The sequence below is a fragment of the Streptomyces sp. NPDC018947 genome (genome assembly GCF_044390505.1).
Classification (GTDB): domain Bacteria; phylum Actinomycetota; class Actinomycetes; order Streptomycetales; family Streptomycetaceae; genus Streptomyces.
The window spans coordinates 189,491-244,968 of the sequence record NZ_JBIRZD010000007.1; the positions used below are offsets into that span (position 1 = coordinate 189,491).

At 72.3% G+C, this 55,478-nt stretch carries 55 protein-coding genes (1 of these 55 cut by a window edge); 21 read left to right on the top strand and 34 right to left on the bottom strand.

Going from position 1 to position 55,478, the window contains the following annotated elements; all coding sequences use genetic code 11:
* Positions 1-187: the 3' portion of a DUF192 domain-containing protein gene (locus ACH499_RS15830; RefSeq protein ID WP_399016243.1), read on the top strand. Its footprint begins 176 nt before the window's first position; 187 of the gene's 363 nt are visible here — the last part of the coding sequence; its start codon lies beyond the left edge, outside the window; the stop codon is at positions 185-187.
* Between the two features lie 52 nt (positions 188-239).
* On the opposite strand, the gene ACH499_RS15835 is transcribed toward ACH499_RS15830, so the two are convergent.
* From ACH499_RS15835 to ACH499_RS15890, 12 genes are all read right to left on the bottom strand, one after another.
* Entirely contained in the window at positions 240-857 is a 618-nt protein-coding gene (locus ACH499_RS15835; RefSeq protein WP_356199796.1) for an OmpA family protein, read from the bottom strand.
* Between the two features lie 7 nt (positions 858-864).
* A complete protein-coding gene (locus ACH499_RS15840) occupies positions 865-1,443 on the bottom strand; it encodes a hypothetical protein (RefSeq protein ID WP_399016245.1) in 579 nt (192 codons plus the stop codon).
* Between the two features lie 33 nt (positions 1,444-1,476).
* Positions 1,477-2,067 (bottom strand): pilus assembly protein TadG-related protein, encoded by a 591-nt coding sequence (locus ACH499_RS15845; protein ID WP_399016428.1) that lies wholly within the window; start codon positions 2,065-2,067, stop codon positions 1,477-1,479.
* The gene (locus tag ACH499_RS15850) at positions 2,064-2,252 is read right to left on the bottom strand and encodes a Flp family type IVb pilin (protein ID WP_399016248.1); all 189 of its coding nucleotides are present in this window, start codon (positions 2,250-2,252) and stop codon (positions 2,064-2,066) included. Before ACH499_RS15850 ends, ACH499_RS15845 begins: the two co-directional genes overlap by 4 nt.
* A gap of 306 nt (positions 2,253-2,558) precedes the next feature.
* Positions 2,559-3,446, bottom strand: a complete 888-nt coding sequence (locus tag ACH499_RS15855; RefSeq protein WP_399016251.1) for a DUF5936 domain-containing protein — start codon at positions 3,444-3,446, stop codon at positions 2,559-2,561.
* A gap of 31 nt (positions 3,447-3,477) precedes the next feature.
* Positions 3,478-4,422, bottom strand: a complete 945-nt coding sequence (locus tag ACH499_RS15860) for a type II secretion system F family protein (protein WP_399016253.1) — start codon at positions 4,420-4,422, stop codon at positions 3,478-3,480.
* A gap of 9 nt (positions 4,423-4,431) precedes the next feature.
* The gene (locus tag ACH499_RS15865) at positions 4,432-5,769 is read right to left on the bottom strand and encodes a CpaF family protein (protein ID WP_356199807.1); all 1,338 of its coding nucleotides are present in this window, start codon (positions 5,767-5,769) and stop codon (positions 4,432-4,434) included.
* Positions 5,770-5,802: 33 nt separating this feature from the next.
* Positions 5,803-6,180: a TadE/TadG family type IV pilus assembly protein gene (locus ACH499_RS15870; RefSeq protein ID WP_399016255.1), complete on the bottom strand. Its 378-nt coding sequence runs from the start codon at positions 6,178-6,180 to the stop codon at positions 5,803-5,805.
* Position 6,181: 1 nt separating this feature from the next.
* Complete coding sequence (locus ACH499_RS15875; protein ID WP_356199809.1) at positions 6,182-6,592, bottom strand: pilus assembly protein; 411 nt, start codon at positions 6,590-6,592, stop codon at positions 6,182-6,184.
* Positions 6,589-7,842, bottom strand: a complete 1,254-nt coding sequence (locus tag ACH499_RS15880) for a CpaE family protein (protein ID WP_399016258.1) — start codon at positions 7,840-7,842, stop codon at positions 6,589-6,591. The genes ACH499_RS15875 and ACH499_RS15880 overlap by 4 nt, the downstream gene beginning before the upstream one ends.
* Before the next feature lie 9 nt (positions 7,843-7,851).
* The gene (gene cpaB, locus ACH499_RS15885; RefSeq protein WP_399016261.1) at positions 7,852-8,559 is read right to left on the bottom strand and encodes a Flp pilus assembly protein CpaB; all 708 of its coding nucleotides are present in this window, start codon (positions 8,557-8,559) and stop codon (positions 7,852-7,854) included.
* A 71-nt stretch (positions 8,560-8,630) separates the two neighbouring features.
* On the bottom strand, positions 8,631-9,509 hold the full coding sequence (locus ACH499_RS15890) for a hypothetical protein (RefSeq protein ID WP_399016430.1): 879 nt from the start codon (positions 9,507-9,509) through the stop codon (positions 8,631-8,633).
* A 454-nt stretch (positions 9,510-9,963) separates the two neighbouring features.
* Here ACH499_RS15890 and ACH499_RS15895 point away from each other — a divergent pair, with 454 nt between their 5' ends.
* From ACH499_RS15895 to ACH499_RS15905, 3 genes are all read left to right on the top strand, one after another.
* Complete coding sequence (locus tag ACH499_RS15895) at positions 9,964-11,640, top strand: chitinase (RefSeq protein WP_399016263.1); 1,677 nt, start codon at positions 9,964-9,966, stop codon at positions 11,638-11,640.
* Between the two features lie 158 nt (positions 11,641-11,798).
* The gene (locus ACH499_RS15900) at positions 11,799-12,308 is read left to right on the top strand and encodes a SigE family RNA polymerase sigma factor (RefSeq protein WP_356199815.1); all 510 of its coding nucleotides are present in this window, start codon (positions 11,799-11,801) and stop codon (positions 12,306-12,308) included.
* A 55-nt stretch (positions 12,309-12,363) separates the two neighbouring features.
* Entirely contained in the window at positions 12,364-13,629 is a 1,266-nt protein-coding gene (locus ACH499_RS15905; protein ID WP_399016266.1) for a hypothetical protein, read from the top strand.
* A gap of 18 nt (positions 13,630-13,647) precedes the next feature.
* Here ACH499_RS15905 and ACH499_RS15910 read toward each other — a convergent pair whose 3' ends face one another.
* From ACH499_RS15910 to ACH499_RS15935, 6 genes are all read right to left on the bottom strand, one after another.
* Entirely contained in the window at positions 13,648-14,988 is a 1,341-nt protein-coding gene (locus tag ACH499_RS15910; RefSeq protein ID WP_399016269.1) for an Nramp family divalent metal transporter, read from the bottom strand.
* Between the two features lie 67 nt (positions 14,989-15,055).
* On the bottom strand, positions 15,056-15,775 hold the full coding sequence (locus tag ACH499_RS15915; RefSeq protein ID WP_399016270.1) for a hypothetical protein: 720 nt from the start codon (positions 15,773-15,775) through the stop codon (positions 15,056-15,058).
* Positions 15,776-15,974: 199 nt separating this feature from the next.
* Positions 15,975-17,453, bottom strand: a complete 1,479-nt coding sequence (locus ACH499_RS15920) for a GntP family permease (protein ID WP_399016272.1) — start codon at positions 17,451-17,453, stop codon at positions 15,975-15,977.
* Positions 17,454-17,563: 110 nt separating this feature from the next.
* A complete protein-coding gene (locus tag ACH499_RS15925; protein WP_399016274.1) occupies positions 17,564-17,974 on the bottom strand; it encodes a RidA family protein in 411 nt (136 codons plus the stop codon).
* Positions 17,971-18,756, bottom strand: a complete 786-nt coding sequence (locus ACH499_RS15930) for an IclR family transcriptional regulator (protein ID WP_399016276.1) — start codon at positions 18,754-18,756, stop codon at positions 17,971-17,973. The genes ACH499_RS15925 and ACH499_RS15930 overlap by 4 nt, the downstream gene beginning before the upstream one ends.
* Entirely contained in the window at positions 18,753-19,790 is a 1,038-nt protein-coding gene (locus ACH499_RS15935) for a sugar kinase (protein WP_399016278.1), read from the bottom strand. The genes ACH499_RS15930 and ACH499_RS15935 overlap by 4 nt, the downstream gene beginning before the upstream one ends.
* A 134-nt stretch (positions 19,791-19,924) precedes the next feature.
* Here ACH499_RS15935 and ACH499_RS15940 point away from each other — a divergent pair, with 134 nt between their 5' ends.
* On the top strand, positions 19,925-21,214 hold the full coding sequence (locus ACH499_RS15940) for an amino acid deaminase (RefSeq protein WP_399016281.1): 1,290 nt from the start codon (positions 19,925-19,927) through the stop codon (positions 21,212-21,214).
* A 73-nt stretch (positions 21,215-21,287) separates the two neighbouring features.
* On the top strand, positions 21,288-22,898 hold the full coding sequence (locus tag ACH499_RS15945; protein WP_356199830.1) for a D-aminoacylase: 1,611 nt from the start codon (positions 21,288-21,290) through the stop codon (positions 22,896-22,898).
* A gap of 53 nt (positions 22,899-22,951) precedes the next feature.
* On the opposite strand, the gene ACH499_RS15950 is transcribed toward ACH499_RS15945, so the two are convergent.
* Entirely contained in the window at positions 22,952-23,584 is a 633-nt protein-coding gene (locus ACH499_RS15950) for a hypothetical protein (RefSeq protein WP_399016284.1), read from the bottom strand.
* A 126-nt stretch (positions 23,585-23,710) separates the two neighbouring features.
* Here ACH499_RS15950 and ACH499_RS15955 point away from each other — a divergent pair, with 126 nt between their 5' ends.
* Both ACH499_RS15955 and ACH499_RS15960 read left to right on the top strand, forming a co-directional pair.
* Positions 23,711-24,922 (top strand): pyridoxal phosphate-dependent aminotransferase, encoded by a 1,212-nt coding sequence (locus ACH499_RS15955; protein WP_399016286.1) that lies wholly within the window; start codon positions 23,711-23,713, stop codon positions 24,920-24,922.
* A 97-nt stretch (positions 24,923-25,019) separates the two neighbouring features.
* Positions 25,020-25,442 (top strand): hypothetical protein, encoded by a 423-nt coding sequence (locus ACH499_RS15960; protein WP_399016289.1) that lies wholly within the window; start codon positions 25,020-25,022, stop codon positions 25,440-25,442.
* Positions 25,443-25,721: 279 nt separating this feature from the next.
* On the opposite strand, the gene ACH499_RS15965 is transcribed toward ACH499_RS15960, so the two are convergent.
* On the bottom strand, positions 25,722-27,545 hold the full coding sequence (locus ACH499_RS15965) for a phosphoenolpyruvate carboxykinase (GTP) (protein WP_356199837.1): 1,824 nt from the start codon (positions 27,543-27,545) through the stop codon (positions 25,722-25,724).
* A 380-nt stretch (positions 27,546-27,925) separates the two neighbouring features.
* On the opposite strand from ACH499_RS15965, the gene ACH499_RS15970 reads away from it, so the two are divergent.
* The 4 genes from ACH499_RS15970 (at position 27,926) to ACH499_RS15985 (ending at position 30,597) form a co-directional block, all read left to right on the top strand.
* On the top strand, positions 27,926-28,639 hold the full coding sequence (locus ACH499_RS15970) for a hemolysin III family protein (protein ID WP_356199839.1): 714 nt from the start codon (positions 27,926-27,928) through the stop codon (positions 28,637-28,639).
* A gap of 164 nt (positions 28,640-28,803) precedes the next feature.
* Positions 28,804-29,445 (top strand): TetR/AcrR family transcriptional regulator, encoded by a 642-nt coding sequence (locus tag ACH499_RS15975; RefSeq protein WP_399016293.1) that lies wholly within the window; start codon positions 28,804-28,806, stop codon positions 29,443-29,445.
* A 33-nt stretch (positions 29,446-29,478) separates the two neighbouring features.
* Positions 29,479-30,210 carry a Mut7-C RNAse domain-containing protein gene (locus ACH499_RS15980; protein ID WP_399016296.1) on the top strand — a complete coding sequence of 244 codons (732 nt, stop codon included), beginning with the start codon at positions 29,479-29,481 and terminating at the stop codon, positions 30,208-30,210.
* A 48-nt stretch (positions 30,211-30,258) separates the two neighbouring features.
* Positions 30,259-30,597: a hypothetical protein gene (locus tag ACH499_RS15985; RefSeq protein WP_356199844.1), complete on the top strand. Its 339-nt coding sequence runs from the start codon at positions 30,259-30,261 to the stop codon at positions 30,595-30,597.
* An 18-nt stretch (positions 30,598-30,615) separates the two neighbouring features.
* Here ACH499_RS15985 and ACH499_RS15990 read toward each other — a convergent pair whose 3' ends face one another.
* Positions 30,616-32,646, bottom strand: a complete 2,031-nt coding sequence (locus tag ACH499_RS15990) for a thioredoxin domain-containing protein (RefSeq protein ID WP_399016298.1) — start codon at positions 32,644-32,646, stop codon at positions 30,616-30,618.
* A 206-nt stretch (positions 32,647-32,852) separates the two neighbouring features.
* Here ACH499_RS15990 and ACH499_RS15995 point away from each other — a divergent pair, with 206 nt between their 5' ends.
* Positions 32,853-36,062: a tetratricopeptide repeat protein gene (locus ACH499_RS15995; RefSeq protein WP_399016300.1), complete on the top strand. Its 3,210-nt coding sequence runs from the start codon at positions 32,853-32,855 to the stop codon at positions 36,060-36,062.
* A 49-nt stretch (positions 36,063-36,111) separates the two neighbouring features.
* Here ACH499_RS15995 and ACH499_RS16000 read toward each other — a convergent pair whose 3' ends face one another.
* On the bottom strand, positions 36,112-36,372 hold the full coding sequence (locus ACH499_RS16000; protein WP_356199848.1) for a hypothetical protein: 261 nt from the start codon (positions 36,370-36,372) through the stop codon (positions 36,112-36,114).
* Positions 36,365-37,246, bottom strand: a complete 882-nt coding sequence (gene mca, locus ACH499_RS16005) for a mycothiol conjugate amidase Mca (RefSeq protein WP_356199849.1) — start codon at positions 37,244-37,246, stop codon at positions 36,365-36,367. The genes ACH499_RS16000 and mca overlap by 8 nt, the downstream gene beginning before the upstream one ends.
* A gap of 218 nt (positions 37,247-37,464) precedes the next feature.
* Here mca and ACH499_RS16010 point away from each other — a divergent pair, with 218 nt between their 5' ends.
* Positions 37,465-37,863 (top strand): DUF4307 domain-containing protein, encoded by a 399-nt coding sequence (locus ACH499_RS16010; RefSeq protein WP_399016303.1) that lies wholly within the window; start codon positions 37,465-37,467, stop codon positions 37,861-37,863.
* 168 nt (positions 37,864-38,031) lie between these two features.
* Positions 38,032-38,529 (top strand): transcription elongation factor GreA, encoded by a 498-nt coding sequence (gene greA, locus ACH499_RS16015; RefSeq protein ID WP_356199852.1) that lies wholly within the window; start codon positions 38,032-38,034, stop codon positions 38,527-38,529.
* Between the two features lie 82 nt (positions 38,530-38,611).
* Here greA and ACH499_RS16020 read toward each other — a convergent pair whose 3' ends face one another.
* The 3 genes from ACH499_RS16020 to ilvA form a co-directional block, all read right to left on the bottom strand.
* A complete protein-coding gene (locus ACH499_RS16020) occupies positions 38,612-39,469 on the bottom strand; it encodes an ABC transporter permease (protein WP_356199853.1) in 858 nt (285 codons plus the stop codon).
* Positions 39,466-40,473: an ATP-binding cassette domain-containing protein gene (locus ACH499_RS16025; protein ID WP_399016306.1), complete on the bottom strand. Its 1,008-nt coding sequence runs from the start codon at positions 40,471-40,473 to the stop codon at positions 39,466-39,468. Before ACH499_RS16025 ends, ACH499_RS16020 begins: the two co-directional genes overlap by 4 nt.
* 302 nt (positions 40,474-40,775) lie before the next feature.
* Complete coding sequence (gene ilvA, locus ACH499_RS16030; RefSeq protein ID WP_356199856.1) at positions 40,776-42,005, bottom strand: threonine ammonia-lyase; 1,230 nt, start codon at positions 42,003-42,005, stop codon at positions 40,776-40,778.
* A gap of 162 nt (positions 42,006-42,167) precedes the next feature.
* On the opposite strand from ilvA, the gene ACH499_RS16035 reads away from it, so the two are divergent.
* The 3 genes from ACH499_RS16035 to ACH499_RS16045 all read left to right on the top strand — a co-directional run bounded on the left by ACH499_RS16035 (position 42,168) and on the right by ACH499_RS16045 (position 43,640).
* Positions 42,168-42,674, top strand: coding sequence for a MarR family winged helix-turn-helix transcriptional regulator (locus ACH499_RS16035; protein ID WP_399016308.1), 507 nt, complete (start codon positions 42,168-42,170; stop codon positions 42,672-42,674).
* Positions 42,675-42,850: 176 nt separating this feature from the next.
* The gene (locus ACH499_RS16040) at positions 42,851-43,348 is read left to right on the top strand and encodes a sigma factor-like helix-turn-helix DNA-binding protein (RefSeq protein WP_356199859.1); all 498 of its coding nucleotides are present in this window, start codon (positions 42,851-42,853) and stop codon (positions 43,346-43,348) included.
* Between the two features lie 34 nt (positions 43,349-43,382).
* Positions 43,383-43,640, top strand: coding sequence for a hypothetical protein (locus ACH499_RS16045; RefSeq protein WP_356199861.1), 258 nt, complete (start codon positions 43,383-43,385; stop codon positions 43,638-43,640).
* A 22-nt stretch (positions 43,641-43,662) separates the two neighbouring features.
* Here ACH499_RS16045 and ACH499_RS16050 read toward each other — a convergent pair whose 3' ends face one another.
* On the bottom strand, positions 43,663-44,817 hold the full coding sequence (locus ACH499_RS16050) for a cystathionine gamma-synthase (RefSeq protein WP_399016311.1): 1,155 nt from the start codon (positions 44,815-44,817) through the stop codon (positions 43,663-43,665).
* A gap of 97 nt (positions 44,818-44,914) precedes the next feature.
* Here ACH499_RS16050 and ACH499_RS16055 point away from each other — a divergent pair, with 97 nt between their 5' ends.
* Entirely contained in the window at positions 44,915-46,033 is a 1,119-nt protein-coding gene (locus tag ACH499_RS16055; protein ID WP_399016313.1) for a hypothetical protein, read from the top strand.
* A 66-nt stretch (positions 46,034-46,099) separates the two neighbouring features.
* Here the strand turns inward: ACH499_RS16055 and msrA are convergent, their stop codons facing one another.
* The gene (gene msrA / locus ACH499_RS16060; RefSeq protein ID WP_356199865.1) at positions 46,100-46,612 is read right to left on the bottom strand and encodes a peptide-methionine (S)-S-oxide reductase MsrA; all 513 of its coding nucleotides are present in this window, start codon (positions 46,610-46,612) and stop codon (positions 46,100-46,102) included.
* 137 nt (positions 46,613-46,749) lie between these two features.
* A complete protein-coding gene (locus tag ACH499_RS16065) occupies positions 46,750-47,790 on the bottom strand; it encodes an NAD(P)-dependent alcohol dehydrogenase (protein ID WP_356199867.1) in 1,041 nt (346 codons plus the stop codon).
* Between the two features lie 153 nt (positions 47,791-47,943).
* Here ACH499_RS16065 and ACH499_RS16070 point away from each other — a divergent pair, with 153 nt between their 5' ends.
* Positions 47,944-48,816 carry a helix-turn-helix transcriptional regulator gene (locus tag ACH499_RS16070; RefSeq protein WP_356199869.1) on the top strand — a complete coding sequence of 291 codons (873 nt, stop codon included), beginning with the start codon at positions 47,944-47,946 and terminating at the stop codon, positions 48,814-48,816.
* 88 nt (positions 48,817-48,904) lie between these two features.
* Here ACH499_RS16070 and ACH499_RS16075 read toward each other — a convergent pair whose 3' ends face one another.
* Positions 48,905-50,152, bottom strand: coding sequence for an Ig-like domain-containing protein (locus ACH499_RS16075; protein WP_399016316.1), 1,248 nt, complete (start codon positions 50,150-50,152; stop codon positions 48,905-48,907).
* A 226-nt stretch (positions 50,153-50,378) separates the two neighbouring features.
* The gene (locus tag ACH499_RS16080) at positions 50,379-50,732 is read right to left on the bottom strand and encodes a hypothetical protein (protein ID WP_356199872.1); all 354 of its coding nucleotides are present in this window, start codon (positions 50,730-50,732) and stop codon (positions 50,379-50,381) included.
* A gap of 109 nt (positions 50,733-50,841) precedes the next feature.
* Between ACH499_RS16080 and ACH499_RS16085 the strand changes: the two genes are divergently transcribed.
* Positions 50,842-51,159 carry a hypothetical protein gene (locus ACH499_RS16085; protein WP_399016318.1) on the top strand — a complete coding sequence of 106 codons (318 nt, stop codon included), beginning with the start codon at positions 50,842-50,844 and terminating at the stop codon, positions 51,157-51,159.
* Positions 51,160-51,286: 127 nt separating this feature from the next.
* Here ACH499_RS16085 and hutH read toward each other — a convergent pair whose 3' ends face one another.
* From hutH to ACH499_RS16100, 3 genes are all read right to left on the bottom strand, one after another.
* Positions 51,287-52,825 (bottom strand): histidine ammonia-lyase, encoded by a 1,539-nt coding sequence (gene hutH / locus ACH499_RS16090; RefSeq protein ID WP_356199911.1) that lies wholly within the window; start codon positions 52,823-52,825, stop codon positions 51,287-51,289.
* Between the two features lie 88 nt (positions 52,826-52,913).
* On the bottom strand, positions 52,914-54,062 hold the full coding sequence (locus ACH499_RS16095) for a sensor domain-containing diguanylate cyclase (RefSeq protein ID WP_356199878.1): 1,149 nt from the start codon (positions 54,060-54,062) through the stop codon (positions 52,914-52,916).
* 80 nt (positions 54,063-54,142) lie between these two features.
* Complete coding sequence (locus tag ACH499_RS16100; RefSeq protein ID WP_356199879.1) at positions 54,143-54,943, bottom strand: enoyl-CoA hydratase-related protein; 801 nt, start codon at positions 54,941-54,943, stop codon at positions 54,143-54,145.
* Positions 54,944-55,478: the final 535 nt, after the last annotated feature.

The window sequence follows — 55,478 nt, forward strand, 5'->3', positions numbered from 1 at the left end:
GATGCGGTTCCCGATCGACGTGGCCTATCTGGACCGGCGGCTGACCGTCGTCGCCGTGCGCACGATGCGGCCGGGGCGGCTCGGGCTGCCCCGGCTCCGTGCCCGGCATGTGCTGGAGGCCGGGGCGGGGGCGATGGCGGAGTGGGGCGTGCGGAAGGGGGTGCGGGTGGAGGTGGTGGAGGGTTAGCGGTGCGCCGCCGGCGCCGTGAGCGCGGCGCCGGCCGCTGGTTCCGTCTCCCTCACGAGGTGCGCGGGAAGGAGACCTCGACCCGGCGGTTCTTCTTGCGGCCCGCCTCCGTCGAGTTGTCGGCGATGGGGTACTGCTCGCCGTATCCGCGGACCTCGTAGGTGATGCCGGAGTCGTTGAGGGTCTGGGCGAGGAGTTCCTGTACGGCGTTGGCGCGCCGCTTCGACAGGACGTCGCCGTGGGTGGAGGAGCCCAGGTTGTCCGTGAAGCCGAAGACGCGGATCTTTCCGGCGTTCTGCTTCCTGATCTCCTCGGCGATCCCCGCGACACGGGCCTTCGCCTCGCCGCCGAGTTCGGCGCTGTCCTTGCCGAACAGCACTTCGGCCTGGAGCGCGAAGGTGACGTCGGTGTTGGTGTCCTCCCGGCGTTCGTCACCGCTCTGGTCTTCGACGACCGACTTGATGTCCAGCACCTTGGCCTGCGCGAGCGTGGCCCCGTCCGGGAGCTTCAGGTCCGGGTCGTTGGCGTCCACTTCGACGGGGGCGGACGCGGAGGCTTCCCTGCCCGGGGGCACGGGCGGGTCGTCGTCCGCGTGGGCGGCGGCACAGAGGTTCGTGGCGAGCAGGAGGGTGGCCGCGGTGAGGGTCAGCGTGAGGCGGGTGTGTGTCATGGGGGCCTCAGCCGGAGATGGTGAGGGTGGCTGTGGGGAAGGTGGGCAGTTGGAAGGTGACTTCGGTGGAATCGGCTGGCGGAGCCGGGAATTGCATGAAGACCGAAACGCTCTCCCCCGCCTTGATCGTGGAGAATCCTGTGGTCGTCAGTGGTCGACCTTCTGTGTCGCGCAGCACGTAGTAACGCTTTTTGGTCTTGGAGTCGACCAAGGTTGCGCCGCCGAGAGACCTGCCGTTTCTGACGATCTCGGTCTCGTTGCCGCTCAGTGATGCGGGGACGACAGCCCCCTTGGCACCGTCGTTCTTCAAGTCGCCGTTGACCGTGACGAAACCACCAGAGTCCCGCTGAGCAGAGGTGATTCGAAGGAACAAGCCTCCTGCCCCCTTGAGTTCAGCCAGCGGCTGCTCGTCCTGTCCGTCCTGCGGGCTCGTGTCGGACCCACTGCCCTTGGAAACAGAGGACGAGGCTTCCGGCTTGTCGTCGCCGCCGCCGTCACTGCAACTTACCGATCCCAAAGTCAGTCCGGCCGCAACGGTCAACGCGGCCATCCCCCTGCGGGCCTTGGTCGTGAACCGAATGCTCATGACTCCGCTTCCTTGTTCCTCGTCGTTCGCTTGTCAGTCGGCCAGATGGACGTCGAAGAGATCCACGGGTTTCGGCAGGTCCGAGAGATCTTCCGGGTCCAGGTCCCAGTCCTCGCCCTTGCAGGACAACGTGGGCAGCACGTCCTCGTCGACGTCCTCGGCGGGTGGCTTGAACAAGCAGCGGGCTTCGATGACGGCGGTTGCTGACTCCGTGGCCTTCTGGTTCTCCGTACCCGGCACGATCGTGTCTCCGACGGTGTCGTTGGTCTCTGCTACGACCGTGTAGCCCAGGGGTCCGTCCGGTTGGCATTGCACGCTCGCGTCATTGCGTGCCGCTAACTCGTGCGCGCGCCAGCACGCGCTCGTAACCAGCGCCCTTCCCTCGAAGATGTCCTGCCACGCATCCGGTTCCTCGACGTTCGCCAGCCACGCGTCCGCGAGCCGGTCCCGCGTCTCCAGAGCCGCTGCGAGCGCGGCGGCGTCCGCGGCTGTCTGTGCCTCACTTCTGGTCGCTGCGGCCTGACCGACCGCGAAATAAGCGAGCGCGAGAAGGAGCAGCCCACCCACCACAGTGATGTAGATGGGAAAGGCCTGCCCCGCATCGTCCTGCGTATGACCCGTCAGCCACCCGTGACCTCGGCGATTTTCGACGTGATGGCGTCGTAGATTGACTGACCGATATCCGTCCCCGTGATCGCCAGCACGATCGCCACCACCACCGCGATGATGCCCAGGTACTCCACCGCCGTCTGTCCGCGGTCGTCGTGGGTGTGCAGGCGGGCGGCCTTGGTGCGGAGCCAGTTGTTCATGGTGATTCCCTTCAGGGTGGACGTCGGGTGCTGCGGGTCGGTCCGTCGAGGGCGTCGTGGACCCGGCCGCCTCGCGGTGGCCTCGGCGCGGCTGGTGCCGGCGGGGTCTGGTCATGCGAACCTCGACCTGTCGGGAGTACCGGACAACGACTGTGCCACAGCAGATTGCACGTGCGAAAGGTATTGCGTGAGAGAAGCCCAATACGGCTTCATTGCAGCGGAACTTGGCGACATCGCTTCGTGTGCAGTCGCACTTTCTCGGTGTACGTCCGCCCCCTTCCCCAGCCCCGTGACCGGCATCCCGTCCTACTCCCCCGTGATCGTTCCGAAGTCGGTGCCGGAGCCCAGGATCAGGCCGGCGCCGAGCAGGATCATCGTGGCCGGGACCATGAACGTCGTGATCATCATCGTGGCCTTGGGCACCGCCCGCGCGGCCTTGCGGCGGGCGTTCTGGGCGTCCGTGCGGCGCATGTCCTTGGCCAGGGAGACCAGGGTGTCGACGATGGGCGCGCCCAGTTCCTCGCCCTGCTGGAGTGCCGTCACGAACATCGCCACCTGTTCGGAGTCGTTGCGCCGCCGCAGTTCCGCGAAGGCCTGGCGGCGGCTCATGCCGAGGTCCATCTGGCGCAGGGTGATGCGCAGTTCGTCGGCCCAGGGACCCTCGTAGCGCATCGCGACGCGGTCCAGGGCCTGGCGGAAGCCGAGGCCGGCGCTGACCACGACCGCCAGCACGTCGAGGAAGTCCGGCAGGGTCCGCTCGATGACGTCCCTGCGGATGCGGATCGCCGACCAGATGCCGACCTCCGTCCAGAACGCCCCGAAGGCCAGCAGCAGCAGCGCGACCACGAACTGTCCGCGCAGCAGGAAGACCAGGAAGCCGACGGCGCCGAGGAAGCCGTAGACGGCGCGGCGGGCGGCGTAGCGGTCGATGGTCAGGCCGCCCGGGTTGCCCGCCAGGTCGATGCGGCGGCGGTACTTGGCGACCAGCGCCGGGCCCATCAGGCGCAGCACGGCGGGGGCGTAGCGCATGCCCATGCGGTCGATCAGGGAGTCGACGGCGCCGGTGCGGGTGGCGCCGACCTCCAGGGCGAGGGCGAGGTCGCCGGGGAGTTTGGCGTCGGCGCGGTACATGCGGATGCCGGCGAAGACGCCCCAGACGCTCAGGCCCATGACCAGTGCGAGCAGCAGTCCCATGGCTCCTCCTTCCTCCGTCGTTTCCGGTGCTTCAGACGTCGATGCGGGACAGGCGGCGGATGAGGACGAAGCCGACGGCGTAGAGGCCGAAGGCGACGACGACCGCGCCCTGTCCGACGGGTGAGCCCGTCATGCGTTCGAGGGCGCCGTCCTTCACCCCGTTCATCAGGAACAACGAGCCGACACCGAGGACGGGAACGGCGTACGACGTCATGCTGACCTGGGCCAGTTGGGTGCGGACCTCGCGCCGGGTCTCCTTGCGTTCCTCCAGGGTCTCCGTCAGGTTGCGCAGCGCGCCGACCACCTGGCCGCCCGCCCGGTTGGACAGGACGAGGGTGGTGACGAGGACGACCAGCTCCCGGGAGGGGAGGCGTTCGGCGAGTTCGCCGAGGGCGTCGTCCATCGAGGAGCCGAGCGCCAACTGGTCGGCGACCTTGTCCAGTTCCTCGCCCGCCGGTGCTTCCAGCTCCTCGGCGGCCATGCCGATGGCGGTGCGCAGGGCGAGACCGGCCTGGGTGGCGTTGGCGAGGATGCGGGCGAGTTCGGGGAGCTGGTTGATGAACTTCTCGATGCGCTTCTGGCGCTGCCAGTTGAGGAACTGCACCGCCGCCCAGATGCCCAGCAGCCCGGCGATGGGGCCGAAGAACGGGGCGAGGGCGGCCTGTCCGACCAGCCACAGGCCCGCGACCGCGGCGAGCATGGCGGCGAAGAACTCGCCGGGGGTGACGTCCAGGCCGGTGGCGGCCAGGCGCAGTTCCAGTTTCCTGCCGGCCCGGGTGCGGCGCAGGCGGCGGTCCAGGGCCCGGAAGTGGCGGCGGCGGCCGGGGGGCGCGAGCTGTCCGGTGGCGGAGAGGCGTTCGACCAGGGCGTCGCGCCGAGCCTTGCCGGTGGCGTAGGAGTGCACGCCGATGACGGCGAGGACGCAGGTCAGCAGCGTGACGCCGGTGGTGAGCGTGACGAGCGTGTGCAGTTCCATCGGGCGGTCCTACCTGGCTTCTCGGGTGGCGAGCTGTTCTGCGGTGCGGGCCACGCCGAAGGCCTGCGGAACGGGCTGGTTGGCCATGTGGAGGCGGTCCGCGGCGCGGCGCGGGAGGGGGTGGTACTCGAAGGCGCCGTGGATCAGGCCGTCGGCGGTCATCGGCCGTGCCCGGAAGCGGGCGACGGTGGCCAGGCGGTAGGGCTCGCCGCCGTGGCTGTCGAGCAGGGCGATCTCGGTGATCCGGCGGGCGCCGTCGGCGAACCGGGTGAGCTGGACGATGACGTCGACGGAGCTGTTGATCTGGTCGTGCAGCGCCACGAAGGGGATCTCCACGTCCGACATGGAGGCGAGGGTCTGCAGGCGCATCAGGGCGTCCTCGGCGCTGTTGGCGTGGACGGTGGCGAGCGAGCCGTCGTGGCCGGTGGACATGGCCTGGAGCATGTCGAGGGACTCGCCGCCGCGGACCTCGCCGACGACGATGCGGTCGGGGCGCATGCGCAGCGAGTTGCGGACCAGGTCGCGGATGGTGATGCGGCCCTTGCCCTCCACGTTGGGCGGGCGGGACTCCAGGCGGATGACGTGGGCCTGCTGGAGCTGGAGTTCGGCCGAGTCCTCGATGGTGATGATGCGTTCGGTCTCGGGGATCAGGCCGGACAGGGCGTTGAGGAGGGTCGTCTTCCCGGTGCCGGTGGCGCCCGAGACGATGATGTTGAAGCGGGCCTGCACCAGGCCGGCCAGCAGGTACAGCATGTGCTCGTCGAGCGAGCCGAGGCCGATCAGTTCGTGGAGGGTGAAGGAGCGGGGGAAGCGGCGGATGGTGAGCGTGGCGCCGGTCAGGGAGAGCGGCGGGATGATCACGTTGACGCGCTCGCCGGAGGGCAGGCGGGCGTCGACCATCGGGTTGGACTCGTCCACCCGGCGGTTGACGGTGGAGACGATGCGTTCGATGGTCTGCATCAGCTGGTCGTTCGAGGCGAAGCGGAGCGGGAGCTGCTCGACGCGGCCGCCGCGCTCGACGAAGATCGCGTCGGGTCCGTTGACCATGATCTCCGTGATCGAGGCGTCCTCCAGCAGGGGTTCGAGGATGCCGAGGCCGAGGGCCTCGTCCACGACCCGGCGGATGAGCTGGGAGCGTTCGACGGTCGACAGGACCGGGCCCTCGCGGCTGATGATGTGCCCGAGGACCCGCTCGAGGCGGGCCCTGCGCTCGGCCGTGGCGAGCGAACTCATCTCCGCGAGGTCGATTTCCTCCAGGAGCTTGGCGCGGTAGGAGGCGACGAGGTGTCCGTCCTCGCCCCGGCTGCCGTGCTCCTCGGGTGCGTGGATGCGTGCGCGCAGGCTCATGCGTCCGGTGCTCCTTGCTCCTCGTTCACGCGGTCACTCGTCCGCTCGGTGGTCGAGCGGCATGGTCGCCGTCCTGGTCGCGTCGCCGAAGTCCCAGCCGGGCACGACGGACGGGATGGCGACGGTCGCGGTGACGGTCACCTCGTCGCCGCCGTACGAGGGCGGGCAGTCGGTGCCGTCGGCCAGCCAGTCGCTGACCGCCGTGGTGCAGGCCTCCTGGGCGCTCTGCTGGAGCGAGGCCCCCCGGGCGCCGGCGCGGGCCGCGGTGCCGGCCTGCTGGGCGGTGTAGGCGACGAGGCCGAGCTGCACGGCGGCCATGGCGACGATGATCAGGACGGGGAGGAACCCGAGGTACTCGAGGGCCACCTGGCCGCTGTCGCGGGCCCGTTCCCTCCGGACGGAGTGCGGCATCTCAGTCGTCCTCCTCCTCGACGGCCCCCGCGTGTCCGTGCACGGTGAAGGGGAAGCCGACGGTGCCCGGGAAGAGGATGGGGACCTCGAGCCGCACGTCGGCCGTGACGTACCCGTTCGCGGTGCCGCACTCCACGCCGGCACCCCCCTCCCACGCCCCGGGCAGCTTGTCCCGGCCGGCCTCCTGGCAGGCGCCCTGCCGCGCCCCCGGACCGGTGGCCGTCGCCGCCCGTACCGCCTCGTCCGCAGCATTACCCGCGAGGGTGAACGTGTATCCCACGAGGACGAGCTGCCACAGCACGACGAGGGTGACGACGATGACGGGGGTCATGCCGAGGAACTCGATCGTGACCTGGCCGCGGTCGCGCTCTCCGGGCCGGGCGAGCCGGGCGGGTAAGCCGTGCGTCCTCATCCCCCACCGTCCTTCCGGCGCCGGAAGCTCACCGAGCCCCGGTCGCTGCGGAGCCGGCCGCCCCTGCGGTCGGCCTCGGCGGCCCGGACCAGGCCCAGTTCGCCGGCGAGGCCCCACAGGGCCTGCTTCACGGTGCTCTTGCCGTCGAGTTCGTGGAGGCGCCCGGAGTCCACGGCGCCCTGCAGTTCCTTGAAGCCCGCGGGGACGGTGGTGGCGGCGATCGCGGTGCCGGTGATCCGGCGGATCAGCGGGGGCTGGATCTCCGTACCGCGTGTGTGCCGGTTGACGACGACGGTCGTCTCCTCGGCCTTGCGGATCTGGAGCCGGTCCCACATGCGCACGGCCCGTTTGACGCCCCGGACGGCGACCACGTCGGGGGTGGTGACCAGGAGCGCTCTGTCGGCCATCTCGACGGCCGCGGCGCCGGCCCCGCCGAGCTGGGCGCCGCAGTCGATGACGACGACCTCGTAGCGGGAGCGCAGGGCGCTGACGATCTGGCGGGCGGCGCGGTCGGTGACCTCCTCGCCGCGTTCGCCCTCGCCGGGGGCGAGGAGGAGGGCGAGGCCGGTGTCGTGGCGGAAGACGGCGTCGGCGAGGACGCGCGGGGAGATGTCGTTGATGGCGGCCAGGTCGACCACGGAGCGGCGGAACTGGACGTCCAGGTAGGAGGCGATGTCACCGGTCTGGAGGTCCAGGTCGACCAGGGCGGTGGCGCGGCCCGACGCCTGGGCGGCGAGCGCGAGCTGGACGGCGGTCAGGGTCGCGCCGACGCCGCCCTTGGCGCCGCTGACCGTGACGACGGTGCCGCCGGCGCCGGTGAACACGTCGCCGCCGCCGCCGAGGTGCCGGCGCACGCCCGCCGACCACTGGGCCACCGCCTGGACGCGGCTGGACAGTTCCTCGTAGCCGAGCGGGAGGGCGACCAGGCCGCGGGCGCCGTGGTCCATGGCGGCCTGGAAGAGGCCCGGGCTCGCGTCGGAGGTGACGAGGATGACGCCGACGGCCGGGAAGCGCAGGGCGACCTCGCGGATCAGCTCCAGGGCGGGGACGGGGCCGATCCGCTCGTGCACCACGACGACCTCGGGCAGCTCGTCGACCGACTCGGCGGCCAGCCGGGCGAGGGTGTCGACGAGCTGGGTGGAGTCGGTCACCGGGGCGACCGGTTCCGCGTCCGGGAGCTGGCCGAGCAGGGTCGTGATGGACCGTACGGCGTCCGCGTCGCCGACTGCCGGGAGGATCCTCGTGGGCATGCGGGCCTCTCACTTGTCCTTCGCGAGTTCGTACGTACGGTCCTTGTCCGGGACCGTGGTGTCGCCGCCCGGCGCCACGAGCGCGAGCCTCACCCGCTGGGCGAACGACTCGGCGTAGGTGATGCGCTGGGCGTCGATGGTGGACAGGGCGAAGGTGATGGGGACCGCTTCGACCGGCCGGCGGTCGCCGCTCTTCTCGCCGGGCTGGAGCGAGGTGAGTTCGCCGACGTCGATGACCCTGGCGCCGGTGATGATGATCTTGGACTGGGAGGGGGTGCCCTCCCGCTCCCCCTCGAAGGTGGCGTACACGTTCACGGTGGAGCCCGGCGTGATCTTGCCGGCGACACCGGTCGCCGCGTCGATCATGATGGCGACCTCCTGCTGCCCGGGCCGGAGGGCGGGCTGGTCGACGATCATGTCGCTCTGGAGCAGGGAGCCCCGCTTGAGCGTGGTGACGGCGATCTTGCCGCGGATCCGGGAGAGGTCGGTGACCGCGTTCTCCGACAGCCAGCGCTCGGGCATCTCGATCTTCTCGAACTGGTCGGCGCTGAGGGAGGTGTAGGGCGCGACGTCGTCCTTGACCTGGTACGCGGTGACCTCGGGCCCGACCTTGGACTTCACGTCGTCGACGACGGACAGCACGCCGGCGAAGGCGCCGAGGGCGCACAGGACCGACAGGATCAGCAGGATGATGCCGCGGCGCTGACGGGAGTTCATGTGCCCTGCAACCTCGTTGGGGGAATCGGTCGAGCCGGATCGGATGGCGGGGGGACCTGCACGGGACGGACCTACCCCGTCAGCGCGCGTCTGCCCCTCGGGAGTTCACGGCGGTGCGCGGGTCCGCGGCGGGGGCCGGGCGGGCCGGAGCCGGGGCGGCCGTCGTGGGTGGGTGGTGCCACGGAGCAGAACACGCAGCGGTCGCCGATGACGTCGATGCCGCACCAGTGGCAGGGACTCTGCCGCACCGAGGTGACGAGCTGGTAGAGGACCGACAGGTCCGGCAGATAGGCACAGAACTCGGTCATCCGGGCCGTCCCCCACCAGCCGGGGGACTGCTCCGGGAGGGCGGTCTCGCGCACGCCCTGCACCTTCCAGGACGGGCCGAGGGTGCCGGTGACCCAGTCGGAGGCGAGCTGACCCTCGGCGACGAGCAGCCAGGTCCCGAACTCGGGCCCGGTGAGGGTGGCGTCCGGGCCGACCTTCACCAACTGCGGCCCGGGATGGGCGACGACGCCGAACTGGCTGCCGGGCACCCATGACTTGGCGTGCGACTTGAGGCCCACGGGGACGTGGTCGAGGCGGGCGACGGAGCCGAGCAGGGCGCCGGCGTGGATGTAGTGGGTGAGCAGGCGGCCCGCGGAGGCGAGGACGCCGGGGCTGAGGTCGCAGGAGGCGAGCTGGCGTAACTGGCGGGCCAGGACGGCGACCCCGAGCGGGGGCAGGGGCGGCCGGAACAGGGCGACGCGGTCGGTCTCCAGCAGGGACCGGACGGTGTGCAGCCGCTGCTCCACGCCCGGCAGGACGCCCTGCGGGCACACGACGACCAGGTGCCCGTGCTGCTCGATCAGCGCCTGCGTCTCCCCGAGCACCTCCTCCAGCGGACGCCGGTCGACGTCCCTCAGCACGACCGCGGGCATCGTCCGCTCGTCCTGCGGCGCCAGTGCCATGTCGGCACTGGTCACGGCGATCGCAGTTGGCACGCGCGGCTCCCCGTCTCCCCATGCCCCTGGGCCGGCCGGCCTCACCCCGACCCAACCCGGACGACTTCACTGCGTGACTACGTGAGCACTGTAACCACCCGTCTGTGACCGGAGAACAGCGTTTCTGTACCTCAAGTGGAACTTACGGTGCACAAGAGGCGGCAAACCGGGGCAGGTCGAGCAATCCGCACCTCGCTTCCCCTGCCAGGAGGGTCGGCGCCGCAGGCACTACCGGGGCGGGCACCCCGCACCATGACCGGTGGGGGAGGGCGAGTTGGTCCGTACCTGACTCTTGACACCTCAAATGGTCTGGACCACCTTGTACGTCAGCGGTGGCCACCGTGTACTCCCCGTTCCTCTCCCCACTCCCCCACCGGAGGCCCCAGTGGAGCCCGTACACAGACGGCGCGGACGACGACGGATGCGGGCGCGTTCCGCGGCCGGTGTCGTGGCCGCCGCCCTGGCGCTCGGCGTCACGGCCGTCGGCCAGGCGTCCGCGGCGGACGTCAACAACGTGAACAACGCCGGTTTCGAGGCCGGCCTGAGCAACTGGACCTGCTCCGCGAACAGCGGCACGGCCGTCACCTCCCCGACACACACGGGCAGCGCCGCGCTCAGAGCGACGCCCGGCGGGCAGGACAACGCCCGGTGCTCCCAGACGGTCAAGGTGAAGCCCGGCTCGACGTACACGCTGAGCGCCTGGGTCCAGGGCGGGTACTCCTACCTGGGCGTGACCGGCACCGGGACGACCGACGTGTCGACCTGGACCCCGGACGCGGCCTCCTGGAAACAGCTCTCCACCAGCTTCACCACGGGCTCCTCCACGACGTCCGTGACCGTCTACACGCACGGCTGGTACGGGCAGTCCGCCTACCACGTGGACGACGTGTCCGTGTACGGCCCGGACGGCGGCGGCACCACCCCGGGGCCCGAACCGACGGTCCCGGCCGCCCCGGCCGGGCTGAGCGTCTCCGGTACGACCTCCTCCTCCGTCTCGCTGGCCTGGAACGCGGTCTCCGGTGCCACCGGCTACAGCATCTACCGCGACGGTACGAAGGTGACGGCCGTGACCGGCACCTCGGCCACCGTGACCGGCCTCGCGGCCTCGACGTCGTACTCCTTCCAGGTCACGGCGGCCAACGCGGCCGGCGAGTCCGTCAAGTCGGCGGCCGTGACCGCCCGTACGACGGAGGCCGGCGGCAACGGGGGCGACCTGCCCAAGCACGCCGTCACCGGCTACTGGCAGAACTTCGACAACGGCGCCGCCGTCCAGAGGATCTCGGACGTCTCCCCGCAGTACGACATCATCGCCGTCTCCTTCGCGGACGCCACGGCGACGCCGGGCGCCGTGACCTTCAATCTCGACACGGCCGGGCTGAACGGCTACACCGTCGACCAGTTCAAGGCGGACGTCCGCGCCAAGCAGGCCGCCGGCAAGAAGGTCATCATCTCCATCGGCGGCGAGAAGGGCACCGTCACGGTCAACGACTCCGCCTCCGCGGCCAACTTCGCCGACAGCGTGCACTCCCTGATGCAGACGTACGGCTTCGACGGCGTCGACATCGACCTGGAGAACGGCCTCAACGCGACCTACATGACGCAGGCCCTGCGCGCCCTGTCGGCGAAGGCCGGCCCGGACATGGTCCTCACCATGGCGCCGCAGACCATCGACATGCAGTCGACGTCCGGCGCGTACTTCAGGACGGCCCTGAACGTGAAGGACATCCTGACCGTCGTCAACATGCAGTACTACAACAGCGGTTCCATGCTGGGCTGCGACGGCAAGGTGTACTCCCAGGGCACGGTGGACTTCCTCACCGCCCTGGCCTGCATCCAGCTCGAGGGCGGTCTCGACCCGTCCCAGGTCGGTCTGGGCCTGCCCGCCTCCACCCGCGCCGCGGGCGGCGGCTACGTCTCGCCGAGCGTCGTGAACAACGCCCTCGACTGCCTCACCAAGGGCACCGGCTGCGGCACCTTCAAGCCGTCCAGGACCTACCCCGACCTGCGGGGTGCGATGACCTGGTCCACCAACTGGGACGCGACGGCCGGCAACGCGTGGTCCAACGCGGTGGGAGCCCACGTGCACGCGCTGCCCTAGCCCCCGCCGCGCCTCCCTCCCGGTCAGGCCCCCGCCCACGGTGACGTGGGCGGGGGCCGCCGCGCGGACGGGGCTCGTACGTCGTGTGAAACATTTTCCCCGCCCCACCGCATCGATGAGGTGAAGGCGGTACCGGACGAGCACGGGGGACACGTCGGATGTGGCAGGGGCGGGCGGACGAGTACGCCGAGTTCGCGGGCGCGCGGGCCGGGCACCTTTACCGGTCCGCGTGTCTGCTGACCGCCGGGGACACCCACCTCGCCGAGGACCTCGTCCAGGAGACCCTCGGCCGGCTGTACGTCCGCTGGGCACGCGTCTCCCGGGTCGGCAATCCCGCCGCGTACGCGCAGACCGTCCTCACCCGGGCGTTCCTCGCCCACCAGCGGCGGCGCAGCAGTGGCGAACGGGCGACGGACGTGTTCCCGGACCTGCCCGGCGCCGTGGACGGGGACGCGCCGCTGCGGCTGACCCTGCTGGCCGCGCTCGCCCGGCTGCCCGCCAAGGACCGGGCCGTCGTCGTCCTGCGCTACTGGGAGGACCGTTCCGTCGAGCAGACCGCCGACGTGCTCAACGTCAGCTCGGCCGCCGTGCGGACCCGGTGTTCCCGGGCGCTGGGCCGGCTGCGGGAGCTGCTGGGCGAGGACCTCGCGGAGTACGCCAGGCCCTGACGCCCCGCTTCTGCCTCACTTCTCTCACCTCACCTTGTGGAAAGGGTGGTTCGCCATGCCCGAGAACCAGCACCGGGATCCCTTCGAGGACCGGCTCACCGCAGCCCTGCGCGACACCGGCGACGGCTTCGACGCCGACCGGGCCGCGCTGGTCGCCGGTGGTGAGGCGCGCGGGCGCCGGGCCCGGCTGCGGCGGCGTACCGGGGTGCTCGGCGGGGCCGCGGGGATCGCCCTGATCGGGGTCGGCGGGGCGCTGCTCCTGCCGTCCGGCGGCGACGCTGCCGGGGCACGGGGGACGACCCCGGCGGCCGGGCCGAGTGCCACCGCCGCGAGCCCCGCACCCGCGGCCCGCTACTCCGGTGACGACCTCGTCCGGGCGCTCGGGGAACTTTTGCCGGAGGGCAGGGTCAGCAAGGAGGCGGCGCGGGGCGTCGGCCCCGGGCTGCCACCGTTCGCACAGGTCGTGTTCGACGACGGCGAGGGAGCGGCGGCCGTCGCAGTCGGCCTCCGCCGGGTGGAGCCGGGCAGCCGGGAGGTGCGGGAGCTGACGCGCTGCCCGGACCGGACGTTCGTCGACCACGACGCCTGCACCAGCAGCCGCCTCGCCGACGGCTCGCTGCTCATGCTGTTCCAGGGGTACGAGTATCCCGACCGGCGGGTGGACACCAAGTGGTGGTCGGCGCAACTGGTCACCCCCGAGGGGCAGCACGTGACCGTGAGCGAGTGGAACTCCCCGGCGGAGAAGGACGCCCCGATCACCCGGGACAAGCCCCCGCTGACCCCGGACCAGTTGCGGAAGGTCGCCACCGCCGACGTGTGGCGCCGCGTCGTGGACGCGATTCCCGAGGCCCCCGCGCGAAAGGCGCCGGCGCCCGAGGCATCGCCCCGCAGACCCGAGGCGTCGGGCGCGGCGATCTCCAGGACGCTCGTCTCGCTGCTGCCCGAGGGGGTCGACGTGGTCTCACGGGGGCAGCAGGAGACGGGGTACGCCCATGTCGTCCTCGACGACGGCAAGGGCGCGAGCCTGGTCCAGGTCAATGTGCAGCCCGACATGCGGGACGTCGCCGGGCAGCTCTACACGGACGCCGGGACCCGCCCCGACGGCACCCTGCTCGCCACGTCCCAGGGACCCGGCGAGAAGGGCGGCTCCGGGGTCGTGATGTGGACCGCCGACACCATGCGCCCCGACGGCCTGCGCGTCGTGGTCAGCGCCTTCAACACGGGTGCCCAGCACAAGGCCGCCACCCGTGACGCCCCCGTCCTGACCATGGAGCAGTTGGAGCGGATCGCGCTCGGCCCGGAGTGGAAGGGACTGCGCTGACGCCGCCGCCCGGCGGGGTCAGAAGAACTCCGACCACGGCTGGTCCCAGATCTGCTTGACGCACAGCACCAGGAACAGCAGTCCGGCGACGGCGAGCATGCCGTTGCTCAGCGCGCCGTTGCGCCATTCGCGGGGAGTGCGGGCGGAGTTGAGGAGCCAGATCAGGGTGAGGGCGAGGAAGGGCATGAACGCGGCGCCCAGCACGCCGTAGATGATGATCAGGCGGAAGGGCTGGCCCTGGAAGAGCAGGACGATGGGCGGGAAGGTCAGCCAGAGCAGGTAGGCGCGGAAGGCCCAGGAGCGTTCCCGGCGGCCCGACGCCAGTTCGTCGGCCCGCGCCTCCCGCTCGCCGCGCTGCCGGGCCAGGAAGTCCGCGAACATCAGGCTGACGCCGTGCCAGACGCCGATCAGCGAGGTGAAGGAGGTGGCGAAGAAACCGATCAGGAAGAGCTTGCCGGTGACGGCGCCGTACTGGTCCTCCAGGACGTCACCGAGCTGGATCAGCCCCTTGTCGCCGCCGGCGATGGCGATGTTCGCCGAGTGCAGCAGCTCGGCGCCGACGAACAGCATGGCGATGACGAAGATGCCGGTGGTGGCGTAGGCGACCCGGTTGTCGAGCCGCATGACCTTCATCCAGCCGGTGTTCGTCCAGCCCTTGGCGTTGACCCAGTAGCCGTAGGCGGCCAGCGTGATGGTGCCGCCGACGCCGCCGATCAGGCCGAGCGTGTTGAGGACCGAGTCCTTCTCGTCGGGCAGGACGGGGAGCAGGCCGGCGAAGGCGTCGCCGAGGTGGGGCGTGACCCTGACCGCCAGGTAGACCGTCACCACGAACATGACGCCGACCAGGACCGTCATGACCTTCTCGAAGACGGCGTACTTGTTGAACCAGACGAAGACCAGACCGGCCAGGCCGCATGCCACGCCCCACCATTCGAGGTCCATCACGTCCGGGAACAGGGCCTGGAGCGGCAGGGCGCTGGACGACATCGCCGCCGCGCCGTAGACGAAGCCCCAGATCACGGCGTAGACCGCGAAGAACCAGGTCGTCCAGCGGCCGAGGCTCGCCCAGCCGTCGAACAGCGTGCGGCCGGTGGTAAGATGCCACCGGCCGCACGCCTCGGCGAGGGAGATCTTCACCAGGCAGCCGATGACCGCCGCCCACAGCAGCGTGTAGCCGAAGTTGCTGCCCGCGATGAGCGTGGCCACGAGGTCGCCGGCGCCCACACCGGTCGCGGCGACGACGATGCCGGGGCCGATGTACCGCCAACTGGACTTACGGGGCGCCGCTTCGGCCCCGGTCCCGGCTCCGGCTCCGCGTGGTGCACCGGTGTCCCTGGTGTTGCCCGTGGTGTCCGCCATGCCGGTCAAGAAAGCCCAAAGCCGCCGGGGCGGCAAGAGGGCGTGCCGGGATCTTCACGCGATGTGCTTACTCGGCGGCGGCCGCGGCCTTGCGCTCCTCGCCGTCGGCGTCCGCGCCGGGCTTGGCGCCGTCAGCCGCGCCGTCCTCCGGCTCGCCCTTCGCGCCGGACTTCGCGCCGGACTTGGCGTCGTCGTCCTGCGCGCCGGGCTTCGCCTCGGGCCCCGCGTCGGACTCGGCCTCGGGCTCCGCGTCGGACTCGGCCTCGGGCTCCGCTTCGCCGTCCTCGAAGTAGGCGTCCAGGACCTCGTCCAGGGCCGTCTCCCAGTCCTTGAAGCGACCGCGGGACGTCGCCTCGATCTCGATGGGGTACCAGCGCCGGTCCGGGGTGTGCACCGTGACGGTGAACCGCTTCCCGAAGCGCGCCGTCTCCGTCTCCACCGCCCCGATCTCGTCCCAGCGGAACTCGCACTCCTGGTCGTCCAGGGCCAGGCGTACGCCCCTGTGGTCGGCGACGATGCGGGCGCGGCGGTCGGCCGCCTCGAAGACCGGGCCGTCGGGCACCTCCTCGGCGTCCGGCTCCGCGCCGTCGTCGGGCTCCTCGGCACCGGAGTCCTCCGCGGCGGCCGGGGCGTCGGCGGGCTCGCCGGCCGCGGGCTCCTCCTCCACCTCCCCCGGCTTCGCGTCCTCCGGCTCGCCGGACACGGGCGCGGTGAGCCCGGGGATGAAGGCCGGGTCGAAACCGGCGCCTTCCAGGGGCTTGCTGCTCGTACCTATGCGCTGCTCCACGGCGGAAGTATGGACGACATTCCTGTGCCGGGAACAGCCAGCCCGCCGGTCCCGCGTGTTCTCGCACGTCACCGCCGTCCGCCGGCCCGGCACGTCGTCACGCGTGTCCAGGAGGACGATCCGCCGCGTCCTGCCGCCGATCGCCCCGTTACGGGGGCGCCCGGACCCGGTCTCACCAACCGGGCCCGGGCGTACGGGACTAGACGAACAGGCTGAGCACCGCCGCGACCGCGAAACCGCCGAGCGAGAGCACGCTCTCCAGCACGGTCCACGTCTTGAGGGTGTCCCGTTCGCTGATGCCGAAGTACTTCGCCACCATCCAGAAGCCGCCGTCGTTGACGTGCGAGGCGAAGATCGAGCCGGCCGAGATGGCCATGATGACCAGGGCGACGAAGGCCTGGGAGTGGTCGCCCCCGGCGAGCAGCGGCGCCACGATGCCGGCCGTCGTCACGATGGCGACCGTCGCCGAGCCCTGGGCGACCCTCAGCACGAGGGAGATCAGGTAGGACAGGACGATCACGGGCAGGCCGACGTCGTGGAAGGTGTCCGAGAGGGCCTGGGCGACGCCGCTGGCCTTGAGGACGGCGCCGAAGACACCGCCCGCGCCGACCACCAGCAGGATGTTGCCGACGGGCTTGAGCGAGGACGTGGAGACGGTCTCCAGGGACTTGCGGGACCAGCCGCGCCGGATGCCGAGGAGGTAGTAGGCGAGGAACAGGGCGATGGTCAGGGCCACGAAGGGGTTGCCGAAGAACTCGATCACCGAGCGGCCGGTGGACGGGTCCATGGCGATGGAGGAGAAGGTCGCGGCGAGGATGAGGACCAGCGGGGTGCCGATGATGCCGAGGACGGTACCGAGCGGCACCGGCGTCTCGCGCGGTGCGACACCGGCCTTGCGCTGTTCGTCGACGACGGCCTGCCGGGCCTCCTCGGCGGCCTCGACCATGTCCTGCGGCACGGGGACGAAGATGCGCCGTCCGACCCAGGCGGAGTAGGCCCAGGCGGCGAGGACTGCCGGAACGCCGCAGACGACGCCCATGAGGATCACCCAGCCGAGGTCCACGTGCAGCAGTCCGGCGGCGGCCACCGGGCCGGGGTGCGGCGGCAGGAAGGCGTGGGTCATGGACAGGCCGGCGAGCAGGGGCAGGCAGTAGAGCAGGATCGACTTGCCGGAGCGCTTGGCGGCGGCGTAGACGATCGGCGCGAGGACGAAGATGCCGACGTCGAAGAAGACCGGGATGCCGAAGATCAGGCCGGTCAGGCCCATGGCGAGCGGGGCGCGCTTCTCGCCGAAGAGGCCCAGCAGCCGGGAGGCCAGCACCTCCGCGCCGCCGCTCACCTCGAGGATCGCGCCGAGCATGGTGCCCAGGCCGATGATGATGGCGACGTGGCCGAGGATGCCGCCCATGCCGGACTCGATGGTGGAGACGGCGTCGGACCTCTGGACGGTGCCGAAGAGTTCGGTGACCGACAGGCCGGCGAGCAGGCCGACGGCTATGGAGACGGCGAGCAGCGCGACGAAGGGCTGGAGCCGGACCTTGATGATCAGGAAGAGCAGGAGCGCGATGCCGACCGCGGCGACGGTCAGCAGGCCCGCCGTGCCGTCGATCAGCGTGAGCAGCCCGCCGGTGTGCGGTGGGGTCTCGGACGCGGCGAGCGGGAGGGACAGGTGGGACATTCGGGGGTCCTCTGCGTAAGCACATGGGTCTTTCGGGCAGGGGGGATCGCGGCACGGCGCCCCGGGGGTGGTGGGCGCCGTGCCGTTCGCAGGCAGGCTTGGGGAGAAGGTCAGCCGAGGACGGCCAGCGCGTCGATCTCGATGAGGAGTCCGGCGGGCAGGCCGACGTAGACGGTCGTGCGCGCGGCGGGCGGCTGGGTGAGGCCCTGCTCCTCGAAGTACGCGTTGTAGATCTCGTTCATCTCGGCGAAGTGGTCCACGTCGGTGAGGTAGACGCGCAGCATCATCACGTCGTCCCAGGAGGCGCCGCCCTCCTCGAGGATCGCCTTGACGTTGGCGAAGGTCTGGAGGGTCTGCTCGCGCAGGGTCGGGCCGGCCGGGGTGGGGGCCTTGCCCTCCTCGTGGGGCAGGAAGCCGACCTGGCCGGCGACTTGGAGGATGTTGCCCTTCTTGACGCCGTGCGAGAACTTGGCCGGCGGGACGGTGTGGGTGGAGGGGGTGAGTGCGGTCTTGTCGGTCATCGCGTGTCCTTCTCGGGGTGGTGCTCGGGGTGCTGCACGGGGGTCCTGCCGGAGTACTCGCCGCTGATGGCGTCCGCCGTACGGCGCACCAGCGGGAGCAGGGTGAGGAGTTCGTCGGCGGTGACGACGACGTTCGGCGCGGAGACCGACATGGCGGCGACCACCCGGCCGTCGGCGCCCCGGATGGGCGCGGCGACGCAGTTGATGGACTCCTCGTGGCCGCCGAGGTCGGTGGCCCAGCCCTGTTCGCGCACCGTGGCCAGTTCCTTGAGGAAGGCGTCGGCGTTCGGTGTCGAACGGGCCGTGTAGAGGGGGAAGTCGAGCTTCTCCGCGACGGCGCGGCGCTCGTGCTCGGGAAGGTCGGCGAGCAGCAGCTTGGCGACCGCCGCGACGGTGATGGCGACGGGCTTGCCGATGCGGGAGTACATCCGCACCGGGTAGCGGCTCTCGACCTTGTCGATGTAGAGGACCTCGTTCTCCTCGTGGACGGCGAGGTGGACGGTGTGTCCGCACTGCTCGTTGAGGCGTACGAGGTGGGGGTGGGCGATCTCGCGGACGTCCAGGTTCTCCATCGCCTCCTGGGCGAGGGCGATGAGCCGGGCGCCGAGGCGGTAGCGCTGGTCGGACTGGCGGTAGACGAAGCCGTGGTCGTGGAGGGTGCGCAGCAGGCGCAGGGCCGTGGACTTGTGGACGCCGAGACACTCGGCGACCCGTCCCAGGTCGGCGGGTCCCTCGGCGAGCAGCGGCAGGATGCTGAGCGCGCGGTCGACGGTCTGGCTCATGGTGTGCGTACCTCCTCGTCGGCCCCTTCGTCGGCCTGTGTCCAGCCGGGGCCGAGTCGCAGTCTCCCCCACGCGTCGTCGTCGAGGGCGGCCAGCCGGTCGGCGCGGTCGCGTGCGGGGGGCGCGGCGAGGTCGCCGGGGGCGGTGAGGGCGGCGGCGGCCATGAGGTGGCCGTGGCGCAGGCGGGCGCGCAGGGACAGCCCGCGCAGGGTGGCGGAGAGGAACCCGGCGGCGAAGGCGTCGCCCGCGCCGACGGCGGCGACGACGTCGACGGTGAGGGCGGGGACGAAGGCGGCGTGGGGGCCGTGGAAGGCGGTGGCACCGGTCCCGCCCTGCTTGACGACGAGCACGTCGGGCTCGGGCAGGGCGGCGCGCACGGCCTCGGGGCCGCCGAGCCCCCAGGCCTCGTCCTCGCCGACGAACACGATGTCGGCGCCGCGGGCCAGCTCCAGCAGGACCCCCAGGCCGTCGCGGTCGCGCCACAGGCCCGGGCGGTGGTTGACGTCGAAGGAGACCACGGGCCGGCCGGGGCGGCGGGCGGTCAGCAGCCGCATCAGTTCCAGGCAGCCGTCGGAGAGCGCGGCGGTGATGCCGGACAGGTGGAGGACGCGTCCGGCGTGGACGGCGTCGAGGTCCATGTTCTCGGCCGACATGGCGCTGGCCGCCGAGCCGGCCCGGTAGTACGCCACCTCGTGGGCGTCGGTGGCGCGGTCCTGGGCGGTGCGGAAGTAGACGCCGGTCGGGCGGGCGGCGTCGCGGCGGACGGCGGAGACGTCGACCCCGTAGGCGCCGATCGCCTCGACCAGGTGGTCGCCGAAGCCGTCGGCGCCGACCCGGCCCACCCAGCGCGCGGTGTGCCCGGCGGCGGCGAGGACGCAGGCCACGTTGGACTCGGCGCCGCCGATGGCGCGGTCGAAGGAGGGGACGTCGGCCAGGCGGCCCGGGCGGGTGGGCAGGAAGGTGACCATGGACTCGCCGAGCGCGACGACGTCCACGACGCCGGGGGCGGTGCTGGTGGGTCCGTTGGCGGTCACGATGGTGGGGACTCCTTGCGCTGTCGCGGGCGGCTGCTCCGTTGACCCCGCGTTGGCCGAGATGTTAGACAGCCGTAAGCGATATACGCAACGGGCGTTGCAGATAATGCAATGCCCCAGTTCAGGGAGGCTCCATGGCCCTCGACACCGGCACCGAAGCCCTCGCCCGCCTGGCCGAGGAGCACATCGACCACCGTTTCAAGGGCCTGCCGCCGGACGCCGCCGGGCTGACCGTCGCCGAGCTGGCCGCCCAGCGCCGCAATCTGTTCACCGGCGGTTTCACCACGCCTGTGCTGGCTCTGTCCGCCGAGCGGCTGGAGCACAACCTGAAGCTCATGGAGACGTACACGGCCCGGCACGGCCTCGCCTTCGCGCCGCACGGCAAGACCTCCATGGCCCCCCAGCTCTTCCGCCGCCAGGTCGAGCACGGCGCCTGGGGCATCACGCTCGCGGTGCCGCACCAGGTACGGGTGGCCCGCGCCTTCGGCACCGCCCGGATCTTCCTGGCCAACGAGCTGGTCGACGCCGCCGCCCTGCGCTGGATCGCCGCCGAGCTGGACGCCGACCCGGACTTCCGTTTCGTCTGCTACGTCGACTCCGTGCGCGGCGCCGCGCTGATGGACGCGGCGCTGACCGGCGCGGGGGCCTCGCGCCCGGTGGACGTCGTCGTGGAACTCGCCGCAGGTGAGGGTGCCCGGACCGGCGTGCGCACCGAGGCGGAGTGCGCCGCGGTCGCCGACGCGGTGGCCGCCGCGCCTTCGCTGCGGCTCGCCGGTGTCGCCGGGTACGAGGGCGAGGTGCCCGGCGCCGACCCGGAGAAGGTGGAGGCCTGGCTGCGGCGGCTGGTCGCCCTGGCCGTGGACTTCGACAAGGCCGGACGGTTCGCGGGGCTGGAGGAGATCGTGCTGAGCGCGGGCGGCAGCGCCTGGTTCGACGCGGTGGCCGACGTGTTCGCCGCGGTCCCGGACCTCTCGGTGCCGGTGCTGAAGCTGCTGCGCTCGGGCGCGTACGTCTCCCACGACGACGGCCACTACCGCGAGCTGACCCCCTTCAACCGCGTTCCCGCCGAGGGCGCGCTGGAGCCCGCGTTCCGGCTGTGGAGCCAGGTCGTCTCCCGCCCCGCTCCCGGGCAGGCGTTCACCAACGCGGGCAAGCGGGACGCCGCCTACGACCTGCACCTGCCCTTCGCCCAGGTGGTCCGCCCCGCGGCCGGCGGCGCCGAGCGTCCCGCGACCGGCGTCACGGTGACGGCCCTGTCCGACCAGCACGCCTGGCTGCGCACCGCCCCGGAGGCGGAGCTGGAGGTCGGCGACTGGGTCGGCATGGGGCTGTCCCACCCCTGCACGTCCTTCGACAAGTGGCAGCTCATCCCGGTCGCGCAGGCGGACGGCACGGTCGTCGACTACGTCCGCACCTTCTTCTGACCTCGCCCTTCTCCCGCGGGCGCCCTCCGACCGTCCGCGCCGCGCTCCGTGCCCACTTGTGAAGGAGGAACCCGTGGAGGAACTGGTGTTCCGGGACGCCGAGGTCGTGGACGGCACCGGTGAACCCTCGTACCGCGCCGACGTGGTCGTCGACGGCGGACGCATCGTGTCGATCGTCAAGGAGGCGGCGGCCGCCGGGTGCCAGCGCCCCGCGGCCCGCCGCGAGGTGGACGCCGAGGGGCTCGCCCTGGCCCCCGGCTTCATCGACATGCACGCCCACAGCGACCTGGCGCTGCTGCGCGACCCCGACCACAGCGCGAAGGCCGCCCAGGGCGTCACCCTGGAGGTCGTCGGGCAGGACGGGCTCTCCTACGCGCCGGTCGACGACCGCACCCTCGGCGAGGTGCGCCGCGCCATCGCCGGGTGGAACGGCCCCGGCGACGACGTCGACTTCGACTGGCGGTCGGTCGGCGAGTACCTGGACCGCCTCGACGGGGGCATCGCCGTCAACGCCGCCTACCTCATCCCCCAGGGCACCGTCCGCGCCCTCGCGGTCGGCTGGGAGGACCGGGAGGCGACACCGGCCGAGCTGGAGCGGATGCGCCGGCTGGTCGCCGAGGGCATGGAGCAGGGCGCGGTCGGCATGTCGTCCGGGCTGACCTACACACCGGGCATGTACGCGGCGGACGCCGAACTGACCGAGCTGTGCCGGGTGGTGGCCGGGTACGGCGGCTACTACTGCCCGCACCACCGCTCGTACGGGGCCGGGGCGCTCGAGGCGTACCGGGAGATGGTGGCACTGACCCGGGAGGCCGGCTGCGCGCTGCACCTGGCGCACGCCACCATGAACTTCGGCGTGAACAAGGGCCGGGCGCCCGAGCTGCTGGCCCTGCTGGACGACGCGCTGGCCGCGGGCGCCGACATCACCCTGGACACCTACCCGTACACCCCCGGCAGCACGACCCTCGTGGCGCTGCTGCCGAGCTGGGCGAGCGAGGGCGGCCCCGAGGAGACGCTGCGGCGGCTCGCGGACGAGGAGAGCGCCGAGCGGATCCGCCACCACCTGGAGGTGACCGGCTCCGACGGCTGCCACGGCGTGCCCGTGGAGTGGGAGACGATCGAGATCTCCGGCGTGGGCGACCCGTCCCTGTCCGAGTACATCGGCCGTACGGTGCTGGAGTCGGCGCGGCTGCGCGGCGAGAGCCCGTGGACGGTCGCCCGGCGCCTGCTGCTCACCGACCGGCTGGCCCCTTCGATCCTCCAGCACGTCGGCCACGAGGAGAACGTCCGGGCGATCATGCGCCACCGCGTCCACACCGGCGGCTCGGACGGCATCCTCCAGGGCGCCAAGCCGCACCCGCGCGCCTACGGCACCTTCCCGCACTACCTGGGCCACTACGTGCGGGAGCTGGGTGTGCTGTCGCTGGAGGAGTGCGTGGCCCACCTCACCTCGCGCCCGGCGGCCCGGCTGCGGCTGCCCGACCGGGGCAGGGTCCGCGAGGGGTACCGGGCGGACCTGGTCCTGTTCGACCCGGCGACGGTCGCGGCCGGCTCCACCTTCGCCGCCCCGCGCACGCTGCCCACCGGCATCCCGTACGTCCTGGTCGACGGCCGGTTCGTCATCGAGGACGGGCGGCGCACGGACGTCCTGGCGGGGCGTGCGGTACGCCGCACGCCGGTGTGACCGGGCCGCGGCACCCGGGGGCCACCGTCACCCGGCCGGGCCTCGGGCGCCCGTCACCTGGGCCCCTTGCCGTTCTGCTGCCCCCGGCCCGGCCTCCCGTCGGAGTTGCCCGGGCCCTGGGACGGGGGCGTGACCGAGTCCGCCGGTGCCGTGGCCGCCGGTGACGGCGGCGAGGCCGGGGTGGCGCCGGACCGCTCCGGGGACGGGCTCCCCGAAGATCCCGGGCCCGGCGTGGTCGCACCCGTCCCTTCCCCGTCCGCCGGGGACCGCGCCGGGTCCGACCCGTCGGTCGCGCGCGGCCCGGTCGGTTCCCCGGTGTCCCCTACGGTCGGTCTCACCACGTCCTTCCCGTTCTCGGGCCCGCCCGTCCCCGAGAAGGAGAACCCGGCGATCAGGGCGGCCGCCGACACCGCGCCCACCGCGCCCACGGCGACGGCCGCCCGCCGCGAACGCCGGGGGGCACGCGGTTTGCGGCGGGCGCCGCGGGACGCGCCCCGGGGCCGGGCGTCGGACGGCTCCCGCACCGGGGGCAGCTCCTCCGTCCGGTCGTAGGCGTTCTGCCAGCCGTGTGCCGCCGCCGGGTCGCTGTAGTCGTCGTACGCCGGGGAGGGGGCGGACTGCGGGACGTACACCCTCGGGGGGTTCCCGTCGTTCGCCCTGTCGTCGTACTGAGGGGGCCTGGACATGGCCGTGCATTGTAAGGACGCGGGGGTCGGGCGGGACAGCCGTCGGCGATAACCACCCAAACCGACGCGTCTCACGTGGCGTACAACACGGCCCATGCGGCGCGACCGGGCCGTAAGCTCACGTACATGCAGGTGATCCAGTCGACCAAGCTCGCCAACGTCTGTTACGAGATCCGGGGCCCGGTGCTCGATGAGGCGATGCGGCTGGAAGCGGCCGGTCACCGCATCCTGAAGCTGAACACGGGCAACCCGGCCGCGTTCGGCTTCGAGTGCCCGCCCGAGATCCTGGAGGACATCCTCCGCAACGTCTCGACGGCGCACGGCTACGGCGACGCGAAGGGCCTGCTGGCCGCGCGCCGGGCGGTCGTCATGCACAACCAGACCCTCGGCATCGAGACGGACGTCGAGCACGTCTTCATCGGCAACGGCGTCTCCGAGCTGATCGTGATGGCGATGCAGGGGCTGCTCGACGACGGGGACGAGGTCCTCGTCCCGGCGCCCGACTACCCGCTGTGGACGGCCGCCGTCTCCCTGTCCGGCGGCACGGCGGTGCACTACCGCTGCGACGAGCAGTCCGACTGGATGCCGGACCTCGCGGACGTGGAGCGCAAGGTCACCGACCGCACCAAGGCCATCGTCGTCATCAACCCGAACAACCCGACGGGCGCGGTGTACGACAAGGAGGTGCTGCGCGGGCTCACCGACATCGCGCGCCGGCACAACCTGCTGGTCTGCTCGGACGAGATCTACGACAAGATCCTCTACGACGACGCGGTGCACACCCCGACGGCCGCGATCGCCCCGGATCTGCTCACGCTCACCTTCAACGGCATGTCGAAGGCGTACCGGGTGGCGGGCTACCGGGTCGGCTGGATGTCGGTCTCGGGGCCGCGCGCGCACGCCGAGTCGTACATCGAGGGCCTGACGGTCCTGGCGAACATGCGGCTGTGCGCCAACATGCCGGGCCAGCACGGTGTGGTCGCGGCGCTCAGCGGGCGGCAGACGATCAACGACCTGGTGCTGCCGGGCGGGCGGCTGCGCGAGCAGCGGGACGCCGCGCACGAGGCACTGACCAGCATTCCTGGCGTGACCTGCGTGAAGCCGAAGGGGGCGCTGTACCTCTTCCCGCGCCTCGACCCCAAGGTCTTCAAGATCAAGGACGACCGGCAGATGGTCCTGGACCTGCTGCGCCAGGAAAAGATCATGGTCGTCCAGGGCACGGGCTTCAACTGGCCCGACCCCGACCACTTCCGCGTGGTGACCCTGCCGACGGCCGGTGACCTGCGCGAGGCGGTGGGCCGGATCGGCACCTTCCTGGACGGCTACGGCCAGCCCTGACCCTGCGTGCGCGCCTGCCCCTCTTCCGTGACCGGCTTCAATTTTAGAATGATTCCAATGTAGGATGGCTTCCTGTAAGCGTTCAGGAGGCCGTCCCATGTACGAACCGATCCGCGGCAAGTCGGTCCACAGCACGGTGGCCGACAGCGCCTCTGACTTTCCCCACCGCTCCCGTGAGGAGGAGCTGGACATCCAGCTCGCGGGTCATCTCGCGGCCCTGCTCGCCGTCACGGACGAGCTGCGCGCGCAGGAGCCCTCCCAGGACCTGGACACCGCGGCCGACCGGCTCGCCGAGCAGGTCGCCCGGCTGCGCGGAGGGCACGCGCCGGTCCGCGTGCCGGCGACCGCCGCTGTGCCCGCATCCTGCCCGGGGGCACTGCACCGGCGCGCGCACACCCTGGCGGGCCGCGCCCTGGTCGTCGCCGCCTCCCGCGCCGACACGGCGTCCGCGATCCTGGCCGCCGAGCGCATGGACGCCCACCGCGCGTCCCTGGAACCCCGCGAACTCGCGTCCCGCTGAGCCCCGAGGGCTCCCAGAACGGCCCCGGTCCGCGCGCACCCGCAGCGACGCGCGGACCGGGCGCCACGCATCGCACACCGTGGCGCGCCGGACGTCGGCGTGGAACGTCAAAGGGCCGGGTCCGTCGCACGCCGTTGTGCGGGGACCCGGCCCGGGTGGGGACTCACGCGCTCCGGGACATCGAGCTACTGGAGCGCGAGGAGGCCCCTCGCGGCCGGCCTTCGTGACGACTTCGCAGGTCAGGGCTAGTCGGACCGGCCGCGGAACCTGAGCGGCGGATCAGCCGAGGCGCTCCACCAGGAGCCGGTGCTGGTCCCACAGCTCCTTCGGCGTGTGGTCGCCGAAGGTGTTGAGGTGCTCGGGGACGAGCGCCGCCTCCTCGCGCCAGACCTCCTTGTCGACGCTGAGCAGGAAGTCCAGGTCGGACTCGGGCAGGTCGAGGCCGTCGGTGTCGAGGGACTCCTTGGTCGGCAGGATGCCGATGGGGGTCTCGACGCCGTCCGCCTTGCCCTCCAGGCGCTCCACGATCCACTTCAGGACGCGGCTGTTCTCACCGAAGCCGGGCCAGACGAACCTGCCCTCGTCATCCTTGCGGAACCAGTTGACGTAGTAGATCTTGGGCAGCTTGGACTGGTCCTTGTCCTTCGCCACGTCGATCCAGTGGCCCATGTAGTCGCCCATGTTGTAGCCGCAGAACGGCAGCATGGCGAACGGGTCGCGGCGCAGCTCGCCGACCTTGCCCTCGGCGGCCGCGGTCTTCTCGGAGGCCACGTTGGCGCCGAGGAAGACGCCGTGGTTCCAGTCGAAGGACTCGGTGACCAGCGGGACGGCGGTGGCGCGGCGCCCGCCGAACAGGATCGCCGAGATCGGCACGCCCTTGGGGTCCTCCCACTCCGGCGCGATGATCGGGCACTGGGACGCCGGCGTGGTGAAGCGGGCGTTGGGGTGCGCGGCCGGGGTGCCCGACTCGGGCGTCCAGTCGTTGCCCTTCCAGTCGGTCAGGTGGGCCGGGACCTCCTCGGTCATGCCCTCCCACCACACGTCGCCGTCGTCGGTGAGGGCGACGTTGGTGAAGACGGAGTTGCCCCACAGGGTCTTCATCGCGTTGGCGTTGGTGTGCTCACCCGTGCCGGGCGCGACGCCGAAGAAGCCGGCCTCGGGGTTGATCGCGTACAGGCGGCCGTCCTCGCCGAAGCGCATCCAGGCGATGTCGTCGCCGATGGTCTCCACGGTCCAGCCGGAGATCGTGGGCTCCAGCATGGCGAGGTTGGTCTTGCCGCAGGCAGACGGGAAGGCGGCGGCGACGTACTTGGGCTCCCCGGTGGGCGGGGTCAGCTTCAGCACGAGCATGTGCTCGGCGAGCCAGCCCTCGTCGCGGGCCATCACGGAGGCGATGCGCAGCGCGTAGCACTTCTTGCCGAGCAGGGCGTTGCCGCCGTAGCCGGAGCCGTAGGACCAGATCTCGCGGTCCTCGGGGAAGTGCGAGATGTACTTGGTGGAGTTGCAGGGCCACGGCACGTCCTCCTGGCCCTCCTCCAGCGGGGCGCCGAGGGTGTGCACGGCCTTGACGAAGAAGCCCTCGTCGCCGAGCTCGTCCAGGACCGGCTGTCCCATGCGGGTCATGGTGCGCATGGAGACGGCGACGTACGCGGAGTCGGTGATCTCGACACCGAGCGCGGACAGCGGCGAGCCGAGGGGGCCCATGCAGAAGGGCACGACGTACATGGTCCGGCCGCGCATCGAGCCGCGGAACAGACCCTGCTCACCGGTGAAGATCTCCCGCATCTCGGCGGGGTCCTTCCAGTGGTTGGTCGGGCCGGCGTCCTTCTCCTCGGCGGAGCAGATGAAGGTCCGGTCCTCCACGCGGGCCACGTCGGAGGGGTCGGAGGCCGCGTAGTAGGAGTTGGGGCGCTTGACCGGATCCAGCTTGCGGAAGGTGCCCTTCGCCACGAGCTCCTCGCACAGTCGCTCGTACTCGGCCTCGGATCCGTCACACCAGACCACGTTGTCCGGCTGGGTGAGTTCGGCGATCTCGTTCACCCACGAGATCAGCTCCTGGTGCTGGGTGGGGACGACGGGGGGAGCCGCGTTGTCGCGCGCCACGATTGCTCCTAAATGAGGGTTTTGTGTTGGAGGCCCCGTGGGGGCTGCGACCCGGACGCGTCACGCGAGGAGCTCACGTTGCTCATCCGGTGCCGACCGCACTCATTTGATCATCCGACGAGAGTGCCCATCTGTCCAGAGGACCTCACACCTGAGCGGAGTGAGGATCGCCACGTACCTGTGGCACCCTCCGGGATTTTTTGCGTCCGCATGGACTTCGCCTGAAACATCCTTTACTCCGGCCCCCGCGGGGGAATCGGTGTGCGGATGACGCACACGGGAACGCGGAGCCGGGTACCCCCGTGAGACGATGACCACTCGACGCTCTTCATACGGTCGTACTGATACGTAACTTACGGTCCCGTAGGTACGATGCGTGCATGACAGCGTCCGCCTCCGACGCGCCCACGGACACGCCGGCCGCAGGCCGCGGTCCCGTCGCGCTCTCCCTGCCGCATCCGGTCAAGCCCAAGCTCCGCGGCTGGCTGCACCTGGGCATGTTCCCGGCCGCACTCGTCGCGGGCCTGGTGCTCACCGCCCTCGCCGACTCCCCGCGGGGACGCATCGCCTGCGGGATCTACGCGCTCACCGCCTGTCTGCTGTTCGGCGTCAGCGCGCTGTACCACCGGGGCAACTGGAGCCCGCGCATGGACGGCGTCCTGCGCCGGCTCGACCACGCCAACATCTTCCTGATCATCGCCGGCACCTACACCCCGCTGACGATGCTGCTGCTGCCGGGCGCCCAGGGGCAGTGGCTGCTGTGGGGCATCTGGGCCGCCGCCGCGGCCGGCATCGCCTTCCGCGTCCTGTGGGTCGGCGCCCCGCGCTGGCTCTACACCCCCTGCTACCTCGCCATGGGCTGGGCGGCCGTCTTCTACCTCCCCGAGTTCATGCGCGCCGGCGGCATCGCCGTCCTGGTCCTGGTGATCGTGGGCGGACTCCTCTACAGCGCGGGCGGCGTGATCTACGGCATCAAGCGCCCCAACCCGTCACCGCGCTGGTTCGGCTTCCACGAGGTCTTCCACTCCTTCACCCTGGCGGCCTTCATCGCGCACTACGTGGGCATCTCCCTGGTCGCCTACCAGCACGCGTAGCACCCGCCGCACCGCCCTCCCGCGCACGGCCACGGCTCCCCGGCCGTGGCCGTTCTCCGTGCGCCCGGTGGACAGCTCGGTCAGCCGACGGCCGCCCTTGCCCGCGGGCCACGCCCTACCGGTGGCCCACCGGCCGTGGCCGGGCTCCCGGAGGATGCCCGACAATGATCCGCATGACGGCCGCACGTTCCCCCCTCCCTCCCGCCGACCGCCCGCTCGGTCTGCGGGAGCGGAAGAAGATCAAGACCCGTGAGGCGATCCGCGCCGCGGCCTACGGGCTGATCCGGGAGCAGGGGTACGACGCGACGACGACCGAGCAGATCGCCGACCGCGCCGAGGTGTCGCCGTCCACCGTCTTCCGGTACTTCCCGACCAAGGAGGACATCGTCCTCACGGACGAGTACGACCCGATGCTGGCGGCGGAGCTGGCCCGGCGCCCCGCCGGCGAGCCGTGGCAGACCTCGCTGCGGCTCGTGCTGCGCAAGGCCATGGAACACGGCGTCGGTGAGGAGTACGAGCTGACCCGGCTGCGGACGCGGCTCCTGGCCGAGGTGCCCGCCGTGCGCTCGCGGATGCTGGAGAGCATGTCGGTCACCGGCCGGCTGATCGCCCGCGCCATCGCCGACCGCACCGGCCTCGACCCCGACTGCCTGGAGGTGCGGGTCATGTCGATGTCCCTGGTCGGCGGCCTGCTGGAGGTCTCGCAGTACTGGGCCGAGCACGGCCACGAGGACGACCTGGCCGACCTGGTCGACCGCGCCCTGGACGTGCTGGAGCACGGTCTGCCCGCCGTCGGAAAACCCTGAGGCCGCGCGGCCGAGCCATGGCATGCTGACCGGGTGAACGGTCCCGAGATCCACGTCGAATTCGCCCCGGAACTGCGCCTGTTCGTCCCCCGGGCCCGCCCCACCGGCACCACCCGCACCACCACCGACGGCGTCTCCACGCTCGGCCACGTCGTGGAGTCCCTCGGCGTCCCGCTGACCGAGGTCGGCGCGCTCCTCGTCGACGGCCGCGAGGTGCCGCCCGCGCACGTCCCCGCCGACGGCGAGTCGGTGACCGTACGCGCCGTCGCGCACCCCCAGCGGGTCCCCGGCGCACCCCTGCGCTTCCTGCTCGACGTGCACCTCGGCACCCTCGCCCGCCGGCTGCGCCTGCTCGGCGTGGACACGGCGTACGAGTCGGCGGACATCGGCGACCCGGCGCTCGCCGCCCTGTCGGCGGCCGAGAAGCGGGTCATGCTCAGCCGCGACCGGGGCCTGCTGCGCCGCCGCGAGCTGTGGGCCGGCGCCTACGTCTACAGCACCCGCCCCGAGGAGCAGCTCCACGACGTCCTGGACCGCTTCCGCCCCGAGCTGCGCCCCTGGACCCGGTGCACCGCCTGCAACGGCCTGCTGAAGGACGCCTCCAAGACGGAGGTAGCGGACCAGCTCAAGGGCGGCACCGAGCGGTCGTACGACGTGTTCGCGCAGTGCACCGCGTGCGGTCGCGCCTACTGGAAGGGCGCGCACCACGAGCAGTTGGAGGCCATCGTGGAGCGCGCGATGAGCCGGGGTACTCAGCCGGGTTGAGTACCCGGGCCGATCACCGGCGGCCGGTGCGCGCGGTGTGATGGCGGCATGAGCACCCCGCAGCAGACCACCGCGCCCACCGCCGCCGCCCGTGCCCTGACCTGGTGGTCCGTCGCGGGGCTCGTGCTCCTCCTGCCCACCGTCGTCGTCTCCTGGATCCTCGTGCTGGCCAGTGCGCGCGGCTCGGAGTGCCTGATGTACGGCCGCCACTGCTCGTCCGTGCCCGGTTCGGTCGTGTTCGGCGTCTTCTGGGCCTCCCTCGCGGCGGGCGTCGTGGCGCTGCTGTGGCCCCGGGCCCGCTGGACGCCCGTCCGCTGCGGCGTGGTCGTCGTGCAGTGGTGCGCCCAGCTCCTGGTGGGCGCGCTGATCCTCGGCCAGGCGGCCTGACGCGCCGCCCGCCGCCGCTCAGCCGTTCAGGGCGGCCCGCAGCCGCTCCGGGTCGGTCGTCGGCGCGTCGCAGGTGAAGTTCCGGCAGACGTACGCGGCCGGCGCCCCGTTCACCAGCGGGCGGCCGGCGAGCAGCGGGAACTCGTCGCTGCCCTCGGCGCCGACGGCGACGACCGCGCCCGGCGCCGTCCCGAGGAGCGCCGTGCGGTGCAGGCCCTCCGTGGCGCCGTCGGCCGGGTCCGGTCCGACCACCGCGACCTCGCGGGGCCCGTCGAGCAGGGCCTCGGCGGCGGCCAGGCCCCAGCCGATGAAGCGCGGGACGCGCGGGCCGAGCGCCTTGACCACGCCGAGCGCCTGCTCGGCGGCGGTGCGGTGCGGTGCGGAGCCGGTGTGGGCGGCGTAGGTCAGCAGGGCGCTCGCGGCGGCGGTCCAGCCGGACGGGGTGGCGTTGTCGGTGGGGTCCTGCGGGCGGCGGATCAGCCGCTCGGCGTCGGAGGCGGTGTCGTACAGGGAGCCCGACTCGTCGGTGAAGCGGGTCAGGACGTGGTCGAGCAGCAGCCCGGCGAAGTCCAGCCAGACGCCCTCGCCGGTGACGGACGCGAGGGCGAGGAAGCCCTCCGCCACGTCGGCGTAGTCCTCCAGCACCCCGGCGTGGGTACCCGCGCGGCCGTCCATGCTGGTGCGGAAGAGACGGGCGTGCTCGTCGAGGTGCAGCCGCACCAGCAGGTCCGCGGCGGCGACGGCGGCCTCGACCAGGTCGGGGCGCGCGAAGTAGGCGCCCGTCTCGGCGAGCGCGGCGACCGCGAGGCCGTTCCAGGCGGCGACGACCTTGTCGTCCCGGCCGGGCGCGGGCCGATCGGCGCGGGCCGCCAGCAGCCGCTCCCTGACCGAGGCGATCCGCTCGGCGTCGAACACACCTTCCTGCTGCGGAAGTTGCAGCACGGAGGCACCGTGCTCGAAGGTGCCCTCCTCGGTGACGCCGAAGTACTGCGCGGCGAGCGCGGCGTCCTCGGCGCCGAGGACCTCGGTGAGCTGCGCCGGCGTCCACACGTAGTACGCGCCCTCGACGTGCCGGCCCATGCCGTCGTCGCTGTCCGCGTCCAGCGCGGAGGCGAACCCGCCCTCGGCGGTGCGCAGTTCGCGGACCATGAAGTCGGCGGTCTCCAGCGCGACGCGGCGGGCCATCTCCGAGCCGGTGGAGCGCCACAGGTGCGCGTAGACCCGGCACAGAAGCGCGTTGTCGTACAGCATCTTCTCGAAATGGGGCACGACCCACTCCCGGTCGACGGAGTAGCGGGCGAAGCCGCCGCCGAGCTGGTCGTAGATGCCGCCGCGCGCCATCCGCTCGCAGGTGTCCCGCGCCATCTGGAGCGCCCCCTCGGCGCCGGTGCGGGCGTGGTGGCGCAGCAGGAACTCGATCACCATGGACGGCGGGAACTTCGGCGCCCCGCCGAATCCCCCGCGCTGCGCGTCGTACTCGCGGGTCAGCCCGAGCAGCGCCTGCCCCAGCTCGGCTGCGCCCGGCGCCCGCGCGTCGCCGTAGGAGATCTCCCGCCCGGCCAGGTCCCGCACGATCTTGCCCGCGACCTCGGTGACCTCGCCGCGCCGGTCCGTCCAGGCCTGCTGGACACCCTGGAGCACCTGCCGGAAGGACGGCATCCCGTGGCGCGGCTCGGGCGGGTAGTAGGTGCCGAAGTAGAAGGGCTCCGCGTCCGGGGTGAGGAAGACGGTCATGGGCCAGCCGCCCTGCCCGGTCGCCGCCTGCACGGCCTCCATGTAGACGGCGTCGACGTCGGGGCGCTCCTCCCGGTCGACCTTGACGCCGACGAAGTGCGCGTTCAGGAACTCGGCGGTCGGCCCGTCCTCGAACGACTCGTGCGCCATCACGTGGCACCAGTGGCAACTGCTGTACCCGACGCTGAGCAGCACCGGCACGTCCCGCCGCCGCGCCTCCTCGAAGGCCTCGTCCGACCAGGGCCACCAGTCGACGGGGTTGTCGGCGTGCTGAAGGAGATAGGGGGACGTCTCGTGCGCCAGTCGGTTCGGCATGGTGTCCATCCTGCCCCAGTACCCCCGTGCCGCCGGACAGCACACCGCCGTGCCGCCGGTCCGCCGCCGGACTCTCCTCAGGGTCTCCCCACCGCGGGGGAGTCGACCGGCGCATAACCGGGGAAGGACCCGGGGACGGTCCGGGAGAGACCCGGGGGGACTCCTGGGGACCACCAGGGGGATGCCGTCGCCGGAGGGGGCGCTGCATGCGGGACAGTCATCGGGCGGAGGCCGAGCGGCTGCTGGCGCGGGCCGTGGAGGAGGAGGTTCGGCGCTCGGGCGGGCGCACGGACGGCACCGTGCTGCTGTCGCGGGCGCGCGGTGCCCTGGACGCGATGGCGGCCGCCGCCGCCGAGGAGTACGAGGCGTACACGCGCGCCCTGGACGAGGCGTCGGCCGGACAGCTCACCTTCCGGCAGCGTTACGCCAAGGAGGGCGCCGGCACTCCGCTGCTGGTCGCCGGGGTGGCGGCCGTCGCCGCCGCCGTCGCCGACGTGGCGCTCGGCACCGGGCCGGGCACGGCGGTCGGCGCGGGTGTGGCCGTGGGCGTCGTCGGCGCGGCGGCCACCGTGGTCAAGGTGGCCGGCTCCCATGTGCCCGCCGCCCACCACCGCGCCGGTGCGGTGAGCCAGCCCGGCGGGCCCGAACAGCTCAGGCTCCAGTGGCTCACGGCGCTGGAGGTACGGGGCATACGGCCGTTCCTGGACCAGCAGCGGGTGCTCGCCGCGTCCACCGGGCCGGCCAAGGCCGGGCCGAAGCTGCGGGGCGCCGACAAGAGCGCGGCGGCCCGGGGACGCAGTGTGCTGGAGCAGTCGTTCGCACAGCTCCCGGAGCCCGAGACGGCGTTCGCCGGGCGGCGGCAGGAGATGGCGCGGCTGCGGCAGTGGGTGCAGGCGGCCCGCGCGAGCACACGGACCCAGCCGACGGTCGTGGTGCTGCACGGGGCGCCCGGCAGCGGCCGTACGACGCTGGCGGTGCACGCCGCCCACGAGCTGCGGGACCACTTCCGCGGGGCGTGCGTGGTCGATCTGCGCGGGGACAGCGCCTCGTCGGGCGGCGAGTCGCCGCTGAGCACCCGCGACGCCCTGCTGCACCTGCTCAACCGGCTCGGCGCGCCCCGCGAGCAGTTGCTGTTCCGGGAGCGGTCCTCGGCGGACCAGCAGGTCAAGCGGCTGAGCGAGCTGTACCACCAGCATCTGACCGGCGTGCCCGTCGCCGTCGTCCTGGACGACGCCTCGGACGCCGAGCAGGTGCGCGCGCTGGTGCCCGAACGCTCGGACAGCCTGGTGCTGGTCACGGCGCGGGAGCCGCTCACCCTGCCGCCCGGCCTGTCGGCGCGGGTGCACCACCTGCCCGTCGAGCCGCTGGACGCGGCCGGCGCGGAGGAGCTGCTGGGCGCCGTGGCGCAGGACGCCTCGGGGCCGTACGACGCGGAGTCCGCCGACCGGATCCGGGAGCTGTGCGGCGGGCTGCCGCTGGCGCTGCGCGTCGCGGGCTCGTCGCTGGGACCGCGCTCGCCGCGCGCCCTCGCCGGGGACCTCGGCGCGTACGGGCCGGTGGGGCCGGTCGAGCGGGCGCTGTGGCTGCGCTACACCGACCAGCCCGAGCCGGCCCGGCGGCTGCTGCGGCGCCTGGCCCTGGCCGGGCGCACCTCGCTCGGTGCCGCCGCTGCCGCCGCCCTGCTGGCCACCGACGACACGGAGGCGACGCGGCAGCTCGCGGCGCTGTCGGGGGCGGGGCTGATCACCCATGTGCGGGGCAGCCGCTATCGGCTGCACGACGTGGTGCGGGCCTTCGCCCGGGCCCGGCTCGCCGACGAGGAGGAGCCGGGCGAGCGGGCGGCCGCGCAGGAGCGGCTGATCGCCAACTACGCCGAGCTGGCCGACTCGGTGCTGCGCCTGGTCGACGGCAACATGTCGACCCGCTCGGACCGGTTCGGGCAGCACGGCTTCACGTCGCTGGACGAGGCGCTGCGCTGGCTGGACGACGAGTCGAGCTTCATCACGGCGGCGCTGCGGCACGCGGAGGGCGTCGACCAGGGCACGGTGCTGAATCTGCTGGGCGCGCTGTGCGACTACTGCCTGCTGCGCGGCGACCTGTACCGGCTGGGCGAGATCAGCGAGCTGGCGCAGTCCGTGGACCAGGGGCTGCTGGTGCGCTCGGTGCAGTGGCGCACCGGTATCGCCGCCCGGCAGCTCGGTGAGCTGGACAGGGCGCGGACGACGCTCACCTCCGTGGTCGACCTGTACATGGAGGCCCACCACGACGCGGGGGCGGCGCGGGCCCTGTGCTCGCTCGGCATCACCCTGCACCACCAGGGCAACCTGACCGAGGCCGCGGCCAAGCTGCGGGAGGCGCTGGATCTCCAGGCCCCGCCGCAACTGGCCACGGACCGGGCGTGGACGCTGCACGCGCTGGCGGCGGTGGAGCGGGACCGGGCCCGGCTCGGGGAGGCCATGGACCTGCTCACCGAGTCACTGGTGCTGCACCGCGCGGGCGAGTCGGTGCACGGCCAGGCGTGGGCGCACTTCCAGCTCGGCCAGTTGCGGCTGCGGATGGGCGACGTGCCGCGGGCCGAGGCGGAGCTGCGGGCCGCCCTGGAGCTGTACGGCCGTACCCAGGACGCCCGCGGCGAGGCCTGGGCGCTGACGCAGCTCGCGCGGGCCCGGCTGGTGGACGGCGACGCCCGGGAGGCGGTGGAGGGGCTGCGGCGGGCGGCGGCCCGGCACCGGGAGAACGAGGACGCGCGCGGCGAGGCGTGGACGCTGTACTACGTCGGCCAGGCGCTGGAGGAGCGGGGCGACCTGGACCAGGCGGTCCGCGAGCTGGAGCGCTCCCGCACGATGTTCTCGCGGATGCGGGACGTGTACGGGCTGGCCTGCGCCCGGCACCACTCGGCGCGGGTGACGCGGGACCAGCGGGCGGCGCGGACGGGCTCGCTCAGGAACTCCGGTTTCGCCCGCCAGCTCCTCGTGGACGCCCGCGCCGACTTCCAGCGCATCGGCGTCGGCCACGGCGAGGCGTGGACGTGCCTGGAGCTGGCCGTGGTGGACGCGGGCAACGCCCGTACGCCGCAAGCGCTGGCACTGTGCGACGAGGCCGCCGCCCTGTTCGCGGGGTACGGCGACCGGCGGGGCGAGGACTGGGCCCGCTTCCTGCGCTGCACGATGCTGCCCTACGCCGCCCCCGGCGGGGTCGAGGTCGGTACGGCGGTGGCGCAGGAGGAGCTGGCCCAGTTGGCCCGCGCCGGGCACCCGGCACGCGACGCGAAGCTGGACGAGTACGTGGAGGCCTACCGTCTCCTGCTGGAACGCGGTGTCCACCTGGAGGCGGGCTGGCAGGCCTGGCGCCTCGGCATGGTCCCCAGCCGCCACGCCCGCGAGGTGATGGGCGTGGCGGTGGCGGAGAGACGCTGAGGCCCGCGCACCGCGGTGGCCGGGCCGCCCGGGGCGGCCCGGCGGGAGGTCAGCCCTGCTGCGGGTTCACCCGGCCGGAGGCCTTCTTGGGGGTGCCGTCGGAGGCGCCGGCCTCCGGGTCCCCGGCCTCCTTGAAGTCGACCTTGCCCATGTGCCGGTTCATGGACTTCATCAGACCCCACACCGCCAGGGCCATCACCGCGAAGACGATGAAGCCGAGGACGCCGGGGGTGACCTTGTCCTCGTCGATCTCCGCGAGGGTGACGAGGTGCGTCATTGCCAGGCTTGCGCTTGCGCTCATGTCAGGCATTGTCCCGGATGCCCGCGAAGAGGTCGTCCTCGGGGAGGGAAGTCTCGACGAGGGACTTCGCGAGCTCGTACTCCTCGGTGGGCCAGACCTCCTTCTGGAGCTCCATCGGCACCCGGAACCAGCCGCCGTCCGGGTCGATCTGCGTGGCGTGCGCGATCAGCGCCCGGTCGCGGATCTCGAAGAAGTCGGCGCAGGGCACGTGCGTGGTGAGGGTGCGCTCCTTGCGCTCGAACTCCGACCAGCGCTTGAGCCAGTCCCCGTACGGCGACTCGAGGCCGCGCTCCAGCAGCGCGTTGTGCAGCGCCTCGGTGCGGGGCCGGTTGAAGCCCTGGTTGTAGTACACCTTCAGCGGCTGGTGGGCCGGGCCGTACTCGCTCTCGGGGTACTTCTCGGTGTCGGCCGCGCCCTCGAAGGCCACCATCGTGATCTTGTGGGTCATGATGTGGTCGGGGTGCGGGTAGCCGCCGTTCTCGTCGTAGGTGGTGATCACCTGCGGGCGGAAGGAGCGGATCTTCCGCACCAGCTCGCCGGCCGCCTTGTCGACGTCCTCCAGGGCGAAGCAGCCCTCGGGCAGCGGCGGCAGCGGGTCGCCCTCGGGCAGCCCGGAGTCGACGAAGCCGAGCCACTCCTGCTTGACGCCCAGGATCTCCCGGGCCTCGTCCATCTCCTTCTTGCGCACCTCGTGGATGTGCTCCTCGATGTACGCGTCGCCCTGCAGCTTGGGGTTGAGGATGGAGCCGCGCTCCCCGCCCGTGCAGGTCACCACCAGCACGTCCACCCCTTCGGACACGTACTTCGCCATGGTGGCCGCGCCCTTGCTCGACTCGTCGTCGGGGTGGGCGTGGACGGCCATCAGTCGTAGCTGGTCAGTCAAGACTCAATCCTCGGTCAGTCGGCGCCCTGTGAGCGGTGGCGCGATCCAGTGGGGTGCCGCCCCCTCGGGGGCGTCGTCGTTCCAGGGGCGGCGGTCGGGTGGCATACGGGGGCTTCTATAGTGACCGAATCGGGGGGCGAATAATTCCGGAGCCCGGGAAGAAAGCGCTGCGGGGGCCCTTTCGGGACATCCGCTCCGCTCCTGCCGAGAGGACGATCATGAGCACGGCGACCACCAGAGCGCCCGAGGGCCGCTACGGCCGCTCCTCGGACGAGCGGGCCGACCGCACCCTCAGGATCGTCGGCGCCGTGCTCGGTGGCGTACTGCTCGTCGTGATCGGCTGGTTCGGCTACCACTACGTCGGCCAGAACAAGATCAGCGCCGAGGTGATCGGCTTCGAGATCGGCGACAACGCGGTCCAGGTGCACCTGGAGGTCCGCAAGGACGCCGACGCCACCGGCTACTGCACGCTGCGCTCCCAGGCGGAGGACGGCGGCGAGGTGGGCCGGGCCGACTTCCGCTTCGGCGGGGACGAGACGCGCATCGACAAGGTCGTCACCCTGCGCACGAAGGCCCGCGGCACGTCGGCGGAGCTGCTCGGCTGCCACGCCGAGTGACACCCCCGGGAGGCCACCCGGGCTGACCTGCCCCGACGGGAATCCGGTGGCTTATGTCCTCCCTCTTTCGCCACTGAATTGTTAGGCTCGTGGTTTCGCCCTTCCGTGGAGGAACATCCTTCTGGGTAGGGCGTTGCTTTGTATTCCCAGTACCGACGAGGAGCACCTGTGACCCAGACCAGCGAGAACGTCACCTGGCTGACCCAGGAGGCGTACAACAAGCTCAAGGAGGAGCTTGCGTACCTTACTGGTCCCGCGCGCACCGAGATCTCTGCCAAGATCGCCGCGGCGCGCGAGGAGGGGGACCTGCGCGAGAACGGCGGGTACCACGCGGCCAAGGAGGAGCAGGGCAAGCAGGAGCTCCGCGTGCGCCAGCTCACCCAGCTCCTCGAGAGCGCCAAGGTGGGCGAGGCCCCGGCCGCGGACGGCGTGGTGGCCCCCGGCATGGTCGTCACGATCGCCTTCGACGGCGACGAGGACGACACGCTGACCTTCCTGCTCGCCTCGCGCGAGTACGCGAGCTCGGACATCGAGACGTATTCGCCGCAGTCGCCCCTGGGCTCCGGCGTCACCGGCCACAAGGTCGGCGAGGACGCCGAGTACGAGCTGCCCAACGGCAGGACGGCCTCGGTGAAGATCCTCAAGGCCGAGCCCTACAACGGCTGATCCGGCCCCGGCCGGCCGGTGCGTCCGGCCGGCGTCCGCTGTCTTGACGGCCCCCGGCGTCCTGGTGACGCCGGGGGTCTCGTCATGAGGCGGCCGAGCGGTACTTGCGCACGGCGAGGGTCCGGAAGGCAACGATGATCAGGGCGGACCAGATCAGTGACGCCCAGACGGGATGCTCCATGGGCCAGGCGTCCGACTGCACGACGCCCGGATTGCCGAACAGCTCCCGGCAGGCCTGCACCGTGGCGCTGAACGGGTTCCACTCGGCGATGTGCCTGAGCCAGGGCGTCATCTGGCTGGAGTCCACGAAGGCGTTCGACACGAAGGTCACCGGGAAGAGCCAGATGATGCCTCCCGAGGTGGCCGCCTCCGGGGTGCGCACGGACAGGCCGATGAGGGCGCCGATCCAGGTGAACGCGTACCCGAGGAAGAGCAGCAGGGCGAAGCCGGCCAGGACTCTCCCGGCGTTGGTCGGCTCGGCCGAGCCGGTGCGCCAGCCGACGATCAGGGCGACCACCGCGAGGATGAGCAGGGTGATGGCGGTCTGCACGAGGTCGGCGACGGTGCGGCCGGTCAGGACCGCGCCGCGGGCCATCGGCAGGGACCTGAAGCGGTCGACGAGTCCCTTCTGCATGTCGTCGGCGATGCCCGCGGCCGAGCCCGCCGTGGCGAAGGTGACGGTCTGCGCGAAGATGCCGGCCATCAGGAAGTTCTTGTAGACGTCCGCGTCGGTGGTGTTCCCGATCTGCATCGAGCCGCCGAAGACGTAGGTGAACAGGATCACGAACATCACCGGCTGGATGACCCCGAACAGGACCATCTCGGGGATCCGGGTCATCCGGATCAGGTTCCGGCGGGCGATGACCAGCGAGTCCCGGACGGACCGGCCGATGCGGCCGGGGGGCACCGCGATGTGCGCGGCTTCGGTGACGGCGCTCACTTGACGGCCTCCTTCTCCGGCCGGCCGCCGGCGTCCCGCGCCGGGCCGTCCGTCTCGTTCCCGCCCTCGGCGACATGGCCGGTGAGGGAGAGGAACACGTCGTCGAGGGTGGGGCGGCGCAGACCGACGTCGTCGAGTTCGACGCCGCGGACGTCGAGTTCGCGGATGATCTCGGCGAGCAGCTTCGCGCCGCCGGTGACGGGGACGGTGATCTTGCGGGTGTGCGTCTCGACGGCGGTCGGGCCCTTGCCGTAGACGGCGAGCACCTCGGAGGCCGTCCCGATGTGGTCGCGTTCGTGGACGACGACCTCGACGCGCTCTCCGCCGGTGCGGGCCTTGAGCTGGTCGGAGGTGCCGCGGGCGATGACGCGGCCGTGGTCGACGACCGCGATGTCGTGCGCGAGGTGGTCGGCCTCCTCCAGGTACTGCGTGGTCAGCAGGAGGGTGGTCCCCCCGGCGACCAGTTGCTTGATGACCTCCCACAGCTCCTGGCGGTTGCGGGGGTCGAGGCCGGTCGTCGGTTCGTCCATGAACATGACGGGCGGGGAGACGACGAGGGCGGCCGCCAGGTCGAGCCGGCGGCGCATACCGCCCGAGTAGGTCTTCGTGGGCCGGTCGGCGGCGTCCGAGAGGTGGAACTGTTCGAGCAGTTCGGCGGCGCGGGCCTTCGCGTCCCTGGCCCGCATCTGGTAGAGCTGGCCGACCATCTGGAGATTCTCCCGGCCGGTCAGATACTCGTCGACCGCCGCGAACTGGCCGGAGAGGCCGATGGCCCGCCGTACCTCGTTGGGCTGTTTGAGGACGTCGATGCCCGCGACGGCCGCCGTGCCGCTGTCGGGGCGCAGCAGGGTGGTGAGGCAGCGGACGGTGGTGGTCTTGCCCGCGCCGTTCGGCCCGAGCAGGCCGAGGACGGTGCCCTCGGGAACGTCGAGGTCGACGCCGTCCAGAGCCCTTACGTCGCCGAAGGTCTTCACCAGGCCTTCGGCATAGATGGCGCCTGGCATATGAGTCTCCACGTCGTCGGGGATGCTTCGGAAAGCCTAGGTTCGTACGTTTTTTCCCGCTGCTCGTTTTCCCGGTTCGCCGGGCGGCTCCCGCACTCGGCCCCCCTCCCCCGCGCAACGGGACGCGACGGCGGGCCGGTGGCACACGACACACACTAACGCGATGTATCGCGTCTCACAATGAACTTCCCCGAAGGTGTGAAGACGTGTCGGAGAGTTGACGCAAAACGGTCCCCGGACCGCCCGACGCCCCGGACCGCCCGTGGACCGGCCGCCCGGCCCGCCCCGCGCCCCGTTCCCGCTCAGCCGATGACCGGATACCCCGCGTCCCGCAGCGCGCGCCCGACCTCGGCGCAGTGCTCGGGCCCCTTCGTCTCCAGGTGCAGCTCGACCTCCGCCTCCGTGAGCCCGAGCCGCGGGTCGGTCCGGACGTGGCTCACGTCCAGCACGTTCGCGTCCACCACCGACAGCACCCCCAGCAGCGTGGCCAGCGCGCCCGGCCGGTCCGTCAGCCGCAGCCGGACGGCGAGGTAGCGGCCCTGCGCGGCCATGCCGTGCCGCAGCACGCCCTGCATCAGCAACGGATCCACGTTGCCCCCGGACAGCACCGCCACCACCGGCCCCTCGAACGCGCCGGGGTCGCTCAGCAGCGCCGCGACCGGGCTCGCCCCGGCCGGCTCCACGACCAGCTTGGCCCGCTCCAGACACAGCAGCAGCGCGGTGGACAGCTCGTCCTCGGTCACCGTGCGGACCTCGTCCACCAGGTCGCCGACGATCCCGAACGGCACGTCACCGGGCCGTCCGACCTTGATGCCGTCGGCCATCGTCACCGGGTTGTCCACGGCCACCGGACGCCCCGCGGCCAGCGAGGGCGGATACGCCGCGGCCCCCTCGGCCTGCACGCCCACGATCCGCACGTCCGGCCTGATCCCCTTCACCGCGACGGCGGTCCCGGCCACCAGCCCGCCCCCGCCGACCCCGACCACCACGGTCCGCACCTCGGGGCACTGCTCCAGGATCTCCAGCCCGACCGTCCCCTGCCCCGCGATGATGTCCGGGTGGTCGAAGGGGTGGATGAAGACCGCGCCCGTGCGCTCCGCGTACTCCTGCGCGGCGGCCAGCGTCTCGTCGACCACCTGGCCGTGCAGCCGCACCTCGGCGCCGTAGTCCCGGGTCGCGCCGACCTTCGGCAGCGGGGCGCCCTTCGGCATGAACACCGTCGAACGCACCCCGAGCAGCGTGGAGGCGAGGGCGACGCCCTGCGCGTGGTTGCCCGCGCTCGCCGCGACCACTCCGGCGGCCCGCTCCTCGGGCAGCAGCCCGGCGATCCGGATGTAGGCCCCGCGCAGCTTGAACGACCCCGTCCGCTGGAGGTTCTCGCACTTCAGGTGCACCGGCGCCCCGACCAGCCGGGACAGGTACCGGCTGCCCTCCATCGCCGTCACCCGCGCCACACCCGAGAGCATCTTCTGGGCTCCGCGCACGTCGTCGAGGGTGACGGATCGGACAGCGGCGGCCGTGCGGTAGGTCATGCCTCCAGCATCGCAGTTCACAGGCGGGGGCGATCGTTGTGACCAACCTCCGAGACCCGCTTCGCGCAGCGCAGGTACGCCGCGCCGCCCGGCCGCGTAACCTGTCCCACAATTAGCAGCCCTCCACGAAGTGAGCCCCCGGCCATGCCCACAACGCCTGAAATGTCGATGGACATGACGACCGCCGGTGACACCGGTCTACTCGAGACGCTCCAGCACGAGGTGGCGCTCTTCGCCCGTCGCGCGGAACAGACCCGGCTCGGCGGGGTCGGGCAGGTCCGCAACTCCATGGACCGCGCCGCCTACCTGCTGCTCAACCGGCTCGACAAAGAGGGCCCGATGGGTGTCAAGGCCCTGGCGGCGAGCATGGGGATCGACTCCTCGACGGTCACCCGGCAGGTGGCCCCGCTCGTCGACACGGGCCTCGTCAAGCGGACCTCGCACCCGGAGGACGGACGCGCGGTGGTGCTCCAGCTCTCCCCGCGCGGCGCGGCCCGGCTGGACGAGGTGCGCACCTCGCGGCGCCGCCTCATGGCCGAGCTGACCCGCGACTGGACGCCGGAGGAGCGCGAGGCGTTCTGCACGCTCCTCGCGCGCTTCAACGGCGCCCTGTCCGCCCGTACGGCCCCGCAGACAACGCCCGGACCGGAGTCGACGCCGGCCTCCTGAACCGCCCTGGCGCCGCCGGTTTCGACGCGGAGGGCGCCGGACTCTTGACCGGCGGGCCGCACCTGGCCTGATATGAGACCGGGCCCTCGGCGTACGCGGCCGGCTCACGCCCGCGCGCGCGGGGTCCCCCTCTCCTCACCGAGGTCACGGGTGTCGCCCAGCAGGCGGGAGGCGCGGTGCGAGGACGGCATGCGCTCCGGGACGCCCGCCGGGCCCGGGAGTTCGAGGCGTTCACCGCGGGCGCGGCCGGCCGGCTGCTGCACACCGCCACCCTGCTCACGGCGGAGGCGCCGGACGGCAACCCGCGCGCGCGGCGCCTGCTGGCGCTGACCCTCGCCCACACGTACGCGTGCTGGGACGGGCTGCGCGGCGAGGACCCCTACGACCACGCCCGCCGGCACCTGGCGACCCGGTTCGCCCGCGAGGCCTGGCACCGCCACGGCGGCGGCCTCGCCCGGGCCCGGCGCCGCCTTGCCGGGCCGCTCGGCGCCCTCACCCCGCAGGAACGCCTGGTCCTGGTGCTCCGGCTCTACGAGGGGGTGGCCGAGGAACAGACCGCCGCCCTGCTGGCGCTGCCCGTGGAGCGCGTACGGACGGTCCACGACCGTGCGCTGGCCGTCCTGCTGCGCCCGCCGCCACAGCCCTCCGGGCGGGCGGCGCAGGCGGCGTCGTGACGGGCACGCGTGCGCCGCGCACGGGGAGGCTGCGGTGAACCGGCTGGAACGGGAGGCCGCCGCACGGCGGCTGATGGAGCAGTCACCGCCGCGGGTGCCTCCCGAGCTGTACGCGGAGGCCCTGCGCCGGGGCGGCAGGCTGCTGCGGCGCAGGACCGCCGCCCGGCTTCTGATGTGGCTGGTGCTGTGCGCCGCGGCCGTGGCGTTCACGGTGTGGGCGCTGGACGTCCGTCCCTGGGTGGAGCCTCCGTCGCGGACGACCCCACCCGTGACGGGCTGGGAGGGCTGGTGAGCCCGCCCGGCCGGGCGGGGGCCTAGCCGAGCGCCTGCTGGAGGTCCTCCAGGAGGTCGTCGGCGTTCTCGATGCCGACCGACAGGCGCACCAGGTCGCCGGGCACCTCCAGGGCCGAACCGGCCGCGGAGGCGTGGGTCATCCGGCCGGGGTGCTCGATCAGCGACTCGACACCGCCCAGGGACTCGCCCAGCGTGAACACCTTCGCGCGGTTGCACACCTCGACGGCCGCCTCCTCGCCGCCCTCGACGCGGAAGGAGACCATGCCGCCGAACGACCTCATCTGCTTGGCGGCGACCTCGTGCCCGGGGTGTTCCGGCAGACCCGGGTAGAGGACGCTCGTCACGCGCGCGTGCCGGGTGAGCATCTCGGCGACCTTGCCGGCGTTCTCGCTGTGCCGGTCCATGCGCACGGCGAGCGTCTTGGTGCCGCGCAGCACCAGCCAGGAGTCGAACGGCCCGGCCACGGCGCCCATCGCGTTCTGGTGGAACGCCAACTCCTCGCCGAGCTCCTGGTCGTCGACGATCAGCGCGCCGCCGACGACGTCCGAGTGGCCGCCCATGTACTTGGTCAGGGAGTGCACGACGACGTCCGCGCCGAGCGCCAGCGGCTGCTGGAGGTAGGGCGTGGCGAAGGTGTTGTCGACGACGAGGCGGGCGCCCGCCTCACGGGCGACCTCCGCGACGGCCGCGACGTCGGTGATGCCGAGCAGCGGGTTGGACGGCGTCTCCACCCACACGGCCTTGGTCTTCGGGGTGATCGCGGCCCGCACGGCGGCGGGGTCGCTGCTGTCGGCCACCGACCACTCGACGCCCCACCGGGTGGCGACCTTGGCGAAGAGCCGGAAGGTGCCGCCGTAGGCGTCGTTGGGGATGACCACGTGGTCGCCCGGGCGCAGCAGCGTACGCAACAGGCAGTCCTCGGCGGCCAGTCCGGACGCGAAGGCGAGGCCGCGGCGGCCGCCCTCCAGCGCGGCGAGGTTCTCCTCCAGCGCCGTGCGGGTCGGATTGGCGCTGCGGCTGTACTCGTAGCCGCCGCGCAGGCCGCCGACGCCGTCCTGCTTGTAGGTCGACACCTGGTAGATGGGGGGGACGACCGCGCCCGTCAGGGGGTCGGCGGTGTTGCCCGCGTGAATCGCGAGCGTCTCGAAGTGCTGACTGATGTGCCTGTCGCTCATGGGCACCGAGAGTAGTGCCGTCCGCGGCCCCGTGGGTTTTCCACAGGCGCACGGGGCAGGTTGGCCAATTGTCGGCGGTGTCTGGTTCGCTGGTGGCATGGAGATTCTGTGGGTCCTGATCGCCCTGGTGATGCTCGCCTTCGTGCTGCTCCCCGTACTGCGGCGCCGGCGCGGCGCGGTCGGCCTGGTCTCGCCCGGCCACCCGGACGCGGCGGACCCCGCGAACTACGGCTTCGTCCGCGAGGAGGAGCTGGACATCCGCATGCCGGGTCCGGACCAGGACCTCCTGGACGTACTGGACCTGGTGCAGCGCACGCGGGACTACCGGGGGGCGCAGCAGCTCCTCGCCGGCACGGAGGCCGAGGGCGAGCGTCGCTGGCAGCGCGTGCAGGCGTTCGCGGGCGCCGCCTCGCTGGAACTGCGGCAGCGGCCCGGCGGGGTCGGCGAGACGCCGGGCGGGCAGTGGCTGCGGGTGTGGCGGGCGGAGGCCCCCAAGGACGCGGGCGGCGCGGCCGTGCACGCCGAGTTCCTGGTGCAGCAGGCGTGGCGGACGGCGACGCCGGGCACGGACGAGTTCCGGATCATCATGGAGGAGGCGAAGGCGGCGTGCGGTGAGGCGGCGCTGCTGGCTCCCGGCGACCCGATCCCGTACATCATCGAGCTGTCGGTGGCGCGGGGACTTGCGTACCCGCGCGAGGAGTTCGAGCAGCTCTGGCTGAAGATCCTCGACCGCGCCCCGAACCACATGGGCGCGCATCTGGCCGCCCTGCACTACTGGTGCGAGAAGTGGCACGGCTCCCGCGAGCTGGCGTACTCCTTCGCGGAGGCCGCCGCCGCCCGCGCGCCCCGGGGCTCGCTGCTGGCGGCGACGCCGCTGTTCGCGGTCTTCGAGCACCTGCCGGAGGTCAATCTGGTCAGCGGCTTCTACCAGAGCGAGGTCGTCACCAAGGCGGTCCACGGCGCGCTGCACGCGGTCCACTCGGCCCGCCCCGACGACCCGATGCAGGCGCACGTGCGGCACCTGCTGGTCTTCTTCCTGGTGCGCGGCGAGCGCTGGGCCGAGGCCATGAACCAGCTCGTCCTCGTCGACGGCCACGTCGGCGCGCTGCCCTGGACCCTGTCCGCCGACCCGGCGGCGGAGTTCGCGGTCTACCGCGCGCTGGCCGTCGCGGGCTACGAGGCGAACGGCGGCAGCCCGGCGACGCTGCCGCAGTGAGCCGTGGACACGCGGCCGGGAGCGCGGACGGCCCGGCCGGATCACTCCGGCCGGGCCGTCCCGCTGTCAGCCCTGGTCGCGGGCGGGCAGCCGCCATCCCGGCCGCGGGAAGTGGCAGGTGTATCCGTCGGGATACCGCTGGAGGTAGTCCTGGTGCTCCGGCTCGGCCTCCCAGAAGGGGCCGACCGGCTCGACCTCGGTGACGACCTTGCCCGGCCACAGCCCGGAGGCGTCCACGTCCGCGATGGTGTCCTCGGCGATCCGCTTCTGCTCGTCGTCCACGTAGTAGATAGCCGAGCGGTAGCTGAGGCCGATGTCGTTGCCCTGGCGGTTCTTGGTGCTCGGGTCGTGGATCTGGAAGAAGAACTCCAGGATCGCGCGGTAGTCGGTCTCCTCGGGGTCGAAGAGCACCTCGATGGCCTCCGCGTGCGTGCCGTGGTTGCGGTACGTCGCGTTCGGCACGTCGCCCCCGGTGTAGCCGACCCGGGTCGCGGTCACGCCCGGAAGCCGGCGGATCAGCTCCTCCATACCCCAGAAGCATCCGCCCGCAAGCACGGCCCTCTGCGTCTGCGCAGCCATCGCGGCCCTCCACAATCTCTCAGCTCGGTCACTCGGGCGGCCCGGCTCGCGCCGCCGGTGTCCACTCCCACGAACCACAACGCATGACGGCTCCCGGCGATTCCGCGTCCGGCCGGGCGTGGGCGCGGCCGGAGGCGTCAGATGGTCGCCGTGTCGATCACGAAGCGGTAGCGGACGTCGCTCGCCAGGACGCGTTCGTAGGCGTCGTTGATCTCGGAGGCGGCGATCAGCTCGATCTCGGCGCCGATGCCGTGCCCGGCGCAGAAGTCCAGCATCTCCTGGGTCTCGCGGATGCCGCCGATCATGGAGCCGGCGAGGGTCTTGCGGCCGCCGATCACCGAGAAGAGGTTGAGGGAGACCGGCTCCTCGGGGGCGCCGACGTTCACCAGGGCGCCGTCCGTCTTCAGCAGCGAGAGGTAGGCACCGAGGTCGAGCGGGGCCGACACCGTGGAGACGATCAGGTCGAAGGTGCCCGCGAGCTGCTCGAAGGTGGCCGGGTCGCTGGTGGCGTAGTAGTGGTCGGCGCCCAGCTTCAGCCCGTCCTCCCGCTTGCGCAGGGACTGCGACAGGACGGTCACCTCGGCGCCCATGGCGTGCGCGAGCTTGACGCCCATGTGGCCGAGGCCGCCCAGGCCGACGACGGCGACCTTCTTGCCGGGGCCGGCGTTCCAGTGGCGGAGCGGGGAGTAGGTGGTGATGCCGGCGCACAGCAGGGGCGCGGCCTCGTCCAGGGCGATGCCGTCGGGGATGCGCAGGACGAACGCCTCGTCCACGACGATCTTCTGCGAGTAGCCGCCGTAGGTCGGCTCACCGTCCTTGCCGACGGCGTTGTAGGTGCCCACGTTGCCCTTCGCGCAGTACTGCTCGAGGCCGGCCAGGCAGGCGTCGCACTCGCGGCAGGAGTCGACCATGCAGCCGACGCCCACCCGGTCGCCGACGGCGAACTTGGTCACGCCGGGGCCGACCTCGGAGACGACGCCCGCGATCTCGTGGCCGGGGACCATCGGGAAGAGGGCCTCGCCCCAGCCCTCGCGGGCCTGGTGGATGTCGGAGTGGCAGATGCCGGCGAACTTGATGTCGATCAGGACGTCGTGCTCGCGCACCTCGCGCCGCTCGATGGTCGTGCGCTCCAGCGGAGCCTTGGCGGCGGGTGCGGCGTACGCGGCGACAGTGGTCATGCCGGGGTCTCCGGAATTCTCGTAGAGGGGTCTTCGGCCTCCACCCTGCCGCTTCGCCCGGCCGGCACCCAGACCACGGTCGTGCCTACGTCCAGCGTTCCTACCACCGACGGGGACAGCCTCCTGTGCGTACGACCGGGAATACTGGAGGGCATGGATGGACAGCTTGACCGGCGTGCCGAACTGAGCGAGTTCCTGCGGAGCCGGCGGGCCAGGCTGAAGCCTCAGGACGTGGGGCTGCCGGACTTCGGACGGCACCGCCGGGTGCCCGGACTGCGCCGCGAGGAGCTGGCGCAGCTCGCCGGGGTGTCCGTGGCGTACTACACGCGGCTGGAGCAGGGCAACGGGCAGAACGTGTCCGCGGAGGTCCTGGACTCCATCGCCCGGGCGCTCAGGCTCACCGACGCCGAGCACGCCCATCTGACGCACCTCGCCAAGCCGAAGCAGCAGCGCCGCCGTGCGGTGGCACGGGGGCAGCGGCCGGTGCGGGTGGCACTGCTCCAGCTCCTGGAGTCGATCGACACGGTGCCGGTCTACGTGTCGGGCCGCCGGGCGGAGATCCTCGCCTGGAACCGCATGGCCGCCGCCCTCTTCGGCGACTGGGGCCTGCTGCCGGCCCAGGAGCGCAACTGGGCGCGGCTGGTCTTCCTGAACCCGGAGTACCGCGAGCTGTTCGTCGACTGGGACCAGAAGGCGTACGACATGGTCAGCTTCCTGCGCATGGACGCGGGCCGGCACCCGGACGACCCGCGGCTGTCCGCCCTGGTCGGCGAACTGTCCGTGAAGAGCGAGGAGTTCCGGCGGCTGTGGGCCACGCACGACGTCAAGGAGAAGAGCTACGGCGTCAAGCGGCTGCGGCATCCGCTGGTGGGGGAACTGACCCTGTCCTTCGAGACGTTCCGCCTGGTCGACGACGACGAGCAGGCGGTCGTCACCTACCACGCCGAGCCGGGCTCCCCCTCGGCCGAGGCCCTGCGGCTGCTGGCGAGCTGGGGCACGGACGCGGCGGCCCCACTGGCGCAGTGAGGCCGCCCGTACGGCGGACGCCCGCCGCCCCCGGTGAGGGGCGACGGGCGTCCGTTCGAAGTCGCGGTGAGCCGCGGGGCGTTCGGCGTCAGACCGCCGAACCCGCCTTCCACTGGGCCCAGTCCATGTTCCAGCCGTTGAGGCCGTTGTCCGGGGCGATGGTCTTGTCACCGGTGTTCTGGACGACGACCACGTCACCGACGATCGAGTTGTCGTAGAACCAGGAGCCCGGCGTGTTCGGGTCGCCGGCGCCCTTGACGTCGGCGAGGCCCACGCAGCCGTGGCTGGTGTTGGCGTTGCCGAAGATGGACTTGGCGCCCCAGTAGTTGCCGTGGATGAAGGTGCCGGAGGTGCTCAGGCGCATGGCGTGCGGCACGTCCTTGATGTCGTACTCGCCCTTGCCGTCGTCGTCGGTGAAGCCGACCGTCGCGCCGTTCATCCGGGTCTCCTTGAACTTCTCGGAGATCACCATCTGACCCTCGTAGGTCTTGTTGTCGGGGGAGCCGGCGGAGATCGGGATGGTCCGGATCGTCTTGCCGTCCTGCGTGACCTTCATCTGCTTGGTCTTCGCGTCGACGTACGAGACCTGGTTGCGGCCGATCTTGAAGGTGACCGTCTTCTGCTGGACGCCGTAGACGCCGTCGGCGCCCTCGACCCCGTCGAGCGCCAGCTTGAGGGTGACGGTGGAGTTCTCCTGCCAGTAGTTCTCGGGGCGGCAGTCCATCCGCTGGGTGCTGAACCAGTGGCAGGCGACTTCCTGGCCGCTGCTGGTGTCGACCGTGATGCCCTTCTGGACGGCGGCCTTGTTGGTGATCTCCTTGTCGAAGTTGATCGACACGGGCATGCCGACGCCGACCGTGGTGCCGTCGTCGGGGGTGAAGGTGCCGATGAAGCTGTTCTTCGGGGAGACCGTGGTGAACGAGGCGTTCTCGTGGGCGGCGCGGCCCTCGGAGTCCTGCGCGCTCGCGCTCAGCTTGTAGGTGGTGGCCCGCTCGAGCTGCCCGGTGGGCTTCCAGCTCGTCTTGTCGGCGGATATCTGGCCGCTGACCTCGGTGCCGTCGGTGGCGGTCATCTTGACCTCGGTGAGCGTTCCCTTGCTCACGGTGACGGCGGCCGAGTTGTTGATGGAGGCGTTGTCCGACCCGTCCGCCGGCGTGATCTTGATCTGGGCCTCGGAGGTCTTCTTCGCCGCCGCCTCGTCGACCTGTGCCTGCGAGGCCTTGTCCCCACCCCCGGAGGTGCCGGCGTCGCCGCTGGAACATGCAGAAAGCACCAGCACACCGCCGAGCAGTGCGGACGCGGCCACCAGGCCCTTGCGCCGCTTACCGTCCGTCATCACACGCTTCTCCATCGTTGCCGAGTCCAGAAACCCCGAGCTCCCCCGTCAATGCGTTTCAACGCTACGACCGGTTCGTCCCGTTCCATATCGCGGGCAGGTGTGGGACACACCACGTCCGCCGCGGAGCGGCGAGCGGTGCGGGGGGCCGGTCGGCGCTTCCCTTGAGACGGAGAAACCCCGGACGGCGGTTGCCGCCCGGGGGTCACGATTTCCCCACGGGCCGTCAGCCGGCCGCCGTTTCCCCGTCTTCCGGTTCGTCCTGGCCGCCATCATCCTCGTCCAGGTCCCAGTCGGGCGAGGCGGGGTCGTAGTCGATCTGCTCGCTGCTCCAGGAGGCTTGCTGCAGTTCGACTCCGGGGACCGCTCCGACCAGGTCGAACGGGTCCACGAGGCAGGCCAGGGCCTCCGCGGTGTCCTCGGTCACGGCCCGTTCGGTGTGCGCCCGTTCCGCCTCGGAGAGCGCGGAGTCGGCGGCGAGTGCCTGGAGCGCGGCACCGGTGACCGCCTCCTCGTCGTCGACGGCCAGCACGAGGTCCACGCGAAGTCGCACAAAACGTGATGTCTCAGGAGTGCTCATGCCCGGAGAGTACGGCCGGGCGCTCCCGTGACTTTCCTGTGACCCGCGACTTTCACTAACATCGGCCCACACGGCCAATTCGCCAGCGCCACAAGGGGATCGATATTCCGTGTCATCCGCTCGCCGTCCATTGCTGACCGCCGCCGCCGCGGGCGGTCTGCTGTGCGCCCTGTGGTTCGTCCCGTCCGCGAACGCGACTCCCGAGAGCCCGGCCGCCGAGGCCGCCTCCACGAACCCGTCGCCGCAGGTCACCGAGCAGGCCAGAGCCCTGTCGGTGGACACGGCGAACTCCGGTGACGACAGCGCCCGCCTCGCCGACACCGGAAGCTTCGACAGCACTCCGTACGTCATCGGCGGCACCGCCTGCCTCGGTCTGGGGGCGGGGTTCGTCGTCTACTCGGTGCGCCGGGAACGCTTCGATTTTTAAGAACAGTTGACGTTCTTTTGGGTCTCTTGACCTTCCAGGGCATACGTACCCACCCATGCCGCGGGGCCCCCGTCGACCGACAGGGGCCCCGCGTGTTCCCGGCCGGCCACTCCGGCGGCCGTAACGGCTAGCGCAGCGGTCCGGTGACCGTCTCCGCCGCGGCCACCAGGGCTCCGCTCCGGACGAACGCGTCCGCCGCCGCGAGGTCGGGCGCGAGGAACCGGTCCGGTCCGGGGCCCGCGACACCGGCGGCACGCGCGGCGTCGATCACGGCCCGCGAGGCCGGGGCGGGGGTGAGGCCCTCGCGGAGCTCGATCGCGCGCGTGGCGGCGTACAGCTCGACGGCCAGCACCCGGGTGAGGTTGTCGACGGCCGTGCGCAGCTTGCGCGCCGCCGACCAGCCCATGGAGACGTGGTCCTCCTGCATCGCGGAGGACGGGATCGAGTCCGCGGACGCCGGTACGGCGAGCCGCTTCAGCTCGCCGACCAGGGCGGCCTGTGTGTACTGGGCGATCATCAGGCCGGAGTCGACACCGGCGTCGTCCGCCAGGAACGGCGGCAGGCCGTGGCTGCGGTTCTTGTCCAGCAGCCGGTCGGTGCGCCGCTCGGCGATGGAGCCGAGGTCGGCGACGGCGACGGCGAGGAAGTCGAGCACGTAGGCGACCGGGGCGCCGTGGAAGTTGCCGTTGGACTCCACGCGCCCGTCGGGCAGGACGACGGGGTTGTCCACGGCCGCCGCCAGCTCCCGCTCGGCGACCAGGCGGGCGTGGGCCATCGTGTCGCGCCCGGCGCCGGCGACCTGCGGGGCGCAGCGCACCGAGTAGGCGTCCTGCACGCGGGGGGCGTCGTCCTGGTGGTGGCCGGTCAGGCCGGAGCCCTTGAGGACGGCGAGCATGTTGGCGGCGCTGGCGGCCTGCCCGGGGTGCGGGCGGATGGCGTGCAGCTCGGGGGCGAGCACCTTGTCGGTGCCGAGCAGGGCCTCCAGGGTCAGCGCGGCGGTGACGTCGGCGGACCGGTAGAGGGTGTCGAGGTCGGCGAGGGCCATGACCAGCATGCCGAGCATGCCGTCGGTGCCGTTGAGCAGGGCGAGTCCCTCCTTCTCGCGCAGCTCGACCGGGGTGATCCCGTGCTCGGCGAGCAGCTCACCGGCCGGCCGCACCGTGCCGTCGGGGCCCTCGGCGTCACCCTCGCCCATCAGGGTCAGGGCGCAGTGGGAGAGCGGGGCGAGGTCGCCCGAGCAGCCGAGGGAGCCGTACTCGTGCACGACGGGGGTGATCCCGGCGTTGAGGACGTCGGCCATGGTCCGGGCGACCTCGGGCCGGACGCCGGTGTGCCCGGAGCAGACGGTCTTCAGCCGCAGGAACATCAGCGCGCGGACCACCTCCCGCTCGACGCGCGGCCCCATCCCGGCGGCGTGCGAGCGGACGATGTTGCGCTGCAACTGGGCACGCAGGTCGGGGCTGATGTGCCGGGTCGCCAGGGCCCCGAAGCCGGTGCTCACGCCGTAGACGGGGTTCGGCTCGGCGGCCAGCGCGTCCACGATCCCGCGCGCCGCGGCCAGTGCCTCCACGGCCTCGCCGGACAGCTCGACCCGGGCGCCGCCGCGCGCCACGGCGAGGACGTCGGACGCCGTGACACCGGACGTCCCCACCACCACAGTGTGCATATTCATATTCAGGAGCGTACGCAGTGAATTCGATGATGTCACCCCTGGATCCGGCGGGCGCCCCTTACCCCGTGCGGGCACGCTCGCCCTACGGCGCGTGCCGCCCGCGGAAGCGGCGCCGCTCCCCGTCCTCCTCGCGGGTCGGCTCGTCGGCCAGGCGCACGACCGGGTCCGCGGGCCCCTCGCGGCCGGCCACCACCGGGCGGTCCGTCCGCTCGGCCTTGGCCCGGTACTGCGCGGCGTCCGCCAGCCGGAACAGCCTCCGGGCGGAGCGGACCGGACCGACGGGATCCTCGGTGGACGCGACCCCGCAGGCCACCCCGTCACCCAGCTCCAGCTCGGCCGCGCGGCGGCACAGCTCCTCGGCCGCCTTGACCACCGCGTCGGCGGGCGGTCCGACCGCGAGCAGGCAGAACTCGTCGCCGCCGAGCCGGGCCGCGAGCGCACCGGGCAGCATGGCCCCGCACAGCGAGAGCACCGACCCGAAGCGCTCCAGGAGCCGGTCGCCGACGGCGTGCCCGTGGGTGTCGTTGACCTGCTTGAGCCCGTTGAGGTCGCACACGACGAGGCTGACGACGACCCCCTCCGCGCGGTGCCGCTCCACCGCCTCGTCCAGGCGGGTGTCGACCGCCCTGCGGTTGGCGAGCCCGGTGAGCGCGTCGGTGTACGCGAGGCGCCGGACCTCCTCCAGCCGCTCGGTCTGGGCGATCCCGGCGGCCACCACGGAGGCCAGCACGGTGGCGAAGTCGGCGTCGCCGCGCTCGAAGACGGGCTCGCCCACCGGACGGGCCACGTACAGCTCGCCCCAGGCACGCCCGTGCAGCACGATCGGCGCGACCACGCAGCAGCCGCGCCCCCGGCGGCGCAGGGCCGCGACGCGCTGGTGGACGTATCCGGGGCTCCCCGCGGCGGGGCCGGCGGCCGTCTCGACCCAGGCGTCGGGCTCGCCGCCGCCGGCCCAGCGCTCGTGCAGGAACTCGGTGATCTCCGCGAACTGGTGCACCGGGTAGGACTCGTCCTCGGGGAACTCCTCCTCGTCCTCCGCCCGCTCGCCCACGTTCACCAGGACCCGGAGCCGGCCGAGCTCGCGCTCCCACACCGACAGGGCCGCGAAGCTGCCGCCCAGCGCCCGGCAGGCGCCGACGGCCGCCGCCCGCCACGCCTCGCGCGAACTGTGCGCGGCGGCCATACCCTGCGCCAACGCCACGACGGCCGCGAGCCGCCTGTCCTCACCCATCACTCCAGGCTAAGGACCTTCCGGCGCGAACGCTGACATGAACGACGCGAACGGGGACCGGTCCCGGGCCGCCCGCGGGGTCACTCCCCCGGCCAGCGCGGCGCCCGCTTCTCGTTGAACGCCGCCACTCCCTCCGCACGGTCCCCGGAGAAGGCCACCGACCGCCACGCCGCGTCCTCGACCTCCAGTCCGGCCCGCAGATCCAGCCCGTGCCCGAGCCGCAGCGCCCGCTTGGCCGCCCGCAGTCCGACGGGCGAGTTGGCGGCCATCCGGGACGCCAGGGCGAGCGCCTGCTCCCGGTCTTTCCCCTCGTCCACCAGCTCGTCGACGAGCCCCAGCTCACGCGCCTCGACGGCCTCGACCCGGCGTGCCGTGAACACCAGCTCGGCGGCGCGCGCCGCTCCGACCCGGCGCGGCAGGAGCTGCGTGCCGCCGCCGCCCGGGATCACCCCGACCGACACCTCGGGCAGCCCCACCACGGCTGTACGGTCGGCCACGATCACGTCGCACGACAGCGCCAGCTCGAAGCCGCCGCCCAGCGCGAACCCGTGCACGGCGGCGACGGTCGGCACGGGCAGGTCCAGTACGGCGGTGTAGGCGCCGCGCGTCACCGGCCGCTGCCTCAGCAGGTCGGCGTCGGAGAAGGAGTTGCGCTCCTTGAGGTCGGCGCCGACGCAGAACGCCCGCTCGTGCGTGGAGGTCAGCACCACGACCCGTACGTCCCGGTCCTCGCCCAGCGCGGCGCAGGCCGCGCTGACGGAGCGGGCCATGTCGGTCGAGACGGCGTTCATGGCCTTCGGCCGGTCGAGGGCGAGCTCCGCGACATGTCCGTCCCCGTGCCGCCGCACCACGACGAACTCTCCGAACCGCTCCTCGCTCATGACACCCTCCGGTTAACGCGGGTTAACAATCCGACCGCCCGATCATCGCAGGCGGAGGCACGCGGGGAAACCCCGGGCACGCCCACCGGGGCACCCTGCCCCCGCTTACCCGTTCGAGTGACGTTCCGCCATTCCCCCCGCGCCCGCCCACCCCAGCGCCTATGGTCGCTCGCCACAGCGCAGCGACGGGGGCACCTGCGCAGGGGAGGGATCATGGGGACGGACACGACGGCGAAGGCCGCGACGGACACGCCGACGACCACCGCGACGGACACGCGGGCCGCACCGCACGCACCGGCCGGCACCGCTGCGGAGCCGGCGGAGACAGCGGCCGCGACGGATACGACCACGAGCACGACGGCGGCTCCACGACCGGGCGCCGCCAACGGCCCCAAGGCCACGTCGGCGCGGCCCGCGACGGACACGCCGACGACCGCCACGCCGGCCACAGCGGCAGGCGCCTCGACGGAAACGCCGACAGGCGCGACGGCAAGCACGCAGGACGCGCCAGGCACGCCGACCGACGCGACGACCG

Excerpts from the sequence above, each read along its gene's own strand:
- ACH499_RS16000 (WP_356199848.1), bottom strand. The coding sequence starts at position 36,372 with ATGCCTGACATGAGCGCAAGCGCAAGCCTGGCAATGACGCACCTCGTC.
- ACH499_RS15865 (WP_356199807.1), bottom strand. The coding sequence starts at position 5,769 with ATGAGCCTGCGCGCACGCATCCACGCACCCGAGGAGCACGGCAGCCGG.
- ACH499_RS16100 (WP_356199879.1), bottom strand. The coding sequence starts at position 54,943 with ATGAGCGAGGAGCGGTTCGGAGAGTTCGTCGTGGTGCGGCGGCACGGG.
- ACH499_RS15955 (WP_399016286.1), top strand. The coding sequence starts at position 23,711 with ATGCAGGTGATCCAGTCGACCAAGCTCGCCAACGTCTGTTACGAGATC.
- ACH499_RS16070 (WP_356199869.1), top strand. The coding sequence starts at position 47,944 with ATGGATGGACAGCTTGACCGGCGTGCCGAACTGAGCGAGTTCCTGCGG.
- ACH499_RS15855 (WP_399016251.1), bottom strand. The coding sequence starts at position 3,446 with ATGGGACTGCTGCTCGCACTGGTCATGGGCCTGAGCGTCTGGGGCGTC.
- ACH499_RS16035 (WP_399016308.1), top strand. The coding sequence starts at position 42,168 with ATGTCGATGGACATGACGACCGCCGGTGACACCGGTCTACTCGAGACG.
- ACH499_RS15850 (WP_399016248.1), bottom strand. The coding sequence starts at position 2,252 with ATGAACAACTGGCTCCGCACCAAGGCCGCCCGCCTGCACACCCACGAC.
- ACH499_RS15890 (WP_399016430.1), bottom strand. The coding sequence starts at position 9,509 with ATGGCACTGGCGCCGCAGGACGAGCGGACGATGCCCGCGGTCGTGCTG.
- ACH499_RS15985 (WP_356199844.1), top strand. The coding sequence starts at position 30,259 with ATGAGCACCCCGCAGCAGACCACCGCGCCCACCGCCGCCGCCCGTGCC.
- ACH499_RS15925 (WP_399016274.1), bottom strand. The coding sequence starts at position 17,974 with ATGACCGACAAGACCGCACTCACCCCCTCCACCCACACCGTCCCGCCG.
- ACH499_RS16075 (WP_399016316.1), bottom strand. The coding sequence starts at position 50,152 with ATGACGGACGGTAAGCGGCGCAAGGGCCTGGTGGCCGCGTCCGCACTG.
- ACH499_RS15875 (WP_356199809.1), bottom strand. The coding sequence starts at position 6,592 with ATGAGGACGCACGGCTTACCCGCCCGGCTCGCCCGGCCCGGAGAGCGC.
- ACH499_RS16095 (WP_356199878.1), bottom strand. The coding sequence starts at position 54,062 with ATGGGTGAGGACAGGCGGCTCGCGGCCGTCGTGGCGTTGGCGCAGGGT.
- ACH499_RS15880 (WP_399016258.1), bottom strand. The coding sequence starts at position 7,842 with ATGCCCACGAGGATCCTCCCGGCAGTCGGCGACGCGGACGCCGTACGG.
- ACH499_RS15960 (WP_399016289.1), top strand. The coding sequence starts at position 25,020 with ATGTACGAACCGATCCGCGGCAAGTCGGTCCACAGCACGGTGGCCGAC.
- ilvA (WP_356199856.1), bottom strand. The coding sequence starts at position 42,005 with ATGACCTACCGCACGGCCGCCGCTGTCCGATCCGTCACCCTCGACGAC.
- ACH499_RS16065 (WP_356199867.1), bottom strand. The coding sequence starts at position 47,790 with ATGACCACTGTCGCCGCGTACGCCGCACCCGCCGCCAAGGCTCCGCTG.
- ACH499_RS15975 (WP_399016293.1), top strand. The coding sequence starts at position 28,804 with ATGATCCGCATGACGGCCGCACGTTCCCCCCTCCCTCCCGCCGACCGC.
- ACH499_RS15920 (WP_399016272.1), bottom strand. The coding sequence starts at position 17,453 with ATGTCCCACCTGTCCCTCCCGCTCGCCGCGTCCGAGACCCCACCGCAC.
- hutH (WP_356199911.1), bottom strand. The coding sequence starts at position 52,825 with ATGCACACTGTGGTGGTGGGGACGTCCGGTGTCACGGCGTCCGACGTC.
- ACH499_RS15905 (WP_399016266.1), top strand. The coding sequence starts at position 12,364 with ATGCCCGAGAACCAGCACCGGGATCCCTTCGAGGACCGGCTCACCGCA.
- ACH499_RS15995 (WP_399016300.1), top strand. The coding sequence starts at position 32,853 with ATGCGGGACAGTCATCGGGCGGAGGCCGAGCGGCTGCTGGCGCGGGCC.
- ACH499_RS15990 (WP_399016298.1), bottom strand. The coding sequence starts at position 32,646 with ATGCCGAACCGACTGGCGCACGAGACGTCCCCCTATCTCCTTCAGCAC.
- ACH499_RS15900 (WP_356199815.1), top strand. The coding sequence starts at position 11,799 with ATGTGGCAGGGGCGGGCGGACGAGTACGCCGAGTTCGCGGGCGCGCGG.
- ACH499_RS15840 (WP_399016245.1), bottom strand. The coding sequence starts at position 1,443 with ATGAGCATTCGGTTCACGACCAAGGCCCGCAGGGGGATGGCCGCGTTG.
- ACH499_RS15910 (WP_399016269.1), bottom strand. The coding sequence starts at position 14,988 with ATGGCGGACACCACGGGCAACACCAGGGACACCGGTGCACCACGCGGA.
- ACH499_RS15950 (WP_399016284.1), bottom strand. The coding sequence starts at position 23,584 with ATGTCCAGGCCCCCTCAGTACGACGACAGGGCGAACGACGGGAACCCC.
- ACH499_RS16050 (WP_399016311.1), bottom strand. The coding sequence starts at position 44,817 with ATGAGCGACAGGCACATCAGTCAGCACTTCGAGACGCTCGCGATTCAC.
- ACH499_RS15940 (WP_399016281.1), top strand. The coding sequence starts at position 19,925 with ATGGCCCTCGACACCGGCACCGAAGCCCTCGCCCGCCTGGCCGAGGAG.
- ACH499_RS15870 (WP_399016255.1), bottom strand. The coding sequence starts at position 6,180 with ATGCCGCACTCCGTCCGGAGGGAACGGGCCCGCGACAGCGGCCAGGTG.
- ACH499_RS16080 (WP_356199872.1), bottom strand. The coding sequence starts at position 50,732 with ATGAGCACTCCTGAGACATCACGTTTTGTGCGACTTCGCGTGGACCTC.
- ACH499_RS15895 (WP_399016263.1), top strand. The coding sequence starts at position 9,964 with ATGCGGGCGCGTTCCGCGGCCGGTGTCGTGGCCGCCGCCCTGGCGCTC.
- ACH499_RS16010 (WP_399016303.1), top strand. The coding sequence starts at position 37,465 with ATGAGCACGGCGACCACCAGAGCGCCCGAGGGCCGCTACGGCCGCTCC.
- cpaB (WP_399016261.1), bottom strand. The coding sequence starts at position 8,559 with ATGAACTCCCGTCAGCGCCGCGGCATCATCCTGCTGATCCTGTCGGTC.
- ACH499_RS15930 (WP_399016276.1), bottom strand. The coding sequence starts at position 18,756 with ATGAGCCAGACCGTCGACCGCGCGCTCAGCATCCTGCCGCTGCTCGCC.
- msrA (WP_356199865.1), bottom strand. The coding sequence starts at position 46,612 with ATGGCTGCGCAGACGCAGAGGGCCGTGCTTGCGGGCGGATGCTTCTGG.
- ACH499_RS15835 (WP_356199796.1), bottom strand. The coding sequence starts at position 857 with ATGACACACACCCGCCTCACGCTGACCCTCACCGCGGCCACCCTCCTG.
- ACH499_RS16025 (WP_399016306.1), bottom strand. The coding sequence starts at position 40,473 with ATGCCAGGCGCCATCTATGCCGAAGGCCTGGTGAAGACCTTCGGCGAC.
- ACH499_RS15970 (WP_356199839.1), top strand. The coding sequence starts at position 27,926 with ATGACAGCGTCCGCCTCCGACGCGCCCACGGACACGCCGGCCGCAGGC.
- ACH499_RS16055 (WP_399016313.1), top strand. The coding sequence starts at position 44,915 with ATGGAGATTCTGTGGGTCCTGATCGCCCTGGTGATGCTCGCCTTCGTG.
- ACH499_RS15860 (WP_399016253.1), bottom strand. The coding sequence starts at position 4,422 with ATGGAACTGCACACGCTCGTCACGCTCACCACCGGCGTCACGCTGCTG.